The 57,671-nt window shown below is 73.8% G+C and carries 45 protein-coding genes, 3 tRNA genes and 1 pseudogene (2 of these 49 running past the window's edge); 29 read left to right on the top strand and 20 right to left on the bottom strand.

From position 1 onward, the window contains the following. From BLR33_RS17050 to BLR33_RS17040, 3 genes are all read left to right on the top strand, one after another. Window positions 1-972 carry the 3' portion of a GlxA family transcriptional regulator gene (locus tag BLR33_RS17050; protein ID WP_093785339.1) on the top strand. The gene continues 405 nt to the left of window position 1, outside the view, so the window shows 972 of its 1,377 coding nt (coding positions 406-1,377); its start codon lies off the left edge, out of view; it ends in the stop codon at window positions 970-972. Between the two features lie 5 nt (window positions 973-977). Then, on the top strand, window positions 978-1,613 hold the full coding sequence (gene orn / locus BLR33_RS17045) for an oligoribonuclease (protein WP_093785338.1): 636 nt from the start codon (window positions 978-980) through the stop codon (window positions 1,611-1,613). 94 nt (window positions 1,614-1,707) lie between these two features. After that, a tRNA-His gene (locus BLR33_RS17040) sits at window positions 1,708-1,783 on the top strand. A gap of 141 nt (window positions 1,784-1,924) precedes the next feature. Here BLR33_RS17040 and BLR33_RS17035 read toward each other — a convergent pair. Further along, entirely contained in the window at window positions 1,925-4,852 is a 2,928-nt protein-coding gene (locus BLR33_RS17035) for a glycoside hydrolase family 48 protein (RefSeq protein ID WP_093785337.1), read from the bottom strand. A 408-nt stretch (window positions 4,853-5,260) separates the two neighbouring features. Between BLR33_RS17035 and BLR33_RS17030 the strand changes: the two genes are divergently transcribed. Then, the gene (locus BLR33_RS17030) at window positions 5,261-6,757 is read left to right on the top strand and encodes a cellulose binding domain-containing protein (RefSeq protein WP_093785336.1); all 1,497 of its coding nucleotides are present in this window, start codon (window positions 5,261-5,263) and stop codon (window positions 6,755-6,757) included. A gap of 348 nt (window positions 6,758-7,105) precedes the next feature. After that, a complete protein-coding gene (locus tag BLR33_RS17025; protein WP_093785335.1) occupies window positions 7,106-8,902 on the top strand; it encodes a discoidin domain-containing protein in 1,797 nt (598 codons plus the stop codon). 391 nt (window positions 8,903-9,293) lie between these two features. Here BLR33_RS17025 and BLR33_RS17020 read toward each other — a convergent pair whose 3' ends face one another. Next, complete coding sequence (locus BLR33_RS17020; RefSeq protein WP_093785554.1) at window positions 9,294-10,316, bottom strand: LacI family DNA-binding transcriptional regulator; 1,023 nt, start codon at window positions 10,314-10,316, stop codon at window positions 9,294-9,296. Window positions 10,317-10,620: 304 nt separating this feature from the next. Here BLR33_RS17020 and BLR33_RS17015 point away from each other — a divergent pair, with 304 nt between their 5' ends. The 4 genes from BLR33_RS17015 to BLR33_RS17000 all read left to right on the top strand — a co-directional run bounded on the left by BLR33_RS17015 (window position 10,621) and on the right by BLR33_RS17000 (window position 15,686). Next, window positions 10,621-11,964 carry an ABC transporter substrate-binding protein gene (locus tag BLR33_RS17015; protein WP_093785334.1) on the top strand — a complete coding sequence of 448 codons (1,344 nt, stop codon included), beginning with the start codon at window positions 10,621-10,623 and terminating at the stop codon, window positions 11,962-11,964. A 206-nt stretch (window positions 11,965-12,170) separates the two neighbouring features. Beyond that, window positions 12,171-13,169 (top strand): carbohydrate ABC transporter permease, encoded by a 999-nt coding sequence (locus BLR33_RS17010; RefSeq protein ID WP_093785333.1) that lies wholly within the window; start codon window positions 12,171-12,173, stop codon window positions 13,167-13,169. A 3-nt stretch (window positions 13,170-13,172) separates the two neighbouring features. Beyond that, entirely contained in the window at window positions 13,173-14,087 is a 915-nt protein-coding gene (locus tag BLR33_RS17005; protein WP_093785332.1) for a carbohydrate ABC transporter permease, read from the top strand. Between the two features lie 126 nt (window positions 14,088-14,213). Further along, a complete protein-coding gene (locus BLR33_RS17000; RefSeq protein ID WP_093785331.1) occupies window positions 14,214-15,686 on the top strand; it encodes a GH1 family beta-glucosidase in 1,473 nt (490 codons plus the stop codon). A gap of 187 nt (window positions 15,687-15,873) precedes the next feature. Here BLR33_RS17000 and BLR33_RS16995 read toward each other — a convergent pair whose 3' ends face one another. The 4 genes from BLR33_RS16995 to BLR33_RS16980 all read right to left on the bottom strand — a co-directional run bounded on the left by BLR33_RS16995 (window position 15,874) and on the right by BLR33_RS16980 (window position 21,630). Next, entirely contained in the window at window positions 15,874-17,382 is a 1,509-nt protein-coding gene (locus tag BLR33_RS16995; RefSeq protein WP_093785330.1) for a cellulose binding domain-containing protein, read from the bottom strand. Between the two features lie 192 nt (window positions 17,383-17,574). Beyond that, a complete protein-coding gene (locus tag BLR33_RS16990; protein WP_093785329.1) occupies window positions 17,575-18,288 on the bottom strand; it encodes a class F sortase in 714 nt (237 codons plus the stop codon). 209 nt (window positions 18,289-18,497) lie between these two features. Beyond that, window positions 18,498-18,923 carry a hypothetical protein gene (locus BLR33_RS35235; protein WP_093785328.1) on the bottom strand — a complete coding sequence of 142 codons (426 nt, stop codon included), beginning with the start codon at window positions 18,921-18,923 and terminating at the stop codon, window positions 18,498-18,500. A 964-nt stretch (window positions 18,924-19,887) separates the two neighbouring features. Next, entirely contained in the window at window positions 19,888-21,630 is a 1,743-nt protein-coding gene (locus tag BLR33_RS16980; protein WP_093785327.1) for an FAD-dependent oxidoreductase, read from the bottom strand. 335 nt (window positions 21,631-21,965) lie between these two features. On the opposite strand from BLR33_RS16980, the gene BLR33_RS16975 reads away from it, so the two are divergent. The 7 genes from BLR33_RS16975 to BLR33_RS16945 all read left to right on the top strand — a co-directional run bounded on the left by BLR33_RS16975 (window position 21,966) and on the right by BLR33_RS16945 (window position 27,389). Further along, window positions 21,966-23,120, top strand: coding sequence for a SchA/CurD-like domain-containing protein (locus tag BLR33_RS16975; RefSeq protein ID WP_093785326.1), 1,155 nt, complete (start codon window positions 21,966-21,968; stop codon window positions 23,118-23,120). A 126-nt stretch (window positions 23,121-23,246) separates the two neighbouring features. Continuing rightward, complete coding sequence (locus tag BLR33_RS16970) at window positions 23,247-23,693, top strand: cupin domain-containing protein (protein WP_093785325.1); 447 nt, start codon at window positions 23,247-23,249, stop codon at window positions 23,691-23,693. Beyond that, on the top strand, window positions 23,690-24,958 hold the full coding sequence (locus BLR33_RS16965) for a beta-ketoacyl-[acyl-carrier-protein] synthase family protein (protein WP_093785324.1): 1,269 nt from the start codon (window positions 23,690-23,692) through the stop codon (window positions 24,956-24,958). Before BLR33_RS16970 ends, BLR33_RS16965 begins: the two co-directional genes overlap by 4 nt. After that, window positions 24,955-26,202, top strand: coding sequence for a beta-ketoacyl synthase N-terminal-like domain-containing protein (locus BLR33_RS16960; protein WP_093785323.1), 1,248 nt, complete (start codon window positions 24,955-24,957; stop codon window positions 26,200-26,202). Before BLR33_RS16965 ends, BLR33_RS16960 begins: the two co-directional genes overlap by 4 nt. 65 nt (window positions 26,203-26,267) lie before the next feature. Further along, window positions 26,268-26,549, top strand: a complete 282-nt coding sequence (locus tag BLR33_RS16955; protein WP_093785322.1) for a phosphopantetheine-binding protein — start codon at window positions 26,268-26,270, stop codon at window positions 26,547-26,549. A gap of 10 nt (window positions 26,550-26,559) precedes the next feature. Continuing rightward, window positions 26,560-27,057 (top strand): SRPBCC family protein, encoded by a 498-nt coding sequence (locus BLR33_RS16950; protein WP_093785321.1) that lies wholly within the window; start codon window positions 26,560-26,562, stop codon window positions 27,055-27,057. A gap of 5 nt (window positions 27,058-27,062) precedes the next feature. Next, on the top strand, window positions 27,063-27,389 hold the full coding sequence (locus BLR33_RS16945; RefSeq protein ID WP_093785320.1) for a TcmI family type II polyketide cyclase: 327 nt from the start codon (window positions 27,063-27,065) through the stop codon (window positions 27,387-27,389). Between the two features lie 92 nt (window positions 27,390-27,481). On the opposite strand, the gene BLR33_RS16940 is transcribed toward BLR33_RS16945, so the two are convergent. The 4 genes from BLR33_RS16940 to BLR33_RS16925 form a co-directional block, all read right to left on the bottom strand. Beyond that, window positions 27,482-28,576, bottom strand: a complete 1,095-nt coding sequence (locus BLR33_RS16940) for a methyltransferase (RefSeq protein WP_093785319.1) — start codon at window positions 28,574-28,576, stop codon at window positions 27,482-27,484. An 88-nt stretch (window positions 28,577-28,664) separates the two neighbouring features. Further along, complete coding sequence (locus BLR33_RS16935; RefSeq protein ID WP_093785318.1) at window positions 28,665-29,774, bottom strand: right-handed parallel beta-helix repeat-containing protein; 1,110 nt, start codon at window positions 29,772-29,774, stop codon at window positions 28,665-28,667. A gap of 165 nt (window positions 29,775-29,939) precedes the next feature. Beyond that, on the bottom strand, window positions 29,940-31,259 hold the full coding sequence (locus BLR33_RS16930) for a sensor histidine kinase (protein ID WP_093785317.1): 1,320 nt from the start codon (window positions 31,257-31,259) through the stop codon (window positions 29,940-29,942). Further along, entirely contained in the window at window positions 31,256-31,951 is a 696-nt protein-coding gene (locus BLR33_RS16925) for a response regulator transcription factor (RefSeq protein WP_176930290.1), read from the bottom strand. The genes BLR33_RS16930 and BLR33_RS16925 overlap by 4 nt, the downstream gene beginning before the upstream one ends. A 334-nt stretch (window positions 31,952-32,285) precedes the next feature. On the opposite strand from BLR33_RS16925, the gene BLR33_RS16920 reads away from it, so the two are divergent. Beyond that, complete coding sequence (locus BLR33_RS16920) at window positions 32,286-32,807, top strand: hypothetical protein (protein WP_093785315.1); 522 nt, start codon at window positions 32,286-32,288, stop codon at window positions 32,805-32,807. A gap of 13 nt (window positions 32,808-32,820) precedes the next feature. Here the strand turns inward: BLR33_RS16920 and BLR33_RS16915 are convergent, their stop codons facing one another. The 4 genes from BLR33_RS16915 to BLR33_RS16900 all read right to left on the bottom strand — a co-directional run bounded on the left by BLR33_RS16915 (window position 32,821) and on the right by BLR33_RS16900 (window position 36,785). Continuing rightward, the gene (locus tag BLR33_RS16915) at window positions 32,821-33,672 is read right to left on the bottom strand and encodes a spermidine synthase (protein ID WP_093785314.1); all 852 of its coding nucleotides are present in this window, start codon (window positions 33,670-33,672) and stop codon (window positions 32,821-32,823) included. A gap of 813 nt (window positions 33,673-34,485) precedes the next feature. Next, window positions 34,486-34,929 (bottom strand): hypothetical protein, encoded by a 444-nt coding sequence (locus tag BLR33_RS16910; protein ID WP_322987165.1) that lies wholly within the window; start codon window positions 34,927-34,929, stop codon window positions 34,486-34,488. A 160-nt stretch (window positions 34,930-35,089) separates the two neighbouring features. Further along, complete coding sequence (locus BLR33_RS16905; RefSeq protein ID WP_093785313.1) at window positions 35,090-35,689, bottom strand: histidine phosphatase family protein; 600 nt, start codon at window positions 35,687-35,689, stop codon at window positions 35,090-35,092. Window positions 35,690-36,089: 400 nt separating this feature from the next. Then, window positions 36,090-36,785: a TetR/AcrR family transcriptional regulator gene (locus tag BLR33_RS16900; protein ID WP_093785312.1), complete on the bottom strand. Its 696-nt coding sequence runs from the start codon at window positions 36,783-36,785 to the stop codon at window positions 36,090-36,092. A 235-nt stretch (window positions 36,786-37,020) separates the two neighbouring features. Here BLR33_RS16900 and BLR33_RS16895 point away from each other — a divergent pair, with 235 nt between their 5' ends. From BLR33_RS16895 to BLR33_RS16860, 8 genes and pseudogenes are all read left to right on the top strand, one after another. Continuing rightward, on the top strand, window positions 37,021-37,959 hold the full coding sequence (locus tag BLR33_RS16895) for a phosphatase PAP2 family protein (RefSeq protein WP_093785311.1): 939 nt from the start codon (window positions 37,021-37,023) through the stop codon (window positions 37,957-37,959). Window positions 37,960-38,373: 414 nt separating this feature from the next. Beyond that, window positions 38,374-39,432, top strand: a pseudogene (locus tag BLR33_RS16890) (hypothetical protein); the annotation flags it as partial. Window positions 39,433-39,821: 389 nt separating this feature from the next. Next, a complete protein-coding gene (locus BLR33_RS16885; protein ID WP_093785310.1) occupies window positions 39,822-41,444 on the top strand; it encodes a hypothetical protein in 1,623 nt (540 codons plus the stop codon). A 119-nt stretch (window positions 41,445-41,563) separates the two neighbouring features. After that, the gene (locus tag BLR33_RS16880; RefSeq protein WP_245771485.1) at window positions 41,564-42,832 is read left to right on the top strand and encodes an AAA domain-containing protein; all 1,269 of its coding nucleotides are present in this window, start codon (window positions 41,564-41,566) and stop codon (window positions 42,830-42,832) included. Window positions 42,833-43,018: 186 nt separating this feature from the next. After that, window positions 43,019-43,369 (top strand): hypothetical protein, encoded by a 351-nt coding sequence (locus BLR33_RS16875; RefSeq protein ID WP_093785552.1) that lies wholly within the window; start codon window positions 43,019-43,021, stop codon window positions 43,367-43,369. A 171-nt stretch (window positions 43,370-43,540) separates the two neighbouring features. Then, window positions 43,541-44,143: a bifunctional DNA primase/polymerase gene (locus BLR33_RS16870; protein WP_107408892.1), complete on the top strand. Its 603-nt coding sequence runs from the start codon at window positions 43,541-43,543 to the stop codon at window positions 44,141-44,143. A 67-nt stretch (window positions 44,144-44,210) separates the two neighbouring features. After that, window positions 44,211-44,284, top strand: a tRNA-Lys gene (locus tag BLR33_RS16865). A 167-nt stretch (window positions 44,285-44,451) separates the two neighbouring features. Further along, window positions 44,452-44,880 carry an OsmC family peroxiredoxin gene (locus BLR33_RS16860; protein ID WP_093785309.1) on the top strand — a complete coding sequence of 143 codons (429 nt, stop codon included), beginning with the start codon at window positions 44,452-44,454 and terminating at the stop codon, window positions 44,878-44,880. A 14-nt stretch (window positions 44,881-44,894) separates the two neighbouring features. Here the strand turns inward: BLR33_RS16860 and BLR33_RS16855 are convergent, their stop codons facing one another. Together BLR33_RS16855 and BLR33_RS16850 are read right to left on the bottom strand one after the other, a co-directional pair. Continuing rightward, window positions 44,895-46,178 (bottom strand): M6 family metalloprotease domain-containing protein, encoded by a 1,284-nt coding sequence (locus BLR33_RS16855; RefSeq protein ID WP_245771469.1) that lies wholly within the window; start codon window positions 46,176-46,178, stop codon window positions 44,895-44,897. A 2-nt stretch (window positions 46,179-46,180) separates the two neighbouring features. After that, window positions 46,181-47,443 (bottom strand): M6 family metalloprotease domain-containing protein, encoded by a 1,263-nt coding sequence (locus tag BLR33_RS16850; protein ID WP_407639689.1) that lies wholly within the window; start codon window positions 47,441-47,443, stop codon window positions 46,181-46,183. Between the two features lie 321 nt (window positions 47,444-47,764). Between BLR33_RS16850 and BLR33_RS16845 the strand changes: the two genes are divergently transcribed. Further along, complete coding sequence (locus BLR33_RS16845) at window positions 47,765-49,525, top strand: putative bifunctional diguanylate cyclase/phosphodiesterase (protein WP_093785308.1); 1,761 nt, start codon at window positions 47,765-47,767, stop codon at window positions 49,523-49,525. Between the two features lie 156 nt (window positions 49,526-49,681). On the opposite strand, the gene BLR33_RS16840 is transcribed toward BLR33_RS16845, so the two are convergent. Together BLR33_RS16840 and BLR33_RS16835 are read right to left on the bottom strand one after the other, a co-directional pair. Further along, entirely contained in the window at window positions 49,682-51,571 is a 1,890-nt protein-coding gene (locus tag BLR33_RS16840; protein ID WP_245771468.1) for a glycosyl hydrolase family 18 protein, read from the bottom strand. A 261-nt stretch (window positions 51,572-51,832) separates the two neighbouring features. Continuing rightward, window positions 51,833-52,954, bottom strand: a complete 1,122-nt coding sequence (locus tag BLR33_RS16835; RefSeq protein WP_245771467.1) for an LLM class flavin-dependent oxidoreductase — start codon at window positions 52,952-52,954, stop codon at window positions 51,833-51,835. Between the two features lie 364 nt (window positions 52,955-53,318). On the opposite strand from BLR33_RS16835, the gene BLR33_RS16830 reads away from it, so the two are divergent. Together BLR33_RS16830 and BLR33_RS16825 are read left to right on the top strand one after the other, a co-directional pair. Next, window positions 53,319-54,077 (top strand): IclR family transcriptional regulator, encoded by a 759-nt coding sequence (locus BLR33_RS16830; protein WP_245771466.1) that lies wholly within the window; start codon window positions 53,319-53,321, stop codon window positions 54,075-54,077. A 61-nt stretch (window positions 54,078-54,138) separates the two neighbouring features. Then, window positions 54,139-54,212, top strand: a tRNA-Lys gene (locus BLR33_RS16825). A gap of 87 nt (window positions 54,213-54,299) precedes the next feature. Here BLR33_RS16825 and BLR33_RS16820 read toward each other — a convergent pair. Then, window positions 54,300-55,721, bottom strand: a complete 1,422-nt coding sequence (locus BLR33_RS16820) for a M1 family metallopeptidase (protein ID WP_093785305.1) — start codon at window positions 55,719-55,721, stop codon at window positions 54,300-54,302. Window positions 55,722-56,054: 333 nt separating this feature from the next. Here BLR33_RS16820 and BLR33_RS16815 point away from each other — a divergent pair, with 333 nt between their 5' ends. Then, window positions 56,055-57,152, top strand: coding sequence for a PP2C family protein-serine/threonine phosphatase (locus BLR33_RS16815; protein ID WP_143031702.1), 1,098 nt, complete (start codon window positions 56,055-56,057; stop codon window positions 57,150-57,152). A 351-nt stretch (window positions 57,153-57,503) separates the two neighbouring features. On the opposite strand, the gene BLR33_RS16810 is transcribed toward BLR33_RS16815, so the two are convergent. Next, window positions 57,504-57,671, bottom strand: partial view of an FAD-binding and (Fe-S)-binding domain-containing protein gene (locus BLR33_RS16810; protein ID WP_093785303.1) — the final stretch only. 2,775 nt of this gene lie beyond the right edge of the window; 168 of the gene's 2,943 nt are visible here — the last part of the coding sequence; its start codon lies off the right edge, out of view; it ends in the stop codon at window positions 57,504-57,506.

Genomic DNA, 57,671 nt, shown 5'->3' with positions numbered 1-57,671 from the left:
GGGCTGTGCACCGGCGCCTTCGTGCTCGCGGCGGCGGGGCTGCTGGACGGCCGTCCGGCCACCACCCACTGGATGTACGCGCCCACGCTCGCCAAGCGCTACCCGTCGGTGCACGTCGACCCGCGCGAGCTGTTCGTGGACGACGGGGACGTGCTCACCTCGGCCGGCACCGCGGCCGGCATCGACCTGTGCCTGCACGTGGTGCGCACCGACCACGGCGCCGAGGCCGCGGCTGCCCTGGCCCGCCGCCTGGTGGTGCCGCCCCGGCGGGCGGACTGGCAGACCGGGCAGCGGCACCTGGACCGCTCTTTACCCGAGGAGATCGGTGCGGACCCGCTGGCCGAGGTGGTCGCGTGGGCGCTGGAGCACCTGCACGAGCAGTTCGACGTCGAGGCGCTGGCCGCGCGCGCGTACATGAGCCGGCGCACCTTCGACCGGCGGTTCCGGTCGCTGACCGGCAGCGCGCCCCTGCAGTGGCTGATCACCCAGCGGGTGCTGCAGGCACAGCGGCTGCTGGAGACGTCGGACTACTCGGTGGACGAGGTGGCCGGCCGCTGCGGCTTCCGCTCGCCGGTGGCGCTGCGCGGGCACTTCCGGCGGCAGCTGGGCTCCTCGCCCGCGTCCTACCGGGCCGCCTACCGCGCCCGCAGGCCCCAGGACGACCCCGAGCGGCCCGAGCGGCCCGAGCACCGCGCGGACCGCCCCGAGCGGCCCGCTGCCGGCCCGGAGGCGGCCGCGCTGCGCGGGGGCGCCCCCGGCATCGCCGGCAGGGCCCAGGTCCTGGCCGCCCCGGCCAAGGGCCCGGCCAAGGGTCCCGCCAAGGGCGACCCGGACGCCTTCACGCCCGGCGGCCGGGTGCCGGAGCAGCCCGGGCGGGCCGACGTGCCCGACGGGGCGGCCCGGGCCAGGCTGCGCTCGGCCCGAGGGCTCGGCGCCGCACTGCCGGGACCCCGTGATCGCCCCGTAGGGTGAGACACATGAACGACCGGATGGTGTGGATCGACTGTGAGATGACGGGACTGTCACTGGCGCACGACGCGCTCATCGAGGTGGCCGCGCTCGTCACGGACTCCGAGCTGAACGTCCTCGGCGAGGGGGTGGACATCGTGATCCGCCCGCCCGCCGAGGCGCTGGAGTCGATGCCGGAGATCGTCCGGCAGATGCACACCAGGTCCGGGCTGCTGGACGAGCTGGCCGGCGGCGTCGGCATGGCCGAGGCGGAGAAGATCGTGCTGGACTACGTCCGCGGCCACGTCCCGGAGCCGCGCAAGGCGCCGCTGTGCGGGAACTCGGTCTCCACCGACCGGGGCTTCCTCGCCCGCGACATGCCGACGCTGGAGCAGCACCTGCACTACCGGATCGTGGACGTCTCCTCGGTCAAGGAGCTGGCCCGCCGCTGGTACCCGCGGGCGTACTACAACAGCCCCGAGAAGAACGGCAACCACCGGGCGCTGGCCGACATCCGCGAGTCCATCGCGGAGCTGCGCTACTACCGCGAGGCCGTCTTCGTGCCGGCGCCCGGCCCGGACACCGACACGGCCCGGTCGATCGCGGCCAGGCACGTGCTCCCGGCGGCCCCGCACCCGGCCCCGCAGGCCCCGCCGACGGCCTGACCCGGCCGCCGGAAACGAGGGCGCGACCACCCCTCGCCACCCTGTACACTTTTGCAGGCGGCGCCACCCCGGAAGGGGACAAGCGCCGCTCAAGGTGGGTGTAGCTCAGCTGGTAGAGCACCTGGTTGTGGTCCAGGATGTCGCGGGTTCGAGTCCCGTCACTCACCCCAGCCGATCAAGCCCCGGCCTGCGTCACGCAGACCGGGGCTTCTTCGTGTTCGTGCCCGATCGGCACCGGAAAGCTCCGGCGGGCCCGGGCCCCGCCGCCCGGGGTCCCGCCGGAGCCGTCGATCACTCCTCGGCGGGCGGACTCACGCGCCGAAGAGCAGCGCGTAGGTGCCCATCGCCATGGCGATGTCCGCCTGCGCCCAGAACCGGTGATAGGTGAAGGTCGGTACCGCCCCGCCGCTCAGGTAGGACTGGACCTTCGACCAGTTGGGGTCGTTCTTGTAGAAGGACCGCAGCTCCAGGAACGTGGAGCTGGAGTTGATCCTGTCCCCGTTCGGCATCGTCCCGGTCCAGCCCGAGGGCACGTACACCGGGTCGTTGAACCGCGAGTAGTCCGCGCGGGTCTCGGGGGCCGCGATGCCCAGCGGGTCCTGGTAGTGGTCCCACATGCCGTCCAGCAGCTGCTTGGCCATCGTCCTGGCGGCCGTGTTGCCGGACTTGGCGGCGTAGTAGGACAGCGTCTTGGCGAAGGCCGCCGTGACGCCCAGGTCGTTGCCGTAGGCGGAGACCGTCACGTGGAGGTTGGCGTTGCTCCCCGGGCTGCTGGGGTTCCACGTGTCGGGTGCGCCCGTCCACTGCAGGTCGGACGGGATCTGGAAGGTGCCGTCGGCGTTGACGGTGGTCTGCGACATCGCCCAGGCCACCCACTTGTCGAGCACCGCCTTGGCCTTGGTGTCACCGGTCTGCTGGTAGTACTCGGCGACCCGCTCCATCGACCACGCCTGCATGCCGAACCACTGGTTCGACGGCGGGTCGTGGTAGACCGGCTCCCAGTCGTACGCCATCCCGTAGAAGGTGGGCGTGCCGGCCGGGGGCTGGCCGTAGGCGCCGCCCCAGCTGTTGGTGGCGCCGCCCGCGATCGCGCCTTCGTCGGACTGCAGCCAGCGGTAGAACTCCAGCTGCCGGCCCAGGCTCGTGGTCCAGTCCTGCTTGCCGGTGGCCGACTTGGGGGCCATGTTCGGGTCGGTGGTCAGCGCGTAGGCCGCCAGCGGGTTCTGGTAGCCGAAGTGCGAGGCGCCGTCGCCGATCCGCCAGGCCCAGCCGCCGCCGGAGCCCTCGGAGCCGCCCCAGGCGTAGTACCAGGACAGCAGGTAGTGCTCGCTGTCCTTGCCGGTGCCCGCCGGGCAGGAGGTCGGGCTGGTGCAGTTGCCGATCTTCTTGAAGTACTTGTCGAAGAACGAGTACCGCAGGTAGTCGCCCATCTTGCCGGCCTTGGCGACGGTGGCCTTGACGTCCGCCTCCTTGCCCTGCGCACTGGCCCAGGTGTCCGCCCAGTAGGCGGCCTGGATCGCGCGGGCGTCGGCGTCGGGTGCGTCGGTGTACTTCCACTGCTGGGAGTAGGAGGAGTCGCCGGTGAACAGGTCCAGGTAGCCGTTCTTGCCGCCGTACTTGAAGGCGTCGCAGGTCGGCTGCGGCACCGTCTCCCAGACCGACTCCTGCGAGCCGCGCTGGAAGGTGTTGATGTACGACGGGCCGTCGGCGCTCGGGCCCAGCTCGCAGCCGCCGCCGGGGGTGTCGCCGTAGCCGTAGACGTTGTCCACGTCCTGCAGCCAGTGCATCCCGTAGATGTCGTCGGTGCCGTAGGCGGACTTCAGCTCGCCGGCGATCGGGTCCTGCCCGACCGGCACGCTCTTGTCGAGCACCGCCGGGTACTGCGAGGGCAGGTCGTGCTCGGGGGCGTAGGTGGCCGGCGCGCTCGCGTTGTAGGAGCTGTTGCTGGGCTGGTCGGCGTGCGTGGGGATCATGTACTTCTCCATGGTCGCCCAGGCCGCGTTGAACTTGCTCCAGTCCTGGGTGACCTGGCCGTACATCGCCTGCAGCCAGATCATGTACGAGTACGCCTCGGACGTGGTCTCGTGCCCGTAGTCCGGCGCCTCCACGATGAGGGTCTCCACCGAGTGGTACGGGATGCCCTCCGGGGAGAAGTAGCCGTTCGCCGGGTCGGTGATCTTGCCGTACAGCGACAGGAAGCGCGCGTCGTAGTCGCTGGTGGCGCCGATCTCGGTGGCGGTCACCTCGGCCTTGAGGTAGCCGGTGGCCGTGGCGGCGAAGGTCGCCGCCCCGGTGCCGGAGCTGTCGGCGGCCAGGGTGACGGTCTGCGCGGTGCTCCAGTTGGACGGCGTGAAGGTCAGGCTCGCGCCGGACTTCACGCTCAGGCCGCTGTTGCCGGAAGTGCGCGCGACGGCCACCGTGACGCTGGACGCCGGGGCGCTGGACAGCTTCACCGCGAAGGTGCCGGTGCCGCCCTGCTGCACGGAGACCTGCGCCGGGGTGGCCAGGATCGAGGGCCCGGCGGCCACGTGGACGCCGACCGGGGTGGACTCCCCGCTCGCGCCCAGGCTGTCATATGCCTTGGCATACACCGAGTAGTCGCCTGCCGGCACGCTTGACCAGTCGAAGGTGTACGGGGCGGTGGTGTCGGTGCCGAGCAGGGTGTCGTCGTCGTAGAACTCGACCTTGGTGATGGTCGCGCTGTCGGCGGCGACGGCGGTCGCGGCCAGCGGGATGGTGGCCCCGGCGTTGTACGTGGCACCGGATGCCGGGCTGGTCAGGACGGGGAGCGGCGGCTGGTGGGCGCCGCCGCAGACGGTGCCGTTGACCGAGAAGCTCGTCGGCGCCGCGTTCGTGCCGCTGTAGGTGAAGTTGGCACTCGTGGTGACATTGCCGCCCGCGGCGATTGTCTTGTTCCAGTCGAGCGACTTGACAGTCACCGCCTTGCCGGACTGCGACCAGGTGCCGTTCCAGCCGCTCTGCAACTGCTGGTTGCCGGCGTAGGAGTAGGTCAGCGTCCAGCCGTTGACGGCCGAGCCGCCGAGGTTGGTGATCTTGGCGTTGGCGGTGAAGCCGGAGCCCCAGTCGCTGGTCGTGTAGTCGACGCTGCACTGGACGTCGGCGGCGTGCGCCACCGAGCCGCCGCCGGCCACGGTCATGGCGAGCGGAACGGCAAGGGCGGCCGCGAAGGCCGTCACCAGCCGTCGCAGCCGTCTGCGATGCGGTCTTCCTCCGGGCATGGGGGAGGTCCTCCTCGCGGTTCGTGTGGGGGGATGTGTGGGGGGATCCCGGGGCCGCCGCCGGCAGGGCCGGCAGACGTTCCCCGAGTGAACCAGTGGGAGCGCTCCCACCATCGAGCCGGGTTGACGCACTGTCAAGAGGTGAAGCACAAAGCCCTGGTGACGACCGAACAGCCCGGAAAAGGCTCCAGGTCTTTACCTCACCCCTACCGACCGGGACGACTTACCGCTATGGTCTGCGGCGGACCAGTGGGAGCGCGTCCACGCACCATCCTGCCCATCCTGCCCATCGGGCCCGGTTGTCCCACGTCCCCGTGGCAGCCGGGCACGTTCCGCCCACGACCCGGCGCGAGCACGGCGCCACCCGTTCGACTCCCCCCCACACTCCCCCCACTCCAGGAGTCGCACATGCGACGACCCACGCGCGCGGCGGCCCTCTCGCTGGCCGCCGCGACCACGGCCGCGGCGGCGGCAGCGCTCCTCCCGGCCCTGGGCGCGCCCGCGTCCGGCGCCACCCCGGCCTGCTCGGTGGCCTACTCGGTCGACAACCAGTGGGACACCGGCTTCCAGGGCGGTGTGGTCATCACCAACAACGCGGCGGCCACCACGAGTTGGAAGCTCACCTTCGACTTCCCCGGCGGCCAGCGGGTCACCCAGGGCTGGAACGGCACCTGGTCGCAGTCGGGCAGCACCGTCACCGTCGCCTCGCAGTCCTGGAACGCGGCGATTCCCAGCGGCGGCACGGTGAGCGCGGGCTTCCTGGGCTCGTGGTCGGGCAGCAACCCGAGCCCGGCGGTCTTCACGCTCAACGGCACCGTCTGCAACCAGGACGGCACTCCCCCGACCTCGCCCCCGACGTCACCGCCCACCTCGCCGCCCGGCGGCGGCACCGCCCCGCCGGAACTCCACGTCGCCGGCAACGAGTTGGTGGACTCCACCGGCCGGCAGGTCGTGCTGCACGGGGTCAACCGCTCGGGCACGGAGTTCGCCTGCGCCCAGGGCAACGGCATCTTCGACGGCCCGGTGGACGACGCGGCGATCGACGCCATCACCAGCTGGAAGGGCGTCAACGCGGTCCGCGTCCCGCTCAACGAGGACTGCTGGGAGGGGCTTTCGTACGTGCCCGCGCAGGACGCCGGCCAGGAGTACATCGCGGCGATCACCGGCTGGGTGGACCGCCTGGTCGCCCACGGCATCACCCCGATCGTCGAACTGCACTGGACGCACGGCCTGTACACCGGCAACTCCGCGGGCTGCTCGGACGTGAACGCCACCTGCCAGAAGCCGATGCCGGACGCGCAGTACGCGATCCCGTTCTGGACCTCGGTCGCCAATGCCTTCAAGAACGACACCGCGGTGGTCTTCGACCTGTTCAACGAGCCCTACCCGGACCGCGCGACCGCCACCTCCGAGCAGGCGTGGACCTGCTGGCGCGACGGCGGCACCTGCCCGGGCATCTCCTACCAAGTGGCCGGCATGCAGGACCTGGTCGACGCGGTGCGCGGCACCGGCGCGCGCAACGTGATCATGCTCGGCGGCCTCGCCTACTCCAACGACCTGACCGGCTGGCTCGCCCACGAGCCCACCGACCCGGCCGGCAACCTCGCGGCCGCCGTCCACGTCTACAACTTCAACTCCTGCGCCACCCGGTCCTGCTGGGACTCCCAACTGGCCCCGGTGGCCCAGCAGGTGCCGCTGGTGGCGGGTGAGATCGGCGAGAACACCTGCGCCCACTCCTTCGTCGACTCCTTCATGGACTGGCTCGACGCGCACCACCTGTCCTACCTCGGCTGGACCTGGAACACCTGGGACTGCTCGTCGGGCCCGTCGCTGATCTCCGACTACGACGGGACACCCACGGCCTACGGGCAGGGCCTGAAGAACCACCTGGCGGCCCTCGGCTGACCCGCACCGCGGACGGCCGGCCAGACCGGCCGGTTCCGCACCCCCGAAGACCGGGGCGGTCCCGTACATGGATGGCGTGTACGGGGCCGCCCCTCCGCATGGCGCGGGCCCGCCGGGGCAACTCCCGTGCCCACCCGCCCGATTGTCCGCCTTGTCCGGCGATTCCCGCGTGAGCAGGCCGTTGTCCGTTCGGGACTCGAAACAGCGGGCAGGGCCAACAGGCCAGTCTTGAACAACTTATTGACGCCGATGTACGCGCCTTGTAAACATCACCTCGCCAGAGAGCGCTCTCACTTGGGCACTCCCCGGCCTCCATCACGGACCCCACCCGGTTGAGGAGAACCCACCATGTCAGGCAGCACTACCCTCCCGGTGCGGCCGCGGCCCGGACGGCACGACAGATCCCGGCCGTATCTCGTCGCGACCCTCCTGCTCGCCCTCGTCGCGGGCCTCGCCCTGGTCGTCACCTCGCAGTCCCCGGCCCGCGCGGCCGGCACACTGCTCTCCCAGGGCCGGCCGGCCACCGCGTCCTCCACCGAGAACGCCGGCACCCCCGCCTCCGCCGCCGTGGACGGCAACACCGGCACCCGCTGGTCGTCGGCCGCCGCCGACCCGCAGTGGCTGCAGGTCGACCTCGGCAGCACCCAGACCATCACCCAGGTGGTGCTCAACTGGGAGACCGCGTACGGCAAGGCGTTCAAGATCCAGACCTCGGCCGACGCGGCCACCTGGACCGACATCTACTCCACCACCACCGGCACCGGCGGCAACCAGACGCTGGCCGTAAACGGTTCCGGGCGCTATGTCCGGCTGTACGGGACCGTCCGCGGCACCCAGTACGGCTACTCGCTGTGGGAGTTCCAGGTCTACGGCGGCACCAGCGGCCAGCCGTCCGCCTGCAGCACCGACAACGCGGCCCTCAACCGCCCGGCCACCGCCTCCTCCTCCGAGAACGCCGGCACCCCGGCCTCGGCCGCAGTGGACGGCAACACCGGCACCCGCTGGTCCAGCGCCTTCAGCGACCCCCAGTGGCTGCGGGTGGACCTCGGCGCCTCCGAGCCGATCTGCGGCATCGGCCTGAACTGGGAGACGGCCTACGCGACCGCCTACCAGATCCAGGTTTCCGACGACGCCACCAACTGGACGACGATCTACTCGACCACGACGAGCACCGGCGGAGTGCAGAACCTCGACGTGACCGGCACCGGCCGCTACGTGCGGATCAACGCCACCGCCCGGGCCACCGCCTACGGCGACTCGCTGTGGGAGTTCCAGGTCCACCTGACCTCCGGCGCCACCCCGCCGCCCACCTCGCCGCCGCCGAACGACGCGTTCTGGGGCGACACCAGCAAGATCCCGGCGGCCAACAACGTGCTCGAGGTCGCCATCCTCAACCGGACCAACGGCCAGTACCCGGACAGCCAGGTGTACTGGAGCTTCAACGGCCAGACGCACTCGATCGCCGACCAGCCGTACTTCGACATGCCGGCCAACTCCTCCGGCCGGATGTACTTCTACCTCGGCTCGCCGGCCAGCCAGTACTACGACTTCATCGAGTTCACCATCGGCCCGGACGTCTTCAACGGCAACACCACCCGGGTCGACGCCTGGGGCCTGCCGCTGGCGATCCGGCTGCACTCCCACTCCGGCCAGGACATCCAGCTCGGCGACAGCCAGGACCTGTTCAACGAGAGCCGGGACGCGGTCTTCCAGCAGTTCCAGAACTCCGTGCCCCAGGCGTTCAAGGTCCTCGCCCAGACCCAGGCGCCCTACCGGATCATCGCCCCCGGCAGCGACCCGTCCTTCCGCAGCGGCGGGGTGAACCAGAACTACTTCACCTCCTACGCCCAGTCGGTCGGCGTCAACGCCCCCACCTCGGACATCTTCGGCTGCGCCGGCACCCTGGCCGGCAACCCGTCGATGTGCGCGGCGCTCAACCGCCACACGGCCACCCTGCCCGCCGACCAGCAGCAGGACCCGACGAAGTTCTACTCGGGCGACCCGGCCAACTGGTACGCCAAGTTCTGGCACGACCACGGCATCAACGGCCTCGCCTACGGCTTCCCGTACGACGACGTGGCCGGCCAGGCCGCCTACACCTCCATGCAGAACCCGCAGTGGATGGAGGTCGCCGTCGGCTACTAGGGCGTGTCTGACAAATAGCGGCGTCCGCCCGTGAGGGCGGGGTCGGCGGGGTCTGGTGCGTGCGATCGCAAGGCGGAGGGAGGAGAGCGCAGCGGGCTGCGCCGACGACCGACAACGCCGCGAGCGTGCGTGCCAGGGCCCGCCGACCAGGCGGGATTTGTCAGACACGCCCTAGCCGACCAGCCCTGGGACCGGGTCCTGCCGGCAGGGCGCCAGGAGGCGCCGGGAGGTGCCGAGCGGACCTGCCGGGAGCCGACCGGACCCGGTCCCACCCCTGACCCGTTTCCCGATTCCCCCCACAGGGACCGCCGGGGGCGAGCTGGGCGCACACCCCCACGTGTGCCCAGCCGCCCCCGGCGGCGCGTTCGCGCCCGGGGCGGCCGGCCGGCGGTCAGGCCGACTCGCGCCGGACCAGCTCGGTGGCGAGCACCACGTGCCGCCGCACGGCGGCCCGCTCGGCGATCTCCTCCAGGAGGACCCGCGCCATGGTGCGGCCCATCTCCTCGGTGGGCTGGCGGATCGAGGTCAGCGGCGGGTCCATGTGGCGGGCGATGGCGGAGTCCTCGAAGCCGACCAGGGCCACGTCGTCGGGCACGGCGCGGCCCGCCTCGCGCAGCACGGCCCGGGCGCCGGCCGCCATCAGGTCGGAGGCCGCGAACACCCCGTCCACGTCGGGACGCCGGGCGAGCAGCTCGCGCATCGCCCGCCGGCCGCCCTCCTCGGTGAAGTCCCCGGCGACCACCAGCTCCTCGGAGCCGTCCGCGCCCGCCTCCCGGACCGCCTGCCGGTAGCCGTCCAGCCGCGAGCGGGCGACGTACATGTCCAGCGGCCCGGTGATGGTGGCCACGGCGCGCCGGCCCCGCTCCAGCAGGTGCGCGACCGCGGCCCGCGCGCCGCCGACGTTGTCGGCGTCCACGTAGGAGACGGACTCCAGGTCCGAGCGGCGCCCGTTGAGCACGGCCGGCATCTCCAGCTGCTCCAGCAGGTCCGGCAGCGGGTCGTCCTCGTGGACGGAGACCAGCAGCACGCCGTCCACCCGGTGGGCGGCCAGGTACTGGGCGAAGCGGGCCCGCTCCTTGGGGGTGCGGATCAAGGTGAGCAGCAGCTGCATGTCGGTGTCGGCGAGCTCGGCGCCGATGCCCCGGATGATGTCGGAGAAGTAGGGCTCGGCGAACAGCCGCGTCTCCGGCTCGGGGATCACCAGCGCGATGGCGTCGGTGCGGTTGCCGGCCAGCGCGCGGGCCGCCCGGTTCGGGACGTACCCGAGTTCGGCGATCGCCGCCTCCACCGCCGCCTTCGCGCGGTCGCTGACCCGCGGCGAGCCGTTGATCACCCGGGAGACGGTCCCCCGTCCCACCCCGGCCCGGACCGCCACCTCCTCAAGGGTGGGCCGTCCGCTGTGCCGCCCGTTCATGGCCACTGCAGCCTCCTGTACTCATTGCGCGCCACCTTAGCGCCCGGTGCTTCCGCTGAGGAGCGTCGCGTGAGAGCGCTCCCACACTACAAGCCCCAGGCAGCGCCATCCGTTCAAGAAATGACCATCCGTCCGACCCGGATACGTTCCGGCAACGAAATCGACTTCACGTCTTGACACTGACCCCTCCCAGGCGTGAGTGTTCCGGCAAGCCTAGTGGGAGCGCTCCCACACACCTGCTCCGCGCACGACCCGAAGGACCGCACCACCGCACCGCACGACCCACCCTGACAAGGAGAGTGGAATGCGCACTTCCGGCAGAACCCGCAGGACCGCCGCCATCGCGGTCGCGGGTCTCGCAGCCTGCGCGACCCTGATCACCGGCTGCAGCAGCAACAGCAAGGACGACAGCAAGGGCTCGTCGTCCAACGAGCAGATCACCCTGCGGATCGGCGACTTCGGGTCGTTCGGCTACGACGACAAGACCGGCGCCAAGCTCTTCGCCGAGTACCACCGGCTGCACCCGAACATCACGATCAAGGAAGACAACGTCTCCGACAGCGGTGCGTACTGGAACTCCCTGAAGCTGCACCTGACCCAGAACAGCGGTCTGGACGACATCCAGGCGATCGAGATCGGGTTCGTCGCCAACGCCGTCCAGCCGCAGTACGCGAACAAGTTCGTGGACTTCAAGTCGGTCAAGGGCTTCGACGCCTCCAACTGGCTGGACTACAAGGAGAAGGAGGCCACCACCTCCGACGGGCGGATCATCGGTGTGGGCACGGACGTCGGCCCCACCGCGATCTGCTACCGCAAGGACATGTTCCAGAAGGCGGGCCTGCCCACCGACCGGGACCAGGTGGCGCAGCTGTGGGCGGGTGACTGGCAGAAGTTCGTCGATGTCGGCAACAGGTTCAAGAAGAAGGCGCCCGCGGGCGTGGCCTTCACCGACTCGGCCGGCGGTCTGTTCAACGCGGTGCTCTCCAGCCAGACCACGCAGTACTCCGACGCCTCCGGCAAGCTGATCTACGCCTCCAGCCCGGGTGTGCAGACCGCGTGGGACCTGTCCGCGCAGGCCGTGCAGGACGGGCTGACCGCCAAGCTCCAGCAGTTCGACTCCAACAACACCTGGAGCGCGGCCTTCAAGACGAACAAGTTCGCCACCGTCGCCTGCCCGAGCTGGATGGTCGGCCAGGTGGCCGCGAACTCGGGCCCGGCGAACAAGGGCAAGTGGGACATCGCCCAGCCGCCGCAGGCCGGCAACTGGGGCGGCTCCTTCCTCGCGGTGCCCAAGTCGGGCAAGCACGTCGCCGAGGCCGAGGCGCTCGCCCAGTGGCTGACCGCCCCCGCGCAGCAGGTCAAGGTGTTCCAGAAGTTCGGCAACATCCCCTCCACCAAGGCCGGTCTGGACGACCCGGCGGTGCAGAACGCCACCAACGACTACTTCCCCGGCACCCCCGTGGGCAAGATCTTCACCGCCACCGCGCACAGCATCCAGCCGGCCCCGATCGGGCCGAACGACGGCGCGGTGAAGGACATCATCACGCAGAACGGCCTGCTGGACATGGAGCAGCGCGGCACCTCCAAGGCCGCCGCGTGGAAGAAGGTCCAGGCCCAGGTGAAGGACCAGCTCGGCGACCTGGGCTGACCCCCCGGAGCGCCCCCGCTCGGGGCCGCCCGGCAGTGGCCCGACGCCTGCCGGGCGGCCCGCAGTGCCGCCCCTCCGGCGGCCGCACACCCGCCCCTCCCCGCACCGGCGGGGCCCCGGCAGTACCCGCGGTGCCCCGCAGGTTCCCGCAGTGCGAGCAGTCCCCGCAGTTCCCCCGCTGATCCCCTACCGGAAGGACGGCACTCGTGGCCACCTCCGTCAGGGCGACGTCCGACGGCAGCCCCCGGTCGTCCCGGACCGCCCCCCGCCTGAGCGGCGACCCCGGCCCGCCCGCCGGCTGGCGCGCCAAGCTGTTCCGGCTGGACACCAAGGCATCCCCGTACGTCTACATCGCCCCGTTCTTCCTCTGCTTCGCCGCCTTCGGCCTCTTCCCGCTGATCTACACCGGCTGGCTCTCCTTCAACGAGGTCCAGCTCGGCACCCACGCCACGTGGGTGGGCGCGCGCAACTACCGGGAGCTGTGGGACAACAGCTTCTTCTGGGGCGCCCTGCGCAACACCTTCACCCTCGGCGTGATCTCCACCGTCCCGCAGCTGCTGATGGCGCTGGGCCTGGCCCACCTGCTCAACTACAAGCTGCGCGCCCGGGGCTTCTTCCGGGTGGCGATCCTCGCCCCGTACGCGACCTCGATCGCCGCCGCGACGCTGGTCTTCGTGCAGCTGTTCAACCCCGACTACGGGATGATCAACCAGCTGCTGGGACACGTCGGCATCGGCCACGTGCAGTGGTCGTCCTCCAAGTGGCCGGCGCAGATAGCCATTTCGGCGATCGTCACATGGCGGTGGACCGGCTACAACGCGCTGATCTACCTGGCCGCGATGCAGGCGGTGCCGGCCGACCTGTACGAGGCGGCCGCGCTGGACGGCGCCTCGCGCTGGCGCCAGTTCATCAGCGTGACGATCCCCTCGATCCGGCCGACGATCTTCTTCACCATCATCGTCTCCACCATCGGCGCCACCCAGCTCTTCGGTGAGCCACTGATGTTCGGCGGCACCGTCGGCTACTCCGGCGGCACCGACCACCAGTACCAGACGCTGAGCCTGTACATGTACGACAAGGGCTGGCAGATCGGCGAACTCGGCCAGGCGTCCGCCGTGGCCTGGGTGATGCTGCTGATCCTGCTGCTGATCGGCGCGGTCCAGCTGCTCGTCATGCGGGCCAACCGCCGCAAGCTTGGGGGCTGACCCATGGCAGACATCACCCAGCCGATCGCCGGCACCGCGCCGCGCCGCTCGGACCCGGCCACCAAACGCCGCCGGCTGCGCGCGGGCGGCGCCGGCAAGCAGCAGAACGGCGGGCCGATCGCGTACGCCTTCCTGATCCTGGCGACGCTGCTCTCGCTCTTCCCGCTGTACTGGACGGTGGTCGCGGCCTCGCGCACCGACACCGAACTGGTCACCCCGCCGACACCGCTGCTGCCCGGCAGCCACCTGATCGACAACCTGAAGATCGTCTGGGACCAGGTCGACATGACCAAGGCCCTGATCAACTCGACGATCGTGGCCGGGTGCGTGGCGCTGAGCACGGTGCTGTTCGCCACGCTCGCCGGATTCGCCTTCGCCAAGCTGCAGTTCCGCGGCCGCAACGCGCTGCTGACGGTGGTGGTCACCACGATGACCATCCCGCCGCAGCTGACCGTGATCCCGCTCTACCAGATCGTCAGCAACATCGGCTGGGTGGGCCACATCCAGTCGGTGATCCTGCCCTCGCTGGTGGCCGCCTTCGGCGTGTTCTTCATGCGCCAGTTCCTCTCCGAGGCGCTGCCGGTGGAGCTGATCGAGGCCGCCCGGGTGGACGGCGCCCACTCGCTGCGGATCATCTGGCACGTGGTCTTCCCGATCGCCCGGCCGGCGATGGCGGTGCTCGGCATGCTCGTCTTCGTGCAGTCCTGGAACGACTTCTTCTGGCCGTTCATCGCACTCAACCAGCAGAACCCGACGGTCCAGGTGGCCCTGCAGGGACTGGGCTCGGGCGACCACACCATCAACCACGCCGTGGTGGTGTGCGGGGCGCTGGTCGCCACGCTGCCGCTGCTGCTGGTCTTCGCCGTGCTCGGGAAGCAGATCGTCGGCGGCATCACGGCGGGTGCCGTCAAGAGCTGACCCCCCGCCGGCAGGAGGGCCGCACGCCCGGCCCCTCCTGCTCCTCCTTCTCCTTCCTCTCCCCCGCCGCCCCGCCTCTCCCCGCCCCTCCTCTCCCGTCGACCCCTGATTCCCCTGGAGTCCCCTGTGACAGCTGTCCGTTCAGAGAGTCCGGAGCTCTCGGCGAGCCCGGCCCCGCTCCGCTTCCCCCCCGGCTTCGTCTGGGGGGCGGCCACCGCCGCCTACCAGGTCGAGGGCGCCGCGGCCGAGGACGGCCGCACCCCCTCGATCTGGGACACCTTCAGCCATACGCCCGGCCGCGTCCTCAACGGGGACACCGGGGACATCGCGGCCGACCACTACCACCGCTACCGCGACGACGTCGCGCTGATGGCCGACCTCAACCTGGGCGCCTACCGCTTCTCGGTGTCCTGGTCGCGGGTGCAGCCCACCGGCCGCGGCCCGGCGATCCAGCGCGGCCTGGACTTCTACCGCCGGCTGGTGGACGAGCTGCTGGAGCGGGGCATCACCCCGGTCACCACGCTCTACCACTGGGACCTGCCGCAGGACCTGGAGGACGTCGGCGGCTGGACGGTGCGCGACACCCCCGAGCGGTTCGCCGAGTACGCCGGGATCGTGGCGCAGGCGCTCGGCGACCGCGTGCCCTACTGGACCACTCTCAACGAGCCGTGGTGCTCGGCCTTCCTCGGCTACGGCTCGGGCGTCCACGCGCCCGGCCGCACCGACCCCGAGTCGGCGCTGAAGGCCGCGCACCACCTCAACCTCGCCCATGGACGGGCGATCGGGGTCCTGCGCTCCGTACTCCCCGCTTCCGCGCAGACCTCGATCACCCTCAACCTGCACCAGGTCCGCGCGCTCACCCAGTCGCCGGCCGACCTGGACGCCGCCCGCCGGATCGACGCGGTGGGCAACCGGGTCTTCCTCGGCCCGATCCTCGGCGACGGCTACCCCGCCGACCTGATCGCCGACACCGGCCACCTGGTGGACTGGGAGGCACTGGTCCGGCCCGGCGACCTGGAGGAGATCTCCCGGCCGATCGACCTGCTGGGCATCAACTACTACACCCCCACGCTGGTCTCCGACGGCCGCGAGAGCGCCGACCTGCCCCGCAACGACGGCCACGGCGCCAGCGACTACTCGCCCTGGCCGGGCTCGGAGCACGTGGCCTTCCACCTCTCTCCGGGCGAGACCACGGCGATGCGCTGGGCGGTGGACGCCACCGGCCTGTACGACCTGCTGATGCGGGTGCACCGCGAGCACCCGCAGCTGCCGATGATGGTCACCGAGAACGGCGCGGCCTTCGACGACTACATCTCACCCGAGGGCACCGTCAACGACCCCCGGCGGATCGCCTACCTGCGCGGCCACCTCGCGGCCGTGCACCGGGCGCTGTCGGACGGGGCCGACGTGCGCGGCTACTTCCTGTGGTCCCTGATGGACAACTTCGAGTGGTCCTACGGCTACAGCAAGCGCTTCGGCGCGGTGTACGTCGACTTCGGCACCCAGCGGCGCATCCCCAAGCGGAGTGCGCGCTGGTACGCGGGCGTGGCCCGCGACAACGTCCTTCCGGACGGCCCGGAGGAGGACGGGACGTCCTGAGGGATCAGGTGCGCCAGGGCGGTTCGAGGGTGCCGTCCCGGCGTGCCGGCAACAGGCCGGGCGGCTGCCGGAGTGGTGTCCGGCAGCCGCCCGGCGCCGCTTTCCCCGACGGCGGACGGGCCGCGGTCCTGTCCCGTGGGGGGAGGACAGGAACGCGGCCCGCCGGGTACGGGGCCCTGACGGCGGTTCAGCCGGTGTAGGCGGCGAACGCCTTGGCGAAGGCGCCGTCGGACTGGGCCACCGAGGAGCAGGTGGCCGAGGCCCAGCTCTGCGCGCCGCCGGGGCACTGCTTGTCCCGGGCGGCCGACCACATCGACAGCCACGCCAGGCCCTTGGACTGAGCGAAGGCGGCGAGCTTGCCGGCGTCGGCGACGGTGAAGGTCTCGGTGCTCACGTCGTTGACGCCGATCATCGGGGTGACCGCGATCTTCTGCCAGGCGGCCGCGTCGGAGATCCCGAGCACGCTCTTGACCTGCGCCTGGGTGGCCGTGGCGCCGTCGATGGCGTACTGGCCCATGTCGCCGGTGAACGAGGAGCCGTAGTCCATGGCCATGATGTCCACCGCGTGGATGTCCACTCCGTTGGATTTGGCGTTCGCCAGCAGGTCGATGCCGTCCTGGGTGAGGCCGCTCGGCATCGCGGGCAGGGTGTAGGAGACCTCCAGGCCGCTGTGGCTCTTCTGCAGTTGGGCGATGGCCTGCGCCCGGCGGGTGTTGGCAGCGCTGTCGGCCAGGGCGCCGCCCTCGATGTCGAAGTCCACCTTGGTGAGCTTGTACTGGTCGACCACCTTGCCGTACGCGGCGGCCAGGTCGCTCGCGGAGGAGCAGGCGGCGGCGAGTTCGGTGCCGTTGGCGCCGCCGAAGGAGACCCGCACGTCGCCGCCGGCCGACCGGACGGCGCCGATCTGCGCGGCCACCGCGTCGCTGCCGAGGTCGGTGCTGCCGCCCCACTTGGGGGTGCAGCCGCCGCCGGCGAGCACGAAGGCGAGGTTGAACTGCTTGACGCCGTCGGCCCGCATCGCGCCCGTCAGGTCGTAGGCGGGGTAGAGCGAGGTGTCGACGTACGGGGAGAAGCCGCCGGTCGCGGTCGAGCCGCCGCCGGTGGGGGGCGCGGAGGTCTTCGTCGGGCTCGCGGTGGGGGTCCGGGTCGGCTTCTGCGTGGGAGTCTGCGTCGGGGTCTGGGTGGGGCTCTGCGTGGCGGGCGGGGTGGTGGTCGGGCGGCCGGTGGGCGGGGCGGTCGGGGTGCCGTCCACCGAGCAGGAGGCGCCGTTGATGCGGCAGTCGGCCGGGGTGACGGCGGCGGTGGCGCCCGAGGTGCCCGGCAGGGCGGCCACGAAGCCGATCTGGACCTTGCCGCCGGCCGCGATCGTGCGGTCCCAGCCCTGCGGGGTGACGGTGACGGTCCGGCCGGAGACGGTGAAGGCGCCGTTCCACAGCGAGCTGATCCGGGCGCCGGCCGGCAGCTCGAAGCTGAGGGTCCATCCGTCGAGCGCGCCGCTGCCGTCGTTGACGATGTCGTACTGGCCGGTCCAGCCGGTCTCCCACTGGCTGGTGGTGGAGTACGCGGCGCCCACGGTGGCGGCGTCGGCCGAGCCGGCCAGCGCGAAGGCGGTACCGGCCGCGGCGGCCGCGACGGTGAGGGCGCCGACCGCCCGGAGCGTGCGTCCCGGACGGCGGCGGTGGGTGCGTGGTGCCATGACTGCCTGCCTCGTACTGGGGGGTGGGAGCAGCACGCTAGCGGGCCCGGATCGGACAAAAGACCAGTTCAGGACGGGCAGCAGGGTTCTTAGGGCGGGCTTAAGGAAGCGGAAGGGGCGGCTTAACGCTCGCTGTCCGCGAGCGTCGTGCCGCCCCTCGGCCGTTCCTGTGCCGCTGTGCGCAGCGGGGGGTCAGGCTCGGCCGGCCTTGGCGAGGTGGGCGAAGACGACGACGTTGGCCTCGTAGTCCTTCGTCTTGTGGTCGTAGGCGCCGCCGCAGGTGATGATGCGCAGCTCGGCGTCGGGGGTGTCGCCGTAGACCTCCTGGTCGGGGAAGGCGCCCTTGGAGAAGGTCTGCACGGAGTCGACCTGGAAGGTGGCCACGGTGCCGTCCGCCCGGGTGATGGCCGCGGTGTCGCCCTTCTTGAGGAAGGAGAGCAGGAAGAAGACCGCGGGCCCGGTGGTGGTGTCCACGTGCCCGGCGACGATCGCGTTGCCGAGCTCGCCCGGGGTGACGCCGCCCTGGTACCAGCCGACGAGGTTGCGGTTGTTCTCCGGCGGCGGTTGCAGCACCCCGGAGGCGTCCATGTTCAGGGCGGTGAAGGGGGCGTTCACGCCGATCCGCGGGATGCTCAGATTCGTGGGCACCGAGGGCGGCATGGACAGCCCGGTGGCCGGCGGCGCGGTGGTGGGGCTGGGGGGCGCCGCGGCGGCAGCGGCGGCGGCCGGCGGCGAGGGGGCGCCGACGGCGATGTCGGTGCCGGAGGAGTTCAGCGAGTGGTAGACGAGGAAGACGCCGACCAGGGTCGCCGCGGTCGCCCAGCGCAGGGCGCGGGAGCCGTTGTCCTTGGCCGGCCGCGGGGCGTCAGCCGTCCCGGGGTCGCGCTGCGGGGGCCGAGTGGCCATGCGGTGCTGCCTTTCTCGGGAGAACGGCGGGGCGGGCGGTCGGCGCCCGCCCGGATACGGGGGCGGGTCCCGTGGGGGAACGGAAACAGCGTGGCCACCGCTGTGCACGGACGGTGGCCACGCCGAACCGGTCCGCGGGACCGGGGGGTGCTTCTGGCCGGACCGGAGTCAGGGCCGGATCAGGCCGGGTCATACCGGGTCGGGCTGGGTCAGGCGAGGGCGCCCGCGGTCTTCTTGCGGCGCAGGATCACGGTGCCGGCGCCGAGGCCGCCGAGCAGCAGGACCGAGCCGGCCGCCAGGCTGCTGCCGCCGCCGAGCGACATGCCGCCGCCGCCGGTGTGCATGCCGCCGTGCGGCTTGTGCCACTGGCTGTCGTCCGAGCCCTGGCCGGTCCAGCCGTGCGAGCTGTCGCCACCGGCGGAGGAGGAGTCGGTGGAGGAGCCGGTGGAGGAGTCGGTCGACGAGTCGGTGGAGGAGCCGGCCGAGGAGCCGGTCGAGGCCGAGGAGGACGAGGACGAGTTGTGGCTGCTCGGGTCGTAGGCGTTGACGGCACCCGTGGCGTAGGCGGCGGGAGCGGCGAGGGCGATGCAGGCGGTCAGTGCGGCTCCGGCCACAAGGGTGCGGGCAGTACGCATGGGGACGATTCCTTCCGCCGTCGGATGCGCCGGCTGACAGCGTGTCAGCCCGACAAAGCGCAGCGACGACGTGATCACCGTCTGCCACGGCGGCGAGGTCCGCCACCGGAGAGGGCCGCAAGGGGGTGACCCCATCGGCCCTTCGGGTGGCCTGTGCGGCCACCCGGCCCTTGCGGGCGGCTCCACGGTGGGATCGGGGGCGCCCGCCCGCGCGGGCCTCGCGTTCTGAGCGGCTTTCAGACCGGGTGAACGGCCTGAGTCCCCCTCAGACGGGGTTCTCTGAGCGGAACTTTCCACCTGTCAGCGGGTGTTCGGTCCCGTCTGCCCCCACCTCGCCGTCCCCGGCCGCAGCCCGGTGGTGGGCTGGTCGCGCAGTTCCCCGCGCCCCTACTGCTACGCGTCTGCCCCCACCCCACCGTCCCCGGCCACAGGCCGGTCAGTGGCTTGTCGCGCAGTTCCCCGCGCCCCCAAGAACGGCAACCCATCTGCCCCACGGGGTCCAATGCCGTCCCGAGGCCGGTGGCCTCCTCCCGCGCCGTTCCCCGCGCCCCTTTCGGGTTCCCGTCTGCCCCACGGGGGCCTTTGCCGTCCCAAGGACGGTGGCCTCTTCCCGCGCCGTTCCCCGCGCCCCTATACAGCTTGCCCTTGCGCGCACAGCGAGCCCCGTACAACCCAGGGGCGCGGGGAACTGCGCGACCAGCCCAGGACCCGCCCGCGGGCGGGAACCCGGAGAAGCCCCCACGGCGGGAAGCCCTTCTTGGGGGCGCGGGGAACTGCGCGACCAGCCCAGGACCCGCCCGCGGGCGGGAACCCGGAGAAGCCCCCACGGCGGGAAGCCGTTCTTGGGAAGCCAGGGAAGCGCCTGCGGCGGGTTGCCGTTCCTCCGGGCGCCGGCAGGCACGCGGCGGCGAGGCGGGGCCCTCGCGGCGGGGAGCCGTACTCGCGCCCCGCCGGAGAGCAACCCTCAGGCGAGGCGGAAGACCTCGCGCAGCACTTCCTCGAGGCGCGCCGCAGGCGACTCCTCGGAGTGGGGCGCGCGCCAGGCGACGACGCCGTCGGGGCGGACGAGCACGCAGCCGTCGGCGGCGATCCCGTGCATGCGGGCGAAGTCCGGTGCGGCGGAGCCGTCTTGGGGCCGCCCCTCGGGCGGAGCGCCGGCCCCCTCGGGCGCCAGGACAGTGAGGTCCGAGCCGATCCGGTACCGCTCCAGCGGGACCCCGGTCCGCTCGGCCGCGACGCCCGCCGCCTCATACCAGGCGGCACCCTCGGGCCCGGCGAGAAGCACCGGCACCCGCTCGTACAGATCGTGCGTCGAGATCCGCTCGCCGCCGCGCTCCACGCGCAGGTGCGGCGCGCGGCCGCCGGGCACCGCGACGGGGCTGAACTCCGCGGGTACGACGGCCCCTTGGGGATCGGCGCCGACCACCGCGCCGCCTTCCGGGTACCGGTAGCCGAGCACCACGGCGAGCATCCCGGCCTGCCGCCCGCCGGCGGGGGCGACATCGTACCCGGGGTGGCTGTGCTCGGCAGAGCGCGCCGAGGCGCGGGCGGCGGTGGCGAGCGCGACCGGGCGCCGCTCGGCGTCGTAGGTCCCGATCAGCCCGGGCCCGGCCCACCCGGCGAGCACGGCGGCGATCTTCCACGCCAGGTTGTGCGCGTCCTGGATGCCGGTGTTGGAGCCGAAGGCCCCGGTGGGCGACATCTCGTGCGCCGAGTCGCCGGCGAGCAGGATGCGGCCCTCGCCGTACCGCTCGGCGACCCGCTCGGCCGCGTGCCAGGGCGCCTTGCCGGTGATCTCGACCTCCAGGTCGGGCACGCCGACCGCGGTGCGGATCAGCCGGGCGCAGCGCTCGTCGCCGAAGTCCTCCAGCGTCTCGCCGTCGTCGGGCTTCCAGGGCGCGTGGAAGACCCAGTTCTCGGTGTTGTCCACCGGCAGCAGGGCGCCGGGGCTGTCGGGGTTGGTGAGGTAGCAGACGATGAACCGCCGGTCGCCGACGACGTCGGCCAGCCGCTTGGCCCGGAAGGTGATGCTCACGTTGTGGAAGAGGTCGCCGGGCCCGGTCATGCCGATGCCGAGCCGGCCGCGCACGGGGCTGCGCGGCCCGTCGGCGGCGATCAGGTAGTCGGAGCGGACGGTCGTCGTCCGCCCGGACTCGCGGTCGGTGATCCGCGCGGTCACCCCGTCGGCGTCCTGCTCGCAGGAGACCAGCTCCGTGCCGAAGCGGATGTCGCCGCCGAGGTCGCGGGCGGCCCGCAGCAGCACCGGCTCCAGGTCGTTCTGGCTGCACAGGCACCACCCGGACGGGCTGATGCGGGACAGCGCGCCGCCGGGGTCGATGGTGCGGAAGAGCCACTCCTGGTCGTCGCCGGTCAGCGAGCCGGCCTGCAGGATGCCGTGGTTGCCGGCGAGCACGGAGGCGGCCTCGCGGATCGCCGGCTCCACGCCCGCGGTGCGGAACAGCTCCATGGTGCGGACGTTGTTGCCGCGGCCGCGCGGGTGGTGCGAGGTCTCCATGTGCCGCTCGACGAGCAGGTGCGGCACGCCGAGCCGGCCGAGGAAGAGGGAGGCGGACAGGCCGACGAGGGAGCCGCCGGCGATGAGGACGGGCACCTGCTCGTCGGCGGGGGCGGCGGGAGAGGGGGACTCGGAAAGGGACGCAGAAGAGGACGGGGAAGGGGACGGGGAGGCGGGGCTGGGGTTCGTCATGGCGGTCTCCGGCATGGGGTGGGCGGCGCCCGGGTTCGGTGGAGTGCGGGCGGCACCCGCCCGCGCTCTGCTCCTTTCCCTGCCGCCGCGCCCCGGGGCCGTGCCCGGGCGCTGCTTCACTCGCCCGCCTCACGTGCCGCGCACGAATCAGGACCCGGCGTAAGCATCGGGTTAAGCGGCCTCGCCATCCCGTCCGCATATGCGGATGGCACCGCGCGCCACGGCCGCGGCCCGCCCCCGGCCGGACCCGGACCACACCGGCCCGGCCCGGACCGGCCCCGACCCGTTGGCAGGCGACGGCCCCGCGCCCGCACCCTTGAGAGGAAAGAACTTCCGTGACGACTCTGGACGACCGGCTCGCCCCTTCCGCTCCCTCCGCCGCGGCCGGCACCGCCCGGCTGCGCGTGGTCCTGCTGCTCGACGTGCTCGACGGCCGGCAGGAGCGCTTCCTTCAGGCGTACGAGCAGATACGCCACCAGGTGGCCGCCGTACCCGGCCACATCTCCGACCAGCTCTGCCAGTCGCTGGGCAACTCCTCGCAGTGGCTGATCACCAGCGAGTGGGAGAGCAGCGAGCCCTTCATGGAGTGGGTGGAGAGCGCCGAGCACCGCGCGATGGTCGAGCCGCTGCACGGGTGCGTGCGCGACACCACCTCGCTGCGGTACGTGGTGGTCCGCGAGACCCCCGAGCCGGGCACGCCGGCCGCCGCCCGCACCGCGCGGCCCGCCGCCGGGCTCGACCCGATCCCGGCGCCGCCGCTGTGCACCTCGGGCGTGGTGCGGCACGCGATCACCTTCACGGTCAAGCCCGGCAGCGAGGAGCCGGTGGCCAAGCTGCTGGCCGACTACGAGTCGCCGCAGGCCCGGGTGGACGACACCACCCGGCTGCTGCGCACCTCGCTCTTCATGCACGGCAACCGCGTGGTGCGGGCCGTGGAGGTGGCCGGCGACCTGGGCAACGCGCTGCGGCACGTGGCCGCCCAGCCCGAGGTGCGGGCCGTGGAGGAGGCCATCAACCCGTACCTGGAGGAGGCCAGGGACCTGGCCGACCCGGCCTCCGCCCGGGCCTTCTTCGCCCGCGCGGCCCTGCCGGCGGCCAGCCACACCGCGCCGGAGGAGGCGGCCGCCGACGGCGCCGACGCTTCCGAGCCCGGCGGCCCGACCACCCGGCACGCCTTCCTCTACCCGGTCCGGCCGGGCGCCGCCGCCGAGGCCGCCCGGCTGCTGGAGCGGCTCGACCGGGCCGCCACCGCGGACCCCGCGCACCCGCTCGCCGCCGCGACCGTCTTCCACCGCGGCGACGTCCTGGTCCGCATGGTCGACGTCCGCGGCCCCCTGTCCGCGGTCGCCCGGCCCGCGGCCGACGACGCCGAGCTGCGTGCCCTGCTGATCCCCGGCGGCTCCGACGACGCGGCCGGTCCCGAGACCCTGACCGGCCTCGCCCACGGCGGCCACCTCATGACCCCCATCACCGACCGCCGCTCGCACTGAGCCGTCCGGCCCCGAGGCACCCGCAGGGGTGCCCCGGGGCGTACGGGCCGAAGGGCGCCCCGCTGTCCCCGGGCACCGGATCGACCCGGGCAGGGGCGGGAGAGCCACCCACACAAGGAGACCGTGATGAGCAGTAGCGCACGCATCGTGCACCTCGACGACACAAGCCCCAACACACGGCGCGGCGGCGACCTGCGGGCCGTGCTGACGCCGACCTCGGTCGGCGCCACCAGCGGCTTCATGGGGCTGGCCATCATGCAGCCCGGCGAGCGGATCGGCGAGCACTACCACCCGTACTCCGAGGAGTTCGTGTACGTGGTGAGCGGCGAGCTGGAGGTCGACCTCGACGGGACCACGCACCCGCTGCGGCCCGACCAGGGGCTGATGATCCCGGTGGACGTGCGCCACCGCTTCCGCAACGTCGGCGGCACCGAGGCCCGGATGGTCTTCCACCTCGGTCCGCTGGCCCCGCGCCCGGAGCTCGGGCACGTGGACACCGAGGACGCCGAGGATGCCGCGGGCACCGCGCCCGCGCGGACGGCGCCTCCCGACCCGGCCGGGGCGCGCGCATGAGCCGGCGGGTCGCGGTCACCGGTCTCGGGGTGGTGGCGCCCGGAGGCACCGGTGTGCCGGCCTTCTGGGACCTGCTGACCTCGGGCCGCACGGCGACCCGCGGGATCTCCCTGTTCGACCCCGCGGGCTTCCGCTCCCGGATCGCCGCCGAGTGCGACTTCGACCCCGCCGCGGCCGGCATCACCGGCGAGCAGGCGGAACGGTCCGACCGGTACGTGCAGTTCGCGCTCGCCGCCGCCCGCGAGGCGGTCCGCGACAGCGGGCTGGAGACCGCCGCGGAGGACCCGTGGCGGCTCGGGGTGACCCTGGGCTCCGCCGTCGGCGGCACCACCCGGCTCGAACACGACTACGTCGAGGTCAGCGCGCGCGGCAGCCGCTGGGACGTGGACCCGGCGAAGGCCGGCCCGCACCTGCACCGCGCCTTCCAGCCCAGCGCGCTGGCCTCGGAGGTCGCCGAGGACCTGGGCGTGCGCGGCCCGGTGCAGACCGTCTCCACCGGCTGCACCTCCGGGCTGGACGCGGTCGGCCACGCCTTCCATGCCATCCAGGACGGCAAGGCCGACCTCATGGTGGCCGGCGCGGCGGACTCGCCGATCTCCCCCATCACGGTGGCCTGCTTCGACGCGATCAAGGCCACCTCGACCCGCAACGACGACCCCGAGCACGCCTCGCGCCCCTTCGACGCGGACCGGGACGGCTTCGTGCTCGGCGAGGGCTCGGCGGTGCTGCTGCTGGAGGAGTGGGAGCACGCCCGGCGGCGCGGCGCCCGGATCCACTGCGAGCTGCGCGGCTTCGCCACCTTCGGCAACGCGTACCACATGACGGGGCTGACCACCGAGGGCCGGGAGATGTCCCGGGCGATCGACACCGCGCTCGCCGACGCGCGGATCGACCGCACCGAGGTGGACTACGTCAACGCGCACGGCTCGGGCACCAAGCAGAACGACCGGCACGAGACCGCCGCCGTCAAGCGCTCGCTGGGCGAGCACGCCCGCAAGGTGCCGATGAGCTCGATCAAGTCGATGGTCGGGCACTCGCTCGGCGCGATCGGGGCGATCGAACTGGCCGCGTGCGCGCTGGCGCTGGCCCGCGGGGTGATCCCGCCGACCGCGAACTACACCACGCCGGACCCCGAGTGCGACCTGGACTACGTGCCGCGCACCGCCCGCGAGGCCGACCTGCGGTCGGTGCTGTCGGTCGGCAGCGGCTTCGGCGGCTTCCAGTCCGCGGTGGTGCTGGCGCACGCCGAGAGGAGCACGTCATGAGCGGATCGCGCGCGCGGCGGCAGGCGGTGGTGACCGGGCTCGGCGTCGTCGCTCCCAACGGGGTGGGCACCGAGGCGTTCTGGAAGGCCGTGCAGCAGGGCGAGTTCGTGCTCGGCCCGGTCACCCGGGAGGGCTGCACCGAACTGCCGCTCAAGGTGGCCGGGGAGGTGGCCGGCTTCGACCCGGCCGACCTGGTCGAGGACCGCTTCCTGGTCCAGACCGACCGTTTCACGCACTTCGCCATGGCCGCCGCCGACATGGCCCTGGACGAGGCGCACCTGGCCACCGACCCCGAATCGCCGTTCGCCATCGGAGTGGTGACCGCGGCCGGCTCCGGCGGCGGCGAGTTCGGCCAGCGCGAGCTGCAGGAACTGTGGGGCCGCGGCCCGCAGTTCGTCGGCCCGTACCAGTCGATCGCCTGGTTCTACGCCGCCAGCACCGGCCAGATCTCCATCCGCGGCGGCTTCCAGGGCCCCTGCGGGGTGCTGTGCGACGACGAGGCCGGCGGGCTCGACGTGTTCGCGCACGCCGCCCGCGCCATCGCCCGCGGCACCGACGCCATGGTGGCCGGCGCCACCGAGGCGCCGCTCGCCCCCTACTCGGCCGTCTGCCAGCTCGGCTACCGCGAACTGAGCCTGGCCGAGCGGCCGCGCGGTGCCTACCTGCCCTTCACCGCGGACGCCTGCGGCTTCGCACCCGCCGAGGGCGGCGCGATGTTCGTGGTGGAGGAGGCCGAGGCGGCCCGGCGCAGGGGCGCGCCGGTGCGGGCCGAGGTGGCCGGCCACGCCGCCACCTTCACCGGCACCCGCGACTGGGCGGACTCCCGCGAGGGCCTGGCCCGGGCGGCGAAGGCCGCGCTCGCCGAGGCCGGGTGCGCGCCCGAGGAGGTCGACGTGGTCTTCGCCGACGCGCTCGGCGTGCCGGCCGCCGACCAGGCCGAGGCGCTGGCCATCTCCGACGCGCTGGGCCGGCGGGCCGCGAGCGTGCCCGTCACCGCCCCCAAGACCGGCTTCGGCCGTGCCTACGCGGCCGCCGCCGCCCTGGACGCGGCCGCCGCCGTGCTCGCACTGGAGCACGGGGTGGTCCCGCCCACCCCCAATGTCGCCGAGGTCAGGCACGACCTCGACGTCGTCACGGGCGAGGCGCGCAGCGCGCCGCTGCGCACCGCCCTGGTGCTCGGCCGCGGGCTGATGGGCTGCAACGCGGCCCTGGTGCTGCGCCGCGCCGGCGACGGCCCGCACTAGCCCCCTCCCCGAGAAGGGCGCCGGGCCGCCCGTCCCCACCGCTCCCCCCACCCAAGGAGAACCCCATGACCGACGCGTTGAACGCCCCCGCCCAGGGCCAGGTCACCTTCGAAGAGCTGGCCGGCCTGATGAAGGCCAGGGCCGGGCTGACCGTCGACCCGGCGCGGATGGCCGCGGACCCCTCGACCACGTTCGAGGAACTCTCCCTCGACTCGCTCGGCCTGCTCGGCATAGTCGCCGAGCTGGAGAACCGCTACGGCTGCAGGATCGGCGAGGAGGCGGAGACCTGCCGGACCCCGCACGCCTTCCTCGCCAACGTCAACGCCCAACTCGCCAACCACCGCTGAGGAGCCCGCGATGCCCGGGACGACCGCAGGACACACCGACAACGAGATCGTCATCAACGCCCCCATGGACCTCACCTGGCGGATGACCAACGACCTGGAGAGCTGGCCGCAGCTGTTCAGCGAGTACGCGGCCGTGGAGATCATGGACCGCAAGGGCGACACGACCACCTTCCGGCTCACGATGCGGCCCGACGAGAACGGCATCATCTGGAGCTGGGTCTCCGAGCGCACCGCCGACCGGGACAGCCTGACCGTCACCGCCCGCCGGGTGGAGACCGGGCCGTTCGAGCACATGGACATCCGCTGGGAGTACAGCGAGGTGCCGGGCGGCACGAAGATGCGCTGGGTGCAGGACTTCGCGATGAAGCCGGACGCGCCGGTGGACGACGCCGGCATGACCGAGCACATCAACCGCAACTCCAAGGTGCAGATGGAGCGCATCCGCGAGCAGGTCGAGAAGCGGGCGGCCGAGGCCGGTACGGCCCTGGGCACCGCGGAAGAGATGTGAGGGCGATGTACCGCAGCCTGATCGTGGCCCGGATGAAGCCCGAGGCCGGGCCCGACATCGCGGGCACGTTCGCGGAGTCCGACCGGGGCGAACTGCCGGGCCTGATCGGGGTGACCGGCCGCAGCCTCTTCCAGTTCGGGGACGTCTACCTGCACCTGATCGAGGCGGACCGGCCGCCGGGCCCCGAGGTGGCCAAGCACACCGGCCACCCGGAGTTCCGCCGCATCAGCGAGGCCCTGTCCCCCTTCATCGCCCCCTACGACCCGGCCACCTGGCGCGAGCCGAAGGACGCGATGGCCCGCGAGTTCTACCGGTGGGACGCGCGCACCTGACCGGCGGCGCCCGCACCGAAAAGCCGTTCCCCGCACCCCCTTCCGGGTGCGGGGAACGGCTTTTTCCGTACCGGCCTCACAGGGCGGTTCGGCTAGGCGGGGGTGCGGGACTCGAAGGCGTCGAGGTAGGGGTTGATCGGGGCGACCGAGGAGACGGGGAGGCCGGCCTCCTCCATCAGGTGGGTCATGCTCGCCCTGGTGTGCTTGGCGCCGCCGACGTTGAGGAGCAGGAGCAGGTCCATCGCGGTGGTGAAGCGCATGGAGGGGCTGTCGTCCACCAGGTTCTCGATCACCAGGACCCGGGCCCCGGGTTCGGCGGCGGCGACGACATTGCGCAGCGTGGCGCGGGTGCTGGCGTCGTCCCACTCCAGGATGTTCTTCAGCACGTAGAGGTCCGCGGCCACCGGGATCGCCTCGCGGCAGTCGCCCGCCACCAGGTCGGCCCGGTCGGCGAGGGCGCCGCCGGGGCGCAGCCGGGGGTCGGCGCCGGCCACGACGGCCGGCAGGTCGAGCAGGGTGCCGTGCAACGCCGGCTCCTTCTCCAGGAGTTCGGCGAGCGCCAGGCCCTGGCCGCCGCCGATGTCGGCGACCGAGCGGACCCCGGTGAGGTCCACGTAGGCGGCCAGGTCGCGGGCGGCCTGGCGGCTGGAGGAGGTCATGGCGCGGTCGAAGACGCGGGCGGACTCGGGGGCGTCCTCGTGGAGGTGGGCGAAGAAGCCCTTGCCGTACAGGTCGCCGAAGACGTCGCGGCCGGTGCGCACGGCGTCCTCCAGCCGCGGCCAGGCGTCCCAGGTCCACGGCTCGGTGCACCACAGCGCGATGTGGTGCAGGCTGCCGGGCTCGTCCTGGCGCAGCAGGCGTGACATCGGGGTGTGGGCGAAGCGGCCGTCGGGCTGCTCGGCGAACACCTCGTGGCAGGCGAGGGCGCGCAGCAGCCGGCGCAGCGGCTGGGCCGGCAGGTCGAGCCGGGCGGCGAGGTCCTCGGCGCTGCGCGGCTCGTCGCCGAGCGCGTCGGGCAGGCCGAGCCGGCAGGCGGCGCGCACGGCGGCGGCCGCGGCGGCCCCGAAGGCCAGTTCGCGCAGCCGCATCGAGGCGGACGGCGCGGCCGCCGCCTCGGGCGGAGGCGGCGTGGACAGCGGGGCCGTGGCGGTGGCAGTGGCGGGCGAGGTACGCGCGGGAGCGGTCATGGGCCGCCCTTTCTCGTGAGCGGTGCGGTCCGGCCGCGGCCGCCCAGCGGGCCGGCCCGGCCGGTCGGGGACAGATGGGGGCCGGGCTTCAGCAGCGGCCGGCGGGGAGGGAGACGCGGCAGTCGTTGCCGGTGAAGGTGTTGCCCGTGCCGTGGTCGCTGTCGGCGAGGTCGGCCGGGCCGTTGCGCAGGACGGTGTTGTCCCGCACGGTGTTCCCCGAGTTGGGCGCGCCCACGAAGCTCGGGAAGAGCACGATGCCGCCGGACAGCGGCGAGGTGCCCACATTGTCGGTGACCGTGTTGCCGGTCAGCTCGGTGTTCTCGATGCCGGTCAGCACGATGCCCGCGCCCTGCACGAACGGCAGGTGGGCGTTGGCCGCGCAGTAGGCGTTGTTCGCGGTGACGGTGTTGTCCCGGACGGTCAGCTCGCCGGCCCTGGGGGTGTTCTCGTCGCCGACGAGGAAGGCGCCGGCGCAGTTGCCGGACAGGGTGTTGCGCGCGACGGTGACGTCGCGCAGCCGCCGCACCACCAGGCCCATGTGGTTGCCGGTCAGGGTGTTGCCGCTGACCTCGGTGCCCTGGGTGTCGGTGGCGCCGGCCTCCTCGCTCACCGTGTTGGCGACGAAGAGGCCGGCCTCGCCGTTGCCCGCTGCGCGGTTGCCGGTGAACCGGCTGCGCACGGACTGCTCCTGGCCGATGCCGTACAGGCCGTTGTCGTCGGCCCGCACTCCGCTGACGGTCAGCGCGTCGGCTTTCGCGGCGCGGATGCCGTAGGCGGCGAAGCCGGTGACGGCGAGGTCGGTGATGTGGACGCCGCTGGCGCCGGTGACGCAGACACCGTCGCCGGCGGCGGCGCAGCCGGCGGCGGTGGTCGGCGCGGGGGCGCCGGCGTCGGGGGCGCTCCCGGATGCGGCGGTCTGGGCGGCGGCCGGTCGGATGACGGTCAGGCCGGCGCCGGTGCCGCGCAGGGTCACGTCCGAGGTGCGCAGCTGGATGCCGCCCTGGTAGACGCCGGGCAGCAGGAGGACGGTGTCGCCGGGGCGGGCGGCGTCCACCGCCGCCTGGACCGACTCCCCCGCCCGCACCACGTGCCACGCTCCGGGGCTGCTGCTCGCGGCCCGGGCCGGCGCTCCTCCCACCAGTCCCGCCGCCAATGCGCTCGCCGCGCACGCCGCCATCGCCACCGCTCGTCTTGCCATCGGCCAACCCTGCTTCCCAAGATGGGCACCCGTGCCGGGGCCCGTGGACGTGGAACGGCGGCTCGGCCGCCGACTCGACGCTAGGTTCGCCCCTGTGCCCCCGCCACTCCCGGCCGTCACTGGGGTGACGGCCGGGTGACGGCCTGGTGACGGATTGTCCGGCGGTCAGACGGCCGTTCGGGGCAGCCGTATCCGCAGTTCCGCGCCGCCCAGCACGCTGCGGCCGATCGCCACCTCGCCGCCGGCGGACTCCGCGACCCGGCGGACGATGTCCAGGCCGAGGCCGGTGGAGCCCTGGCCGCCCTGGCCGTGGCCGCGGCGCAGCGCCGCCTCGGGGTCGGCGACGCCGGGCCCCGCGTCGGAGACGAGCAGGATCACCGCGCGCTCGAAGCCATGCACGTCCACCGAGAAAGCGGTGCCCTCCGGGGTGTGCCGGAAGACGTTGCCGAGGGTGGCGTCCAGGGCGGCGGCCAGTTCCGCGCGGGGCACCGGGACCCGTACCGGCTCGTCCGCGCCGGCCATTGCGACCTGGCGGTTCTCGTCCTCGGCGAGGGCGGACCAGAAGGCCATCCGCTCGCGCACCACCTCGGCTGCGTCGCACCCGGCGGGCGGGGCGCCCGGGCCGCCGCGACCGTGCTGCTCGCGCACGGTGCGGATGATCTGGTCGACCTCGCGCTCCAGTTGGGCGGCCGCGGCCCGGGTGTGCTCGGCGGCCGGACCCTCCCCCAGGGAGGCGGTGTTGAGCCGCAGCACCGTCAGCGGGGTGCGCAGCCGGTGCGACAGGTCGGCGGCCAGCTCCCACTCGTTGGCGAGGAGTTGGACGACCTGGTCGGCCATGGCGTTGAACGCGGCAGCGGCCGCCCGCAGTTCGGCCGGGCCGTCCTCGCGGACCCGGACCGCCAGGTCGCCCTCGCCGAGCCGGCGGGCGGCGGCGGCCAGCCGCACCGCGGGCCGGATCGTCCGGCCGCCGAGCCGGTCGGCGACCAGCGCGGAGCCCGCGACGAGGCAGAGCCCGACGGCCGCGAGCATCAGCCAGGCGGTGGCCACGCCCCGGGTGACGTCCGCGCCGGGCACGAAGACCTCCACGACGGCGATCGTGCCCGAGCCCACCGCAGTGGGCCGCAGCAGGGCGTACCCTCCGGGCACCCGTACGGTCGCGGCCTGGCCGTTCGCCGAGGCGGCCGCGAGGTCGGCGGCGGGCGCGTGGTGGCGGCCGAGGTCCACCGCGGGGGAGCCGGGCGTCGCGGGGATGCGCAGCGCGATCCGGTTGGCGCCGCCGGCCTGCGCGGTGGCGACCGCCCGCGCCAGCTGGGCCCGGTCGGTGGTGATGGCGAGTGCGGGCGCCACCGCGGCGGCCTGCCGCTCGGCGTTGGTCAGCGCGCGGTCCCTGGCCAGTTCCTTGACCACCAGGCCGAGCGGCACCGCGAAGGCGATCACCACCATCGCGGTGACCGCGAGCGACACCCGGATCAGCGCCCATCTCACCGGGGGGCTCCCGGCGGCTCCAGCTTGACCCCGACGCCGCGCAGCGTGTGCAGGTAGCGCGGCCGCGCCGCGGTCTCCCCCAACTTGCGGCGCAGCCACGACAGATGGACGTCGATGGTCTGGTCGTCGCCGTAGGACTGCTGCCACACCTCGGCGAGCAGTTCGCGCCGGGAGACCACCGCGCCGGGGCGCGCGGCCAGGAACGCCAGCAGGTCGAACTCCCGCCGGGTCAGGTCGAGTGCGGTGCCGTCCAGGGCGGCGAGCCGGCGGCGGGTGTCGATCTCCAGGCCGCCGACGCGCAGCAGCGGGTCCGGGGCCGCGCCCCCGCCGGACCTGGCCCGGCGCAGGACGGCGGCGAGCCGGGCCGAAAGGTGCTCGGGGGAGAAGGGTTTGACGAGGTAGTCGTCCGCGCCGGCGTTCAGCAGCCGGACGATCTCGGCCTCGTCGTCGCGGGCGGTGGCGACGATCACGGGGACGTCGCTCAGGCCGCGCAGCATCTTCAGCGCTTCGGAGCCGTCCAGATCGGGCAGTCCCAGGTCGAGTATCACCACGTCGGAGCCCACCTGCGCGACCTCGCGGAGCGCTTCCAGGGCGGTGCCGACGCTGCGGACGGTGTGGCCGGCGCCGCTCAGGTGGCGGATCAGCGCGGACCGCACGAACTGGTCGTCCTCGACGACGAGCACACTTGCCATGGGGGGCAACCTATCCTCCGGAGGCTGCGGGTGCGGCTCCCGCCGCCGGGGTTCCATTGCGCCGCCGGCTGTCGCCTCGCGTTGCGCGGATGCGGCTTCCCGCCGTCGGGGTTCTCCCACGGTGCCGGCTGCCGCCCGCACCTGGCTGGGCGCGCCGTTTCCCCAGAGCTTCGCCTTGGGGTACCCCCGGCACCCATGTAGAGCTTGCTCTGGGCGCAAAGGGCGAGTTGAACAGGGGCGCGGGGAACTGCGCGACCAGCCACGACGGTGCGGCAGTCGGCGACGAGGCGGGAGCCCTACGGCGAATGGCCGCCCCGTAGGCCAAGATGGCGGGGTGCGGCGGACGGTTTTGCACAGCGGGGTGTGGGCCCTGGCCACAGCGGCAGCGACAACGCTGTCGTGGTTCGGCGTGCGCTCCGTGCTGCACGACACCGCGTACGGCCCGCCCCGGACGCTGCCGATCGCCGTCCGTACCTCGCCGCCGGCCATCTCCTCGGCCACGCACAGCCCGAAGCCGAAGCCGCCGCCCAAGTCGCCTTCCGTGCCGCACCGTTCGGCCCCCGCCTCGGCCACGCCGTCGACCTCCGCGCCGCCCTCCGCGTCGGCTCCCCCGCCGAACCCCGCGGGGGACGTGCACAGCTACACCACCGCGGGCGGCCAGGTGGTGCTGGACCTGGGCGCGTCCTCCGCGTCCCTGGTGTCGGCAACTCCGCGCCCCGGCTGGGGAATGCAGGTGTGGACCTCGCAACCGGGCTGGCTGCGCGTGACGTTCACCTCGGCCTCGGGCACGGCCGCGTCCTCGGTCTTCTGCACGTGGAACGGCCACCCGCCGACCGTCCAGGCGTACGACAACTGACCCTGCGGGCCGCTCAGTCGAAGGCGCCGGGCGGAGGCGCGGGCGAGGCGGCCGCGGTGGCGTCGGTGACGGGCGCGGCGCCCGCGGTGAAGTCGGCCAGCGCGCGGCCGTGTTCGACCCGGCCGGGGTGCGGGTCACCGGCCACCCGGCGGGTGAACTCCGCGACGGGCAGCGGCCGGTCGGCGGCGAGCAGCACCGCGTTGCCGAACCGTCTGCCGCGCAGCACCGCGGGGTCGGCGGCGAGCGCCGTCTCGGCGAACACGGCCCGGGCGGTGGCGACTTGGCCGCGCAGGAAGGCGAGCGGCGCGCCGTCGGCGAGGTTGGCCGCGTAGTAGCCGAGCGGATCGAGCACGCGGCGCACCTCGGCGAGGTACTCCGCGGTGGTGAGGTGCGCGGGGGTGCGGGCGCCGGCGAAGACGTCGGCGATCACCAACTCGGCCCAGCCGTCCGGCACTTTGGCCAGGGCCTCGCGGGCGTCGCCGCCGCGGACCTTGATCCGCCAGGTGCGGTCCCAGGGCAGTTCGGCCCGGACGAAGGCGGTCAGCGCGGTGTCGATCTCCACGGCCTGCTGGGTGGAGCGGGGCCGGGTGTGCGCGGTGTAGCGGGCCAGCGTCAGGGCACCGCCGCCCAGGTGCAGCACCCGCAGCGGCTGTCCCGGCGGGGCGGCGAGGTCGATCACGTGGCCGAGCCGCCGCTGGTACGCGAAGTCGAGGTACGCGGGGTCGGCCAGGTCCACGTGCGACTGCGGGGCACCGTCCACGAGCAGCGTCCACCCCTGCGCCCGCTCCGGATCGGGCCGCAGCTCGGCCACCCCACCGCCCACCCTGGCGGTGACCGCCTCCGCCCCGCGCCGATTCCGTGCCACCCCCCGATTATCGGCCCCGCCGGCTCACGACCGATCCGGGCCCACCCGCGGCACCCGCCCCGCCCCGAGCACGCCCGAGCCACGCCAAGCAGCGAAGTCCACTCCACCGGCCCCCTGCGCACCAGGCCCGACCCGGCCGCCGCGGGATCACGGCCCCGCCCCCGTGCCGGGCACACCCGAGCCAAGCCAAGCAGCGAAGTCCACCGCACCGGCCCTTTGCGCACGAGCCCCGGCCCCCTGCCACGGAATCGCGGCCCCGCCCCCGTGCTGGGCACATCCGAGGCACGCCGGGTGGCGAAGTCCGCCCCACCAGCCACCTGCGGACCAGGCGCGACCCGCCCGCAGCGGGATCACGGCCCCGCCCCGCGCACATCAAGCCGCGAAGCCCACCCCAACGACCCCCTGCGGACCAGGCGCGACCCGCCCGCCACGGGATCACGGCACCCGCCCCCGCTCCGGGCACACCTGCCGCACACCAAGCGGCGAAGCCCACCGGCCCCTTGCGGACCAGGCCCGGCCGCCGGGCGGCGAAGCGCGGGTCCGGCCGGCAGGCGCGGATTGCCCGTGGGCGCCGGAACGCGTCCGGCCAAGAGAGACGTCCGCCCGGCAAGGCGGGACCGCTTGGGCCGGTGCTCCCCCGTACCTTCGGCGGGGTGCCCCCAGCTCACAAGGTGCGGAGGGTGGGGGGTACCCCCCGGGCCGCAGACGCAGGGGGAGGGCTGCGCCGACGACCCGCAACGCGGCTGAGCCCCGCCGAGGGCGGGGGGAGCACACAGGGGCCCGGCCCACCGAGCGGGATGTGTCCGACAAGCCCTAGCGGGGCTGCTGCCCCGTGGACGGGTCCGGGTGGGGGTGCGCCGCATCGTCCGGGGGCGGTGCGGCGGGGTCCTGGGGGGACTGGGCGAAGGCGTCGGCCAGGCGGATGGTCTGGGCGGCGCGGCCCAGGGCGGCGCGCAGGATCTGGGGGTCGGTGACCGCCGTGTCGGTGTGGGGCGGGACGACCCAGCCGCCGGCCGAGGGGTCGGCGGCGGCGCGGTGGCACTGGCTGCCGGGCAGGTCCCACTGCTCGGCGGTGCCCGGCGGCACGAGGAAGGCGAGGCTGTCGGCACCGCGGTCGTGGAACACCGGGCCCACCCCGGTGCTCAGCCGCAGCAGATCGGCGGCCTCCAGGCCCTGCCGGGATGGCACGGTCACCACCTCGCGCGGCGGTGCCGCGCCCTCCTTCCGGCTGTGGTTCGAGGGGCAGCTCTCCTCCACGGCAACCTCCCTGTCTCTCCCGGCGCCGGCCGGGTGCGGCGCCACACCCCATCCAACGGCGCGGGACCCGCGCAGGACCCGCCCCCGCGGGGTGGCGCTCCCTGGCGATTGCCCGCGCCACGCCCCCGTTCGGGGGTGGTGGGGCGGGTGGGACGGGGGGCTACTCCAGGTGCGCGGTGTCGTTCCACCGCTCCAGGGCGGGAGCGCCGTAGGCCCAGCCGAGGACGGAAAGGGAGGCGGGGTCGAGGCGCAGCGCGGCCGCGAACGCGGGGTCCAGGCCCAGCCAGCGGGCGGCGAGCACCCGCAGGAAGTGGCCGTGGGCGAAGACCAGCACGTCACCGGGGGTGGAGCGGGCCCAGGCCACCACCTCGTCGGCCCGCGCGGCCACCGCGGCCAGCTCCTCGCCGCCGGGCACCCCGTCGCGCCAGATGTGGAACCCGGGGCTGACCTGCTGCAACTGCGCCGGGGTCAGGCCCTCGTAGCCGCCGTAGTCCCACTCCAGGAGCGCGTCCCACTCCTTGGCCCGGACGAACCCGGCGAGCGCGGCCGTCCTGGCCGCCCGGGCCAGCGGGGAGGTGCGCACCTCGGCGTCGGCCAGGTGCCGCCACCGCTCCCCCGCGAGCCGCTCGCCGAGCAGCCGCGCGGTGCGCTCCCCCTCGGCGGTCAGCGGGATGTCGGTGCGGCCGGTGTGCCGGCCGGTGCGGGACCACTCGGTCTGCCCGTGCCGGACCAGGTGGAGACGGGGTTCCGGCACGGTCATGGGGCGGGGCCTCCCGGGGCGGGGTCGGGGCGTACGGGTGTGCTCCCGGCAGCCTGGCGGCCGCCGGAGGGACCCTCCATGATGGCCCACCGCGCTCGAGCCGTGCCGCGCGGCCCGGGGCCCGGCCGCGCCGGGAGAACATCCCGGGGAATGCCGGCCGGCCTCGGACCGGCCCCGCGGCACCCCGGCCGACTCCGGAAAACCTCGGACGCCCCCGGACGGCCCCGGCCGAACCTCGGACGGACCTCCGACAGCCCTCGGGCAGCCCCGACCAGCTTCGGACGGCCCCAGCCGAACCTCGGACGGCCCTGACCAGCCCTGACCAGCCCTGACCAGCTTCGGAAGGCCCCGGCCGAACCTCGGACGGCCGCCCCCGGTCGCCCCGGAAAGGCTTCGCGCCTCAGTCCTCGGGCGGTCCCTGGCCGGCGAGCAGCCCGCACAGCAGGTGGTCCAGGCCCCACTCGAACTGCGCCACGGCGTCCTCCTGAGCGCACATCAGCTCGGGCGCGAGCGAGGTCAGGGTGGGGTACCGCTCGGGCGACAGGGCGTCGAACTTCGCCCGCACCCGCTCGCGCGCCCCCTCCTCGCACAGCGCCCGCGAGCGCCGGATGCTCCACAGCGCGGAGCCGACGATGTACTGCATCAGGGTGACCTGCGCGCGCACGGCGTCCTTGGCGGACAGCCCGCTGCGGCGCAGCAGCGCGAGCATGCGGTCGATGACGCCGATCGCGTCGTCCCCGCGCAGAGGGCGGCTGGTGAGCAGTTGCAGGGCGGAGGGGTGCTCGGTGAAGAGCCGGTGGACCCCCAGGCAGACCTCGCGCAGCTCACAGCGGGGGGCGAGGGCGCCGCCGCAGGGCAACTCGATCCCGTCCAGCAGGCGCTGGGCCACCGCGTCGCTGATCTCGTCCTTGTTCCGGAAGTGCGAGTAGATCGCCATGGTGGCCACGCCCAGCTCCTCGGCGAGCGCGCGCATGGTGAACGCCTCGGCGCCGTCCCGATCCAGCAGGGCGATGGCGGCATCGAGGATACGATCCGGGTTGAGCGTGTTGCGGGGTGCTCGGCGCCGTGGGGAGCGGACCGGCTGGGGCACGGACATCGGGATCTCTGTTCTCGTCCTTCGTACCTCGCGGCAGGCAACCCGTGGGCGGGGCCGGGCGTCCTCGGGTGCATACCCCGCCACGCAGGGTTGAACACATGACCGACCGGGGGTGTCCGGAAACACCCCGGGGGCGGGGTGCGCGCGATTTACCGTACGTCGTACGGTAGAGCGTACGCCAACACGTCGATGACCACCGGGCCGCGGCCTTCGCAGAACCTGGAGACACGTCCGCATGACGATGACCACCACCGCGCCGCGCGCTGCCGCCTACCGCGGCCGTCTCCGCTGGTGGACCGAGCTGCCGCTCATCGCCGTGGTCTACGGCCTCTATTCCGGCGCCCGCGTGCTCGTGCGCGGCGACGTGAGCGAGGCGGTACAACACGGGCTGGACATCCTCCACTTCGAGCAGCTGCTGCACCTGGACCCCGAGCGCTGGTTCAACCGGCTCTTCACCCGGCACGCCTTCCTCGGCGTCCCGGCGGACTTCGCGTACGCCTCGCTGCACTACATCGTGACGCCCGCGGTCCTGGTCTGGCTGTGGCGCCGCCGGCCCACCCACTACCGGGTGGCCCGCACCTGGCTGATGATCTCCACGTTCATCGGGCTGGTCGGCTTCACCGCGGTGCCGACGGCGCCGCCGCGGCTGCTCACCGGGGGCCACGGGTTCATCGACACGATGGCGCAGTACGGGTCCTACGGCTGGTGGGGCACCGACGCGAGCGCGCCGCGGGGCATGGGGCACCTCACCAACCAGTACGCGGCGATGCCGTCGCTGCACGTCGGATGGTCGCTGTGGTGCGGGATCATGCTCTTCCGGTACGGGCGGCACCGGGTGCTGCGCGGGATCGGCGTGCTGTACCCGCTGGTCACCGCGCTCGTCGTGATGGGCACCGCCAACCACTACCTGATGGACGCGTGTGCCGGCGTGGCCGTGATGGGTATCGGCTTCCTCCTCGCCAAGCCGGCGCTGCGCCTCACCGACGCGGTGCGCTCCCGCGTCCTCCCCACAGCCCCCGCCGAGCAGTCGCTCGCCCTGACCACCCCCGCACCCGCACCCACCGCCGCCCCGGCACCGGCCCCGACCGCTTCCGAGCCCCCGGCCCCGCCCGCACCCCGAGCGATCCCCTCCCCGGCACCCCCCACCGACGGCGAACCCGCCACCCACCCGTAGCCGCGGCACCCCGGGCCTGCACAGCCCGCCCTGCGCACAAAGGGCAAGCTCCACAGGGGCGCTGGGGGTACCCCCAGGCGAAGCTCTGGGGGTGGAGCTGCTCCCCCAGAGGGGGCACCCCCACCAGCCAGGCACCGGGCCGCGGCCGGGAACGCGCGGAACGCCCACGGCGAGTTGCCGCACCCGCACCGCCCCGGGCAGCACTCGGCACCGAAAGGGAACCCCCTGCGGCGGGGGCCGCGCACCCACCACCGGCCTGGCGGCCGGGGACGGCGAGTACGACCGCGGCGGGAGCCGCGCCCGCACCGCCACAGCGTGTTGTCACCGCGTAGTGCCACACTTTCGCGGGTGAGTACTACGCACCTGCGGGAGCGGCTCGCCGCGCTGCGCGGCGCAGCCGTCCCGCCCCGGCCCATGGACGCGCGTGCGCTGGCCGCGCTGGCGGCGAACCCCGGATGCCGGCGCCGCGCCCTGATGGACGCCGCCGGTGTGGACAAGGGCGCCCTGTCCGACGCGCTCGGCGCACCCGCCCGCTTCGGCCAGTCCCGCTTCGCCTTCTCGCGCGGCCACGCCTTCGAGGCCCGGGTCAAGAAAGACGGCTGCGCCGAACTGCTGCGCCTGCTCGGCGCCGAGGGCCGGGCCGAGCTGCCCGACCTCGCCGCGCCGGGTCCGGAGGGCCGCGTCCACCGCACCCGTATCGCACTGGCGGAGGCCGCCCCCGGCACCTGGACGCTGCTGGACCACCCGCTGCTCGCCCTGGACGTGGCCGGCTCGACGGCGTACCTGGAGCCGGACGCGGTCGCGGTGGCGCCGGACGGCACGTGGACCGTGGTCGAGATCAAGTCCTTCCCGATCCTGGACGGCGGCGCGGACGCCACGAAGGTGGGTGCCGCGGCCCGGCAGTCCGCGGTGTACGTGCTGGCGCTGGACGCGCTCGCGCCCGGCCGCACCCGCCCGGAGATCCTGCTGGTCTGCCCGAAGGACTTCTCCAACCTGCCCACCGCCGACCGCGTGGACATCCGCAAGCAGCTCGCCGTGACGCGGCGCCAGCTGACCCGGCTCACCCGGATCGCGGACATCGCCGACGCGCTGCCCGAGGGCACCACCTTCGACCTCGCCTACGGCCCCGACGGCCGTACCCCGACCCGGCCCCGCGCGGAGCTGGCCGCCGCGGTGGAGGCGGTGCCGGCCGCGTACGCACCCGAGTGCCTGTCCACCTGCGAGCTGGCCTTCCACTGCCGGGACCGCTCCCGCGCGGACGGCAGGGTGGAGGCGCTGGGACGGTCGCTGCGCGGCGAGTTGGGCGGCCTCACCACGGTGGAGGCGGTGCTGGCCGCGGCCCACGGCGAGGCGGGCGACCCCGACGACCCGGCGGTCGGCGCCCTGCGCCGAGCGGCCGCCCTCAGGGCGGAGGCGCTGACCGCGGCAGCCGCGACCGTCCCCGCGAGCAGGAGCCCCGAACCCCCCGCCCCGCCGAGCGGCCCCGCCGGAAACGCGGCCGCCTCCGGGGCCGGAGAGCCGCAGACGACCACCGCCGGCCCGTCCGGACAGCACACGGCCGCAGCAGCCGGGGCCGGCGGACCGGACACACCGACGGCCGGAACCGCCCGAACCGCGCCGCGGGCCGATGTGCCCCGGGCGGCCACCGGCGACCACGAGGGGCCCGCGGTCACGAAGAGCGAGCACTCGGCCGCCTCCGCCGCCGCGAACGGCAGGCACGCGGCAGGCGCGGCCGAGCCGGACACAGCCGCCGACAGCCCGCCCACCGCGGAACGCGCGGCCGCCCCCGACGCCCCCACGAGGCCCGGCGCGGCTCGGACGGTCCTCGGCGGCGCGGACGGCGCCGGGAACGGGGGGCGCAGGTGAGCGTGCTGCACACGCTGGCGCGGGCCGAGGCCGTGGCGGCGCGCAGGGCCGTGGCCGCGGCGACCGTACGCCATCGGCACGTGGCCGAACGGCCGCTCGTGCTCGTGCCGTTGACCACCGCGGGCGAGGCGGGGGCGCCGCTGGGGGCGATGGTCGGCACCGACCGGGCCGTGCCCACCCTGCTCGTGGTGCCCCAGCCGCTCGACCGCGAGCTGCGGTTCGGCTTCTTCGCCGGGCTCGCCGAGGCGCTGCTGCCCGAGGTGGAGCGGCTGTCGGACGAGGTGGAGGTCGAGCCGGCGACGCGGAACCGCGAGGAGACCGAGCTGTGCGCGGACGCGCTGCAGATCGTGGTGCCCAACAGCGCGGCCGTGGAGTTCGTGCGGCTGGTCGGCCGCTCGACCCGCTTCCTGCGCACCGTGGAGGACCCGGAGGCGCCGCACCCGGTGCCCGTGCCGGTGCCGCTGCTCGGCCGCTGGCTCACCCACTACGCCGAGCGCGCCCGCACCCCCGGCAGCAGCCTGCTGCTCGCCATGACGGAGTTGCTCACCCGGCACTGGGCCACCGGCCAGAGCGCAATGGAGGACCAGCACCTGGGCGCCCTGCTGGGCTGGATCGACCCGCCGCCGGGGCTGGACGGGCCCGCGGCCGCCGCCCGCGCGCAGACCGGCCGCACCCCTGACGGCCTGCTGGTCAGCCCGCCGGCCGGCCCGGCCACCGACCCCGTCTTCGACAACCGCGTGCTGGCGCCGGCCCTCGCCCGCTACGACAGGGCCCGGGCCGCGCTGGAAGAGGCGGGGGACGACGCCCGCCGCAGAGCCGAGGTCGCCGCCGCGCAGGAGCAGGTGCGCGAGCTGGTCGCCTCGCAGTTGCGGCCCACCTGGGACGACGTCTGGCACGGCCTCGACCTGCTGCGGACGCTGCCGGAGGCCGAGCACGTGGCGGAGCGCTGGAAGCGGGACCGCTGGTCGTTCACCGGCCACCGGGACCGGGTGCGGGCCGGCGAGCCGCCGCAGCCCAAGCGGGACGACGCGGTGACCGCCGCGCAGAAGCTCGCCGGGCGCGAGACGGCCCAGGCGCGGCTGGCCGCCCAGGAGGCGCTGGACGACCCGCTCGCCATGGCGGTGCGGCGGCTGTCCGGCGAGGCGTTCAGCGGCACCGTGCTGGATGTCGTGATGACCTGGTCGGAGGGCCGCCGCCCGATGCCCCGGCCGGTGCTCACCGTCGCCACCGACGACCTGCCGCAGGCCGAGCCGGGCACGAAGGCGTACCGGGCGCTGCCGGGGGCGCGCTCGGCGCAGAGCGCGGAGCTGGTGGCGGTGGAGCCGCGCGGCCCGGAGGAGCCGGAGCGGGCCGCTCCCGCGCCCGGCTGGCGGGTGACCGTCAAGCTCACCGGTGGCATGGGCAGCGGGCGCACCCCCAAGGAGGGTTCGGTGCCGCAGGTGGGCGACACCGTCGTCTTCACCCTGTTCGAGCACGACCCGCGCGGCGGGCCCGCCCTGCCGGACGCCGAGCAGACGCCCTGGACGCACGGCGGCCCGCCGCAGTCCGCCGTTCCCGGCGCCCCCGCGGCACCCGTCGCCGACGCACCCGACCCCGTGACCCCGGAGGACTACCTGTGACGCAGCCCGTGCGCAGCACCGGCCCCGACCCGGCCGGCAGCCCGTACGAGAGGTTCGGCCACGGGAGGGGCGCGGAGCCGTTCGACCCCGGCCGGGCGGCCGCCGAGGCGACGGCGGGCATCCTCGCCGACACCCTGCACGGCAGCGCGCGGGGGGTCGTGGTGGACTCCCCGCCGGGCGCGGGCAAGTCCACGCTCGTGGTGCGCGCGGCCCGCGAACTGGCCGCGGCCGGCGAGTCCCTGATGATCGTGGCGCAGACGAACGCGCAGGTGGACGACCTGGCGGCCCGGCTGGCCACGGCCGACCCCGAACTGCCGGTGGGACGGCTGCACGGCAGCGACTCGCCGCCGGACCCGGCGCTCGACCGGCACCCCTCGATCGCGAAGTCCACCTCGGTGGCGGACCTGCGGGAGCGGCAGGTGGTGATCGCCACGGCGGCGAAGTGGGCGTACGTGAAGGACACCGAGCCGTGGCGGCACGCGATCGTGGACGAGGCGTACCAGATGCGCTCGGACGCGCTGCTGCAGGTCGCGGGCCTCTTCGAGCGGGCGCTGTTCGTCGGCGACCCGGGCCAGCTGGACCCCTTCAGCGTGGTGGGGGCCGAGCAGTGGGCCGGGCTGAGCTGGGACCCCTCGGCGAGCGCGGTGGTGACGCTGCTGGCGCACAACCCGGGGCTGCCGCAGCACCGGCTGCCGGTGTCCTGGCGGCTGCCGGCGTCGGCGGCGCCGCTGGTGTCGCGGGCGTTCTACCCGTACACGCCCTTCCGCAGCGGCACCGGGGAGGGCGACCGGCGGCTCGGCTTCGGCGCGGCGGGCGACGGCGGGCCGGTGGACCGCGTGCTGGACGAGGCCGCCGAGAGCGGCTGGGGCCTGCTGGAGCTGCCCGCCCGGCACACCCCGCGGACCGATCCGGAGGCGGTACGGGCCGTCGCCGCCGTGGTGCGGCGGCTGCTGGACCGCGGCGGGGTCGCTTTCTCGGCGGACGAGCCCGCGCCGCTCACAGCCGAGCGGATCGCGGTCGGCACCGCGCACCGCGACCAGGCGGCGGCCGTGCGGGCGGCGCTTTCGGAGGTGGGGGTGGCCGGGGTGGCGGTGGACACCGCGAACCGGTTGCAGGGGCGGGAGTTCGACGTCACGGTGGTCCTCCACCCGCTGTCGGGGCGGCCCGACGCGACGGCTTTCCACCTGGAGACGGGGCGGCTGTGCGTGCTCGCCTCGCGGCACCGGCACGCGTGTGTCGTCGTGTGCCGCGCGGGGGTCGCCGAACTGCTCGACGAGCACCCTTCCTCCGAGCCGGTGCGGCTCGGTGTCACCGTGAAGTTCCCCGACGGCTGGGAGGCCAACCACGCGGTGCTCTCCCACCTCGCGGAACATCGCGTTGCCCTCTGAGCCGCACGGTTCTTTGTGCGGGTGCGGCACCCCGCCACGGGGTTCCCCGCCGCTGCCTCCTGCACCTCGCCATGGGCTGGTCGCGCGGCTGTCGGCACTGTACGGGAACCCCCGGGGCGGGGGGCCGCGTCCGCTCGGGGGAAGGACCCCGCACAATGGAGGGAGGCGTCGGTGGAGGGAGCCGAGATGGGGTCCGATGCGGGCGGCACGCCGCAGTGGCGGCGGCCGGTGCCGCTGCGGTTCGAACCGGGCGCGATACCCGAGGAGGGCACCGACCGCTTCTTCGAGCTGGAGTCGATGGACGACCCCCGCGAGCTGCTGCAGCGGGCGACCGAGCTCGCCGTCGCCTTCCGCGCGGCCGCCGACCGGGCGACGGAGTTCCAGGCCATCGCCGCGGCCCAGCTCGCCGACCCCCGCCGCTTCGACCGGCTGACCTTCGCGGCCCTCGCCGAGCAGGCCGGCTGGACGGAGGACTACGCACGCAAGATGGCCGAGTTCGGCGAGCGCCTGATCAAGGGCGGCGGCGCCACCCCGTAGCAGGCCCGTACGCACACGGGTGCGAACCCTGTGCGAGCAGGACCATCGGGAATCGAACACCGCGCGTGCAATTGCGCGCGTGGGCGCACGGTACTCCCTCGCGCCCCGTTCCGTCCCGGTTTCCACGGATGACCCACAGGTGCAACGGTGCCTCAGGTAGCTGTAGTTGCCATGGACGAGATGCAGCGCCGCCACCACAGCTCGTACGTCACCGCGGAGGGAGCCGCCTGGCTCGCCTCCGCCAGCGCCTTCCCGCGGAGCGTCGAGGCCCTCTGGTCGGCCCGCCCCACCGCGCCCAGCGTGCTGCCCTGCGGCACCGTCTTCGACGTGGTGAACATGCCGGCCCTCTTCGGGCGCCGGGTGGTGGAGCAACTGTGGGCCTCGGGCCCCGGCAGCGGCCCGGTGGCCGTGCACCGCGGCCGGGTGCTGCTGCTGTCCGCCCCCGGCACCGCCCAGCGGCTGCCCGCACTGCTCGACTGGGAGGAGTGGGGCCGCAGGATGCCGCCGCTGCTGTGCCACGGCCGCGGCGACGCGGTCACGGTACCGCCGCTGTACGGTCCGGCCGATGACGGCTGGGACACCCAGGAGGCGCCGGGGGCCGATCCGGGGCCGGCTGCCACCCGCTCGCACTGGGTCGTGGCGCCCGACACCGCGAGCCCGTGGCTGCCCGGTCCCGACGTGCTGCTGTGGGCCTGCCTGCGGGCCGTACGGGAGGCCCAGGCGAAGACCGTTCCGCCGCTTCCGCCCCTGGTCAGCGCGCCCGGCACCGCGTGAACGGGGCATGAACACGACCGATTTCGCAAGCTCAGGCAGCGGGTGCTAATGTCTTCCACGTCAGCAGGCGCCGCTAGCTCAGTTGGTTAGAGCAGCTGACTCTTAATCAGCGGGTCCGGGGTTCGAGTCCCTGGCGGCGCACCTGAGCAGCGAAGGCCCTCCGCGGTTGCGGAGGGCCTTTGTCGTGTCCGCCGTCGTGTCCGCCGTCGTGTCCGCCGTCGTGTCGGCGGGGCCCGGCGAGGTAGCGTTCACGCGGGCGGCGGGTGCCGCCCGGCGTTGGCACACCCGGAGCTCTTGGAGGCTTCCCCATGGCAACCACCCGCACCGCGACGACCCAGTGGAAGGGCCCGCTGATCGGCGGCGCCGGCACGGTTTCGCTCGACACCTCGGGCATCGGCACGTACGAGATCTCGTGGCCGTCGCGGGCCGAGGCGGCGAACGGCAAGACCAGCCCCGAGGAGCTGATCGCCGCGGCCCACTCCTCCTGCTACTCGATGGCGCTCTCGCACGGCCTGGCCGGCGCCGGCACCCCGCCGGAGTCCGTGGACACCGTGGCGAACGTGACCTTCCAGCCGGGTGAGGGCATCACCGGCATCACCCTGTCGGTCAAGGCCCGCGTGCCGGGGCTGACCGCCGAGGCGTTCGAGGCGGCCGCCCAGGACGCGAAGGCGAACTGCCCGGTCAGCAAGGCGCTCGCGGGTGTGCAGATCACCCTGGAGGCGGAACTGCTCGACTGAGCCCCGGCCCGGTCTCAGCGGCGGGTGACCCGCACCTGCCAGTCACCCGCCGCGTCGGGCGGCAGCACCGTGAAGGACAGGCCGTCCGCCGTGTCCTTCCAGCCCTCGCCCGGCGCGTAGGGCGCGTCGTTGAGCCCGTTGAAGGTGCTGCTGCTGAAGTCGCAGGCGCTGGTGCGGGGGTGCGAGTCCAGCACGGTGACCGGGCCGCGGCCGGAGTCGACGTCGGTGCGCACCCGGTAGGCGAGTATCCCCTGGCGGCAGGCGTCCTTGTCGTTGCCGAGCGCCTCGCGCAGCTCCAGCACGTAGGCCGTGGTCGCGTCCAGCGGGACGACCACCGCCTTGGTGCCGCCGGGCGTCTCCAGCGGCCGCAGCCGGTAGGTGCGGGTGCCGGGGGCGGTGACGCAGTCGACCTGGCGGTCCTGTATCCAGCCGAGCTTCCACTTGTGCCAGGCGAGCAGGTCGCCCTGCAGGCCCCAGTCCAGCGACATGGTGTCCCACTGCCCGGCGAGGCGGTCGGTGCGCTGGAAGTCGTCGGCGGAGTACAGGTCGGGCAGGCCGAGCGCGTGCCCGTTCTCGTGCGCCAGGACCCGGAAGCCGGACTGGTCGTGGCCGTATATCAGGGAGACCTTGTCCAGGTGGGCGCCGTCGTCGGTGGTGGCGGCCGAGGCGCCGGTCCAGGTCACCGAGAGCACGGACTCGTCGGCCGGCGGCCCCGCGTTGGGCGTGACCAGGATGTTGACCAGGTCGTAGCCGCGGAAGTCGACCGAGGTGCCGGCGGCCTTGAGCAGGTCGCGCATCATCTCGGTGTGCGCGTCCCAGCCGTAGCCGCGGCCGATGCCGTAGGCGGCGAACGGCCGCGGCATGCGTATCCAGCGCAGCACCGGGGTGGACTCGTAGCGCAGCCGGCCGTAGGAGGATCGGGCGTACCACTCGGGGACGGCCGGGAAGAACTCGCCGTAGCGCTCGCGCGCGCTGTAGGGGGCCTTGGCGTCGGGGAAGTCCACCAGCAGGGTCAGGGCGCGCACCGTGCCGGTGGAGGGGGCGAACTCCCGGCCGTGGCCGTTGTCCGGCGGGTCGGCGAAGCCCTCGGACATCGCGACGCCGGGGACCTGGCGCAGCGCGCAGGGGCGGGAGGCGGGCGGCGGGCCCTGTGCGCCGGGCGGCTGCGGGCGGGCTATGACGGCGGACCCGGCGGCGAGCAGCCCGCACACCGCGAGCGCGGCCGCCCGCAGCCGCTTGGTGCCCCACAGGCGGCGCAGCAGGTGCGGGGCGGCAGGGGTGCGCCCGGGCTCGGCCACGGCTAGCCCGCAGCCCGCAGGTCCGGCGTGCCGTGCGCGGGCCGTACGGTCACCCGCACGCTCCAGGTGCCGTCGGCGGGGTGGTCGGTGACGGTGACCTGGGTGCTGCCGTCGGGCAGGGCGTAGGACTCGCCGACGCCGAGCGGCGCGTCGGCCAGCGGCGGGTAGACGGAGGTGGCCGGGCAGGCGGAGGTGCCGGGGTGGCCGTCGACCACGTCGATGGGCCCGTCGCCGGACTCGCGGTCGGAGCGGACGGTGTAGAGCAGCACGCCCTGGGTGCAGGCGGTGCGGTCGTTGCCGGTGCGGGCGCGGGCCTCGATCGCCAGGGCGCTGTCCAGGCCGGTGCGCACCACGAGCAGCTTGGTGCCGCCGGGTGTCTCGTCGGGGCTGAGGTCGTGGTAGCTGGTGCCGACCCCGGTGACGCAGGCGACCTGGCCGGGGCCGAGCCAGCCGAGCCGCCATTTGTGCCAGGCGAAGGGGTCGGGGGCCAGGCCGAACTGGCTGCCCATCAGGTCCCAGTCGCCCACGTGGGTGTCCCAGTCGGCATTGCTGCCGGCCGGCGGGCGGTAGTAGAGGTCGGGCAGGTCGAAGACGTGGCCGGTCTCGTGGGCGAGCACGTTGCGGTCGGGCGGGTGGTGCTCGAAGACGGTGACCAGCCGGCGCATCGGGTTGCCGTCGGCGGTGATCGGCGAGGCGAGGTTGACCACCTTGGTGGCGTCGGAGTCGACGCCGGGGGCGTCGGGGTCGGCCACGAGGTAGACGACGTCGTATCCGTGGAAGTCCACCACGGGGTCGGCGGTGGCGATGGCGTCGCGCAGGTAGGCGGAGCGGTCGGCGCCGTCCCAGTCGCGGCTGATCAGGTAGTCGCCGGCCGGGCGGGGCATCCGCAGCCAGCGGGTCTCGGCGTGCAGGTGCAGCCGGAACTGCCCGTAGGACGCGGTGGCCCAGAACCGGCCGGTGGCCGGGTAGTGGTCGGCGGCGACCTCGGCGGGGGTGAGGTCGGGGGTGGTGCCGGGGAAGGACAGGAAAACCATCAGCGCGCGGATGTCGCCGGACGGGCGGGGGTAGCCGGCGTCCCAGCCGTCGGTGCCCTCCGAGTGGTGGGCGGCCGCGCGCGGCAGCAGGCAGGCGCTGCCGGCGACGGCGCCGGCCGACGGGCCGGTCATCAGCGTCCAGGCGACGAGCGCGGCGAAGCAGGCGACCGCGGCGGCCACGGCGCGCCCGACGCGCCGCCGCGCTTCGGGAGCGAACTCCGACCGCCGCACTGGGGCCTCCGTGGTGGGGTGCCGGGCCTCTCCCGGACCTCCCCCACCTTGCTATGGATTGCAGTGCTTTGCCGGTTTCGGGTGCTCCGAGCGGGTGTCGGCCGCGAGTGTCGTGGGCAGCACTCCCGTACGGGCTGTCCGCCGCACGAGCGACTACGCTCCGTCATGACGTGCGGAGAGTGATCAGGTGCGGGAAGCAAACGCGCGGAAACGGTCGGTCCGTCAGCACGCGTGCGGAGAATCACCATCACGGCGCTGGATCGCCAACTCCGCCAGCCCATATGATCGCCAGGGACGTCAAGCGCGAACAGGGAGCAGCCCATGGGCGGACCGGCGGGCGGCCCCGGCGTCGAGCCCGACAGCACCGCACAGACCATCACACGCAGTGATCATGTGCGGGCGCGCTCGACCGACGCCGAGCTGCACGACTACCGCGCCGCTTTCGCCGTCTCCCGCTCCGCGATGGCCCTGCTCGGCCCGGACGGCACCGTGCTCGCGGCCAACCCGGCGCTGGCCAGGCTGCTGGGCACCGAGCACGAGCGGATCGCGGGCGCCCCGATCGGCGCGCTGCTCGGCACCGACGGGGACCCGCACGCGCGGGGCGCCTTCCAGGACGTGCTGACCGGCCGCCGGCGCCGGCTGCGCTGCACCCGCCGGCTGGCCCGGCCGGACGGCAGCGCGCTGCGTGCGGAGATCACCCTGTCCCGCACCGGCACCCGCCCGCTGCTGCTCACCGTCGACGACGTCGGCGAACGCGACACCCTGCGGCGGGAGTTGCGGCACCTGCGGATGCACGACCCGGTCACCCGGCTGCCCAACCGGGCGCTGTTCTTCGAGCGGCTCTCCGACGCCTGCGCCCGCGCCCCGCAGCACGGCACCGGCCGGATCGGCCTGTGCTACCTGGACCTCGACGGCTTCAAGGCGGTCAACGACACGCTCGGGCACCGGGTCGGCGACGAACTGCTGGCCGCGGTCGCCGGCCGGTTGCAGCGCTGCGCCGAGCCCGGCGGGCACCTGGTGGCGCGCCTGGGCGGGGACGAGTTCGCGCTGCTGCTGCGCGACTCCACCGGCACCGGCCAGGCCACCACCCTCGCGACAGCCGTCCTGGACGCGCTCCAGGCGCCGTTCGACATCGCCGGGCAGCGCCTGGCGGTCTCGGCGAGCATCGGCGTGGTGGAGCGCGAGGCCGCCGACACCACCCCGACCGGGCTGATGCAGGCCGCCGACACCACGCTGTACTGGGCCAAGGCCGACGGCAAGGGCCGCTGGACACTCTTCGACCCGGAGCGCAACGCACACCTGATGACCCGTCAGGCCCTCTCGCGCACCCTGCGGCAGGCCGTGGAGCGCGGCGAGTTCGTGCTGGACTACCAGCCGCTGGTGGCGCTGGACACCGGCGAGCTGCGCGGGGTGGAGGCGCTGGTGCGCTGGGAGCACCCGCACTTCGGCCGGCTGTCGCCCAACCGCTTCATCGGGCTCGCCGAAGAGGACGGCTCCATCGTGCAGTTGGGCCGCTGGGTGCTCGCCGAGTCCTGCCGGCAGGCCCGCGCCTGGCAGGCCGCGCACCCCGACTCGCCGCTGGTGGTGAGCGTCAATGTGGCGGTGCGCCAGGTCTGGGACTCCGACCTGGTCGCCGACGTGGCGGCGATCCTGCGCGAGACGGGGCTGCCGCCGCGGCTGCTGCAGCTGGAGCTGACGGAGTCCGCGGTGATGGGCTCGGCCGGGCGGCCGCTGCAGGCGCTGCACGCCCTGCACGAGATGGGCGTGCGGATCGCCATCGACGACTTCGGCACCGGCTACTCCAACCTCGCCTACATGAGCCGGCTGCCGGTCTCGGCCCTGAAGCTGGACGGCTCCTTCGTGCAGGGCTTCCGGTCCGCCGAGCACCCCAACCCGGCCGACCAGACCATCGTCGAGGCCCTGGTGGACCTCGCCCACCGGCTGGGCCTGACGGTGACCGCCGAGTGCGTGGAGAGCGCCGAGCAGGCCGAGCGGCTGCGCCGGATCGGCTGCGACACCGGCCAGGGCTGGCACTACTCGCGCCCGGTCGGCCCCGCGGCGATCTCGGCGCTGCTGGGCTGAGCCCGCGCCGGAACGGGCCGGGCCGCGGCGCCGACGGCGGGGGCCGGAATCGCGGCCGGGAGACAGAAGGGCCCGCGTCCTCGGGGGGAGTGAGGACGCGGACCCGACAAGGGGGGCTCGGGCTTCGGGCGGTGGGCCCCCCGGTCTGTCAGGGGGTCAGCAGGCGCCCAGGTCCTGCCAGACGCCCCATTCCCCGGTCGTGCCGGGCTGCTCGTTGGTCGTCCACCACTTCGCCTGCCAGTTGTGGCCGTTCCAGGAGACCTTGTCGCCGTTGACGTAGATGGCCGAGGCGCTCCACGACGGCAGGGTGCAGCCGCCGGTCCCGCCCGTGGTGCCCGAGGTCGTCCCCGACGTGGTCCCGGAGGTCGTGCCCGACGTGGTGCCGGACGTGGTGCCCGAGGTGGTCCCGGAGGTCGTGCCGGCGGTGGTGCCGCCGTTCGTGGTCCCGGACGTCGTGCCGGACGTGGTGCCCGAGGTCGTCCCCGACGTCGTGCCGGAGCTGGTGCCGGACGAGGTGCCCGAGCTGGTGCTGCCGGTGGTGCCGCCGCCGCTGGAGCAGTTCGACGGGGCCGAGCCGTTGGTCGCGGTGACGATCTTGTTGAAGAGCGTCGCCGACGGGTCCAGGTCGAGCAGCGAGTACATCATCGAGCCGCCGAGCCCGCTGCAGTGCGCGTAGTCCGCCTTGGCCTGGATCTCCTGGGCGCCGAGGCCGGCCCAGAACTCCGTGCCGTTGTAGAAGTAGTTGGACTGCGTCTTCGGGTCGAAGAAGGTGTCCGACGGGTTGTCCACGATCCCGCCGAGTTCCTTGTAGTACGCCACGCCCGCGGTCTGGCTGAGGCTGCGCGCGCCGGCCGGCCCGGTCGCCGACTGGTACAGGCCGTGGTTGCTGCCGGCCGGCACCCCGGTCCAGCCGCGGTAGTACAGCGGGTAGCCCATGGTGATCTTGCTCGCGGGCAGGCCGCCGGGGATGCCGTAGGCGGAGTCGCCTTGCGTCCACGCCTTGATCGCCCCGTCGGTGCTGTACTTCTCGTTGCCCGGCGGGATCACCGCCGACGGGTCGTCGGAGGACGGGTAGACGGGGTCCTGGACGTTCGTCGGCCCGGTCGCGTCCCACGCGCCGTGCATGTCGTACGTCATGACGTTGGCGTAGTCCAGGTACTGCCCGATCTTGTCCGTCTCGATGTTCGCGATCTTGTCCTGGCCGGACGGCAGGGCCGCAGTGAGCAGCATGTGCTTGCCGCCGTTGGCCGCCCCGTAGGCGTTCAGCTCGGTGCGGAACTCGGCCAGCAGCTTGGTGTAGTTGGCCTTGTCGTCCGGGCTGTAGTGGTTGCCCACGTGGCCGTCGGGCGAGCCGGGGTACTCCCAGTCGATGTCGAAGCCGTCGAAGATGCCGGCCGCGCTGCCGGTGCCGCCGTAGCCGCCCTGGACCGGCAGGTTGCCCTTGATGAACATGTCGATGCAGGAGCTGACGAACTTCTGCCGGCTGGCGTCGGTCTTGGCCACGTCGGAGAAGTACTTGGAGTACGTCCAGCCGCCGATGGAGGCGACGATCTTCAGGTTCGGGTACTTCGCCTTCAGCTCCTTGAGCTGGTTGAAGGTGCCCACGATCGGCTGGTTCCAGACATCCGCGGTCCCGTTGACGCTGATGTCGGCGCCGAAGGACTTCTGGTAGTCGGCGAAGGCGTCGCCCGCCCCGTCCCCGGCGTTCGGGTCCGACTCGTTGGTGGAGTCCGACGCCTTGGTGGACTCGAAACAGGTCAGGTTCGTCGGATCGATGTTCTCGAACGAGTAGTTGAGGACGTCCAGCTTGCCCGCGATCCCCTCGGTGTCGAGGTTCTTGGGGTAGAAGGCGTTGCCGTACACGCTCCACTGGTCGTAGTACGCGATCTTGACCCCGCCGCTGCTCGCGGCGGCGGCCGCCGGCTGCGCCGCGGCGGTGGTGTTCGCCTGCGCGGTGCCGACCCCGCCGAACAGCGCGAGAGCCGCGCCCATGCTGACGGCGGCACCCGCGGCGACGGCCGCGAGCGTTCTCTTCCTACGGTGCACGGGGAACCTCCGGGGGGAGAGGGAGGAGGAACAACAGGGGTGCCCAGCATGGTTAACCCTTGGTCAAGTGCACGTCAATGGTATGAACCAAGCTTGGACTAGACCAATACGGCGGCCCGGGTGCTCCGCCCGCCTCCCCCCGGACGCGCCAAAGCCGCTCGTCAGCAGGGTGACGAGCGGCTTTGGCACGAACCGCGGACCGGCCCGGCGACGGCGCGCCGCCGGTGGGGAGTTGGACCACCGGGCGGCGGAAACGCGTGTTTAACCGGCGGCGACGTCCTTCGGGAAGCCGTAGGCGTCGGCGATGAGCTCGTAGCTGCGCAGCCGCGCCGAGGGGGTGTGCGCGTTGGCGGTGATCACCAGCTCGTCGGCGCCGGTGCGCGCCACGAGGGCGTCCAGGCCCTGCCGCACGGTCTCCGGGTCGCCGTAGACCACGTTGCCGAGCCAGGAGTCCACGAAGTCCCGCTCCACGGCGCTGAACTCGTAGGCCGCCGCCTCGTCGGGGGTCGGCACCAGGCCCGGGCGGCCGGTGCGCAGCCGCAGCATGCTCAGGGCGCCGGTGAGCACCTGGCGGTGCGCCTCGGCCGGGTCCTCGGCGGCGAGCGCGGCAACCCCGATCGAGGCGTAGGGGCGGTCCAGGATCTCCGAGGGCCGGAAGGACTCCCGGTACAGGGCGAGCGCCGGGATGGTGTTGGCGGCCGAGAAGTGGTGGGCGAAGGAGAACGGCAGGCCGAGCGCGCCGGCCAGTTGGGCGCTGAATCCGGACGATCCGAGCAGCCAGACGCTCGGCCGGGCGGCGGACTGCACACCGCCGGGGGACGTGCCCTGCACCGGGCCCGGGATGGCGTGGATGCGCGCGTAGGGGTGGCCGTCGGGGAACTCGTCGTCCAGGAACCGGATGAGTTCGGCCAGCTGGCGCGGGAAGTCGTCGGCGCCCTCGTGCAGCGTGTCGGAGCGGCGCAGCGCGGCGGCGGTGGCCCCATCGGTGCCCGGCGCGCGGCCGAGGCCGAGGTCGATCCGGCCGGGGGCGAGCGCCTCCAGGGTCCCGAACTGCTCGGCGATCACCAGGGGCGCGTGATTGGGCAGCATCACCCCGCCCGAGCCGAGCCGCAGGGTGGACGTGTGGGCGGCCAGGTGGCCCAGGATCACCGCGGGCGAGGAGCTGGCCACACCGGGCATCGAGTGGTGCTCGGCCACCCACATCCGGTGGTAGCCGCGGGTCTCCGCGGTGCGGGCGATCTCCACGCTGGTGCGCAGCGCGTCGGCGGCGGTGAAGCCGCTGCCGACGGTGGCCAGATCCAGTACGGACAGCGGCACCGGCGCGCTCCCGCGGACCGTGCCCCGGATACCCTGTCCCGCCCCGTCCCGGTCTGCTTCACCCACGGCTCGCGCCTCCTCGATCGTCGTGCCCGGCCTCTCCGGCGCCCGGCGGAACAACCGGAGAAAGCGTCCGGTTTATTCCCGGTCCGGGCCCGGGCGCGCCCCTCCCGTCGCAGGCGCCGCTCGTCTTTCCGGCCCCCCGCGGACCCGGTGGCACATGCAGACCGGCCGAAAAGAGGGCAGTGACGTGGGCATATGCCAAGGTGGCCCCTTCCTGCACAGACGCCCGGAGCCGGTCGGATCAACGTTCAACCTCCTCTACCGGAAAGCCTATTGGGGCTATCGTGGAGGTCGATCCAGCCGGAAGCAGCCAGTCATCAGCCAGTAGCAGCCCATGCCGCAGACGGTCTTACCCAGGGGGGTCACCGTGGCGCTGGAGTACCAACACCTCGGGCCGGGTGTGCAGGCGGTCCAATACGCGCTGCGCGTCCTGGAGTCGGTCGACGCCCACCGGGACGGCGTCACCGCCGAGCAGCTGTCCCGCGAGATCGGCGTGCCCCCGGGCCAGCTGAAGCAGGTGCTGGCGATGCTGCGCCGCGAGCGCTACCTGGGCTTCGTGCCCGGCGGCGGCTACGTGGTCGGCGAGTCGCTGGTGCTGCTCGGCGCCGCCCACCGCGACGCGGCCCTGGCCGAGCGGCTGCGCGAGGTCCTCACCGAGCTGCGCGACGAGGTCGGCGCCGCGGTCTACTTCAGCCGGTACGACGACGGCGAGGTGCGCATCGTGGACTTCGCCGACGGCCCCAACGCGCCCAAGGTGAACGAGTGGGTCGACTTCCGCTCGGCCGCCCACGCCAGCGCGGTCGGCAAGTGCCTGCTCTCCCAGCTGGACCACAACGGGCGCCGCGAGCACCTGTCCCGGCACCGCCCGGCCCGGCTCACCTCCCGCACCGAGGTCGACGACCGGGTGCTGCTCACCAAGCTGGAGCGGCAGCCGGCCACCGTGCCCACCCTGGACCTGCAGGAGTACGCGGTCGGCACCGTCTGCGCGGCGATCCCGGTCACCATCGGCAAGACCGTGGCGTGCCTGGCGCTGTCGATGCCCTACGCCCAGGCGCACCGGCTGCGCCCGGCCGTGGACACCCTGCACGAGCGGGCCGCCCCGGTGCTGCTCACCATGAGCATCTGAGCAGGCGGAAACCGGTTTGGGAGCGCCCGCCGCCATGGGGTAAGGTCTTCCACGTCAGCAGGCGCCGCTAGCTCAGTTGGTTAGAGCAGCTGACTCTTAATCAGCGGGTCCGGGGTTCGAGTCCCTGGCGGCGCACCTGAGGAGCGAGGGCCCTCCGCGGATCGCGGAGGGCCCTCGCTCGTTTTGCTGCTCGTTCCTGCTCTGCCTGCCTGCCCGCTCCGGTCAGGCGCCGGGGAAGGTCGCGGGCTTGGCCGTGGTGTAGAGCCAGGTGGTGAAGAAGGCGCCCAGGTCCTTGCCCGACAGGCGCTCGGCGAGCGCCTCGAACTCGGCGATGGTCCCGTTGCCGTACCGGTGCTGAGTCGGCCAGGCCCGCAGCAGGGCGAGGAAGGCGTGGTCGCCGATGGTGTCGCGCAGCGCCTGGATGGCCAGCGCGCCCCGGTCGTAGACCGCGTCGTCGAACTGGTTCGCCGCCCCGGGGTCGCCGGGCTTCACCGTCCAGAACGGGTCGCTCGCGGGGTGGGCGTCGTAGACGGCCCGGGCGAGCTCCTGCGGGGTGCCGGTGTGCTCGTGCTCGGCCCACAGCCACTCGGCGTACCCGGCGAAGCCCTCATTCAGCCAGATGTCCGACCAGCGCTCCAGGGAGACGCTGTCGCCGTACCACTGGTGGGCCAGCTCGTGGGCGACCACCGAGGTGTTCGGGCCCTTGGTGAAGAACTTCGGGCTGTAGAAGACCCGGGTCTGGGTCTCCAGCGCGAAGCCGGCCGTCACGTTCGGCACGTAGCCGCCCGCGGAGTCGAAGGGGTAGGGGCCGAAGTAGCCGCTGAGGAAGTCGACGATCTCGCCGGTGCGCTCCACACTGGCCCGCGCGTTGGCGGCGGTGGCCGGGTCCAGGTCGGGGCTGTAGGCGTTGAGCACGGGCACGCCGCCGGCGCTGCGCGCGTGCGTGAAGTCGAAGTGCCCGACCGCGAGCGTGGCCAGGTAGGTGGCCTGCGGGCGCTCCTGCCGCCAGTGGAAGTCGGTCCAGCCGCCGCGAGTGCTCTGCGAGAGCAGCAGCCCGTTGCTGATCGCCTGGTCGCCCTGCGGCACCTTGACGTCCACGTCGTAGGTCGCCTTGTCGGCGGGGTGGTCGTTGCTGGGGAACCACCACCAGGCCGACTCCGGCTCGTTGGCCGCGACCCCGCCGTCGGGGGTGCGCATCCAGGAGGTGAAGCCGTAGCGCTGGACGCTGGAGGGCACCCCGGAGTACGTGACGGCGACGGTGAGGGTGCGGCCGCGCGGGATGGTGCGGGCCGGGGTGACCACGAGTTCCTGCTCGCCGCTGGCGGCGAAGGCCGCCGGGCGGCCGTCCACGGTGACCCGGCTGACCGGCAGCGCGAAGTCCAGGTCGAAGGAGGTCAGCCCCTGGGTGGCCCGGGCGGTCAGCGTGGTGGTGCCGCTGAGGGTGTCGGTGGCGGGCTGGTAGGACAGCCGCAGGTCGTAGTGGGAGACGTCGTAGCCGCCGTTGCCGTAGGTCGGGTAGTACGGGTCGCCGATGCCCGGGGCGCCCGGTCCGGCGTTCGCCGCGCCCGCCGGGGTGGCCGACAGGGCGGGCAGCAGCCCGAAGGCGGCGACGGCGGCAGCGGACGCGAGCAGTCTCTTGCGCACAGGGGTCCTCCAGCGCGATGGGTGGCAGGTACACGCCGACCCTAGGAAGCCGGCGGCGCCCCGGCCACCCCAACCGCCCCTGCTGTCGCAATGCGTTCACCGGCCGCAACACCGCCGCCACGGCCCGCGGCCGGCATCCGCGCAGGTCGGGCGCGGACGAGGACCGGGTTGCACACATGAGCGAAGATGGGAACGTTGATGCTGTTCGGCGCGTTCCTGCTCATGGCGGTACCGGTCCGGGTACCGGCCACCGGTGGCCGCTGTGGGGCCAGGGGGGCGTGCGGCTGACCGGCCGGTCGAGGCCAGATGGGTACCCATGTGAAGAACGCCTGGGTGAGAGCAGTACAGCGGCTGGAGAGCGAGTACCTCTCCCGGATGGGCATGTCCCTGCCCATCGCCGCGCTGGTCATCGTGGTCGGCGCGGACCTGCTCGCCGGCCAGGACCACTTCCTGACGCCCGGCATCGTGGCCGCCCCGGCGCTGGCCGCCATCACCGTCAACTGGCAGCGCACCCTCTTCATCAGCCTGCTCGGCGCCGGCATCCAGGCCGCCCTGTCGCCCTACGACGGCGTGACCCGCATCCCCGACCGGGACGTGCTCCTCGGCCAGCTCTTCGCCTACGCCGTGGTGAGCGTCTTCAGCGTCTACATCGCCTGGCGGCGCGAGGCCGGCGCCAAGGCGTTCACCGCCATCGCCTCGGTCGCCGAGGCCGCCCAGCACGCGCTGATGCACCCGCCGGAGCCGCGGGTCGGCGGGGTGCGGCTGGCCGTGCGGTACGTCTCGGCGGCCGACGCGGCCCAGATCGGCGGCGACCTGTACGCCGTGCTGGACACCCCGCACGGCGTGCGCGCGCTCATCGGGGACGTCCGCGGCAAGGGGCTCGCCGCCGTGCAGACCTCGGCGGTGGTGCTCGGCGCGTTCCGCGAGGCCGCGTACGACGAGGGCGGCCTGGCGCACGTGGCCGCCCGGGTCGACGCCAGCGTCGGGCGGCACGTGGGCACGGGTGACTTCATCACCGCGCTGTTCGCGCAGTTCGACAAGGAGGGCAGCGTCGAGTTGCTGCACTACGGGCATGTGGCGCCGCTGCGGGTGTCCGCCGACGGCACCGTGGAGACGCTGGAACCCGTCGACCCCTGGGTGCCGCTCGGGCTGGCCGGCATGGTCGCGCACGGAGAGCCGCCCGAGCCGTGGCGGGTCCCGCTGCTGCCCGGGGACGTCCTGCTCCTCTGCACGGACGGCGTCATCGAGGCGCGCAGCCCGCGCGACCACACGTTCTACCCCCTCGCCGAGCGCGCGGCCCCCCTCGTCGCGGGCTCCTGCGACGACCTCGACGGGGCCGCCGAGCGCCTCTACGCGGACCTTCTCCGCCACGCGGGCGGCTCCCTCTCCGACGACGTCGTCGTCCTCCTCCTGTCGGCCCCCTCCGCGTAGGGGGCTCCCCTACGGTGCCGCCGTCGTGGCTACGGTGCGGCTCCCCGCCGCGGGGGTTCCCGTGCGTCGCCGCACCGTCGTGGCTACGGTGCGGCTCCCCGCCGCGGGGGTTCCCGTGCGTCGCCGCCTGCCGCCCGGTGGCTGGTTGCGCGCGCAGTTCCCCGCGCCCCTAAGGTGCTCGCCCTGCGCGCGAAGGGCGAGGTTTTCAGGGGCGCTGGGGTACCCCCAGGCGAAGCTCTGGGGGAGGAACTGCTCCCCCAGAGGGGCACCCCCACCGGCCCAAAGCCGGGCTGCGGCCGGGAACGCGGAGAACCCCGACGGCGAGAATCGGCACCGTAGGAGAAGAAAACCTCAGGGGCGCGTGGCTCGCTCCAGGGCGACCAGGACGGACTCGTAGGGCTCGCCCGTGGCCCGTTCGAGAGCCGCCTCGCAGAGCCGATCGGCCGAGAGATAGAGCTCGTACGGCCGCGCGGCGACCTCCTCGGCCTCGGGCCGCGTCGCCGCGGCGATGACCCCCGC

It is taken from the genome of Actinacidiphila guanduensis (assembly GCF_900103985.1).
GTDB classification, from domain to species: Bacteria; Actinomycetota; Actinomycetes; order Streptomycetales; family Streptomycetaceae; genus Actinacidiphila; species Actinacidiphila guanduensis.
The sequence above is the reverse complement of the archived record's forward strand: the minus strand, read 5'-3'. Positions and strand labels throughout refer to the sequence as shown.

What these genes read in the sequence shown, in the direction of transcription:
- orn (WP_093785338.1), top strand. Translation starts at nt 978, where the DNA reads ATGAACGACCGGATGGTGTGGATCGACTGTGAGATGACGGGACTGTCA.
- BLR33_RS17035 (WP_093785337.1), bottom strand. Translation starts at nt 4,852, where the DNA reads ATGCCCGGAGGAAGACCGCATCGCAGACGGCTGCGACGGCTGGTGACG.
- BLR33_RS17030 (WP_093785336.1), top strand. Translation starts at nt 5,261, where the DNA reads ATGCGACGACCCACGCGCGCGGCGGCCCTCTCGCTGGCCGCCGCGACC.
- BLR33_RS17025 (WP_093785335.1), top strand. Translation starts at nt 7,106, where the DNA reads ATGTCAGGCAGCACTACCCTCCCGGTGCGGCCGCGGCCCGGACGGCAC.
- BLR33_RS17020 (WP_093785554.1), bottom strand. Translation starts at nt 10,316, where the DNA reads ATGAACGGGCGGCACAGCGGACGGCCCACCCTTGAGGAGGTGGCGGTC.
- BLR33_RS17015 (WP_093785334.1), top strand. Translation starts at nt 10,621, where the DNA reads ATGCGCACTTCCGGCAGAACCCGCAGGACCGCCGCCATCGCGGTCGCG.
- BLR33_RS17005 (WP_093785332.1), top strand. Translation starts at nt 13,173, where the DNA reads ATGGCAGACATCACCCAGCCGATCGCCGGCACCGCGCCGCGCCGCTCG.
- BLR33_RS16995 (WP_093785330.1), bottom strand. Translation starts at nt 17,382, where the DNA reads ATGGCACCACGCACCCACCGCCGCCGTCCGGGACGCACGCTCCGGGCG.
- BLR33_RS16990 (WP_093785329.1), bottom strand. Translation starts at nt 18,288, where the DNA reads ATGGCCACTCGGCCCCCGCAGCGCGACCCCGGGACGGCTGACGCCCCG.
- BLR33_RS35235 (WP_093785328.1), bottom strand. Translation starts at nt 18,923, where the DNA reads ATGCGTACTGCCCGCACCCTTGTGGCCGGAGCCGCACTGACCGCCTGC.
- BLR33_RS16980 (WP_093785327.1), bottom strand. Translation starts at nt 21,630, where the DNA reads ATGACGAACCCCAGCCCCGCCTCCCCGTCCCCTTCCCCGTCCTCTTCT.
- BLR33_RS16970 (WP_093785325.1), top strand. Translation starts at nt 23,247, where the DNA reads ATGAGCAGTAGCGCACGCATCGTGCACCTCGACGACACAAGCCCCAAC.
- BLR33_RS16965 (WP_093785324.1), top strand. Translation starts at nt 23,690, where the DNA reads ATGAGCCGGCGGGTCGCGGTCACCGGTCTCGGGGTGGTGGCGCCCGGA.
- BLR33_RS16960 (WP_093785323.1), top strand. Translation starts at nt 24,955, where the DNA reads ATGAGCGGATCGCGCGCGCGGCGGCAGGCGGTGGTGACCGGGCTCGGC.
- BLR33_RS16955 (WP_093785322.1), top strand. Translation starts at nt 26,268, where the DNA reads ATGACCGACGCGTTGAACGCCCCCGCCCAGGGCCAGGTCACCTTCGAA.
- BLR33_RS16950 (WP_093785321.1), top strand. Translation starts at nt 26,560, where the DNA reads ATGCCCGGGACGACCGCAGGACACACCGACAACGAGATCGTCATCAAC.
- BLR33_RS16945 (WP_093785320.1), top strand. Translation starts at nt 27,063, where the DNA reads ATGTACCGCAGCCTGATCGTGGCCCGGATGAAGCCCGAGGCCGGGCCC.
- BLR33_RS16940 (WP_093785319.1), bottom strand. Translation starts at nt 28,576, where the DNA reads ATGACCGCTCCCGCGCGTACCTCGCCCGCCACTGCCACCGCCACGGCC.
- BLR33_RS16935 (WP_093785318.1), bottom strand. Translation starts at nt 29,774, where the DNA reads ATGGCAAGACGAGCGGTGGCGATGGCGGCGTGCGCGGCGAGCGCATTG.
- BLR33_RS16925 (WP_176930290.1), bottom strand. Translation starts at nt 31,951, where the DNA reads ATGGCAAGTGTGCTCGTCGTCGAGGACGACCAGTTCGTGCGGTCCGCG.
- BLR33_RS16905 (WP_093785313.1), bottom strand. Translation starts at nt 35,689, where the DNA reads ATGACCGTGCCGGAACCCCGTCTCCACCTGGTCCGGCACGGGCAGACC.
- BLR33_RS16900 (WP_093785312.1), bottom strand. Translation starts at nt 36,785, where the DNA reads ATGTCCGTGCCCCAGCCGGTCCGCTCCCCACGGCGCCGAGCACCCCGC.
- BLR33_RS16895 (WP_093785311.1), top strand. Translation starts at nt 37,021, where the DNA reads ATGACGATGACCACCACCGCGCCGCGCGCTGCCGCCTACCGCGGCCGT.
- BLR33_RS16875 (WP_093785552.1), top strand. Translation starts at nt 43,019, where the DNA reads ATGGGGTCCGATGCGGGCGGCACGCCGCAGTGGCGGCGGCCGGTGCCG.
- BLR33_RS16870 (WP_107408892.1), top strand. Translation starts at nt 43,541, where the DNA reads ATGGACGAGATGCAGCGCCGCCACCACAGCTCGTACGTCACCGCGGAG.
- BLR33_RS16860 (WP_093785309.1), top strand. Translation starts at nt 44,452, where the DNA reads ATGGCAACCACCCGCACCGCGACGACCCAGTGGAAGGGCCCGCTGATC.
- BLR33_RS16845 (WP_093785308.1), top strand. Translation starts at nt 47,765, where the DNA reads ATGGGCGGACCGGCGGGCGGCCCCGGCGTCGAGCCCGACAGCACCGCA.